The sequence below is a fragment of the Actinacidiphila sp. bgisy167 genome, from assembly GCF_965342175.1.
Taxonomy (GTDB): domain Bacteria; phylum Actinomycetota; class Actinomycetes; order Streptomycetales; family Streptomycetaceae; genus Actinacidiphila.
Genome location: NZ_CBDRBL010000029.1, coordinates 1 through 57,111 on the forward strand (window position 1 = coordinate 1; position 57,111 = coordinate 57,111).

47 protein-coding genes, 2 pseudogenes and 1 riboswitch are annotated in these 57,111 nt (G+C 72.5%); of the genes and pseudogenes, 17 read left to right on the forward strand and 32 right to left on the reverse strand.

What is annotated here, in order from left to right; translation table 11 throughout:
• Positions 1-991 precede the first annotated feature (991 nt).
• On the forward strand, positions 992-1,378 hold the full coding sequence (locus tag ACRWND_RS14065) for a hypothetical protein (protein ID WP_431949081.1): 387 nt from the start codon (positions 992-994) through the stop codon (positions 1,376-1,378).
• A gap of 71 nt (positions 1,379-1,449) precedes the next feature.
• Here ACRWND_RS14065 and ACRWND_RS14070 read toward each other — a convergent pair whose 3' ends face one another.
• On the reverse strand, positions 1,450-2,940 hold the full coding sequence (locus ACRWND_RS14070; protein WP_431949082.1) for a PLP-dependent aminotransferase family protein: 1,491 nt from the start codon (positions 2,938-2,940) through the stop codon (positions 1,450-1,452).
• 98 nt (positions 2,941-3,038) lie between these two features.
• Between ACRWND_RS14070 and ACRWND_RS14075 the strand changes: the two are divergent.
• Together ACRWND_RS14075 and ACRWND_RS14080 are read left to right on the forward strand one after the other, a co-directional pair.
• Positions 3,039-3,678: pseudogene (locus ACRWND_RS14075) on the forward strand (YczE/YyaS/YitT family protein).
• Positions 3,675-4,463: a glycerophosphodiester phosphodiesterase gene (locus ACRWND_RS14080; RefSeq protein WP_431949083.1), complete on the forward strand. Its 789-nt coding sequence runs from the start codon at positions 3,675-3,677 to the stop codon at positions 4,461-4,463. Before ACRWND_RS14075 ends, ACRWND_RS14080 begins: the two are co-directional and overlap by 4 nt.
• A gap of 27 nt (positions 4,464-4,490) precedes the next feature.
• Here the strand turns inward: ACRWND_RS14080 and ACRWND_RS14085 are convergent, their stop codons facing one another.
• Positions 4,491-5,102: a class F sortase gene (locus ACRWND_RS14085; RefSeq protein WP_431949084.1), complete on the reverse strand. Its 612-nt coding sequence runs from the start codon at positions 5,100-5,102 to the stop codon at positions 4,491-4,493.
• A gap of 1,304 nt (positions 5,103-6,406) precedes the next feature.
• On the opposite strand from ACRWND_RS14085, the gene ACRWND_RS14090 reads away from it, so the two are divergent.
• From ACRWND_RS14090 to ACRWND_RS14100, 3 genes are all read left to right on the forward strand, one after another.
• On the forward strand, positions 6,407-7,438 hold the full coding sequence (locus ACRWND_RS14090) for a hypothetical protein (RefSeq protein ID WP_431949085.1): 1,032 nt from the start codon (positions 6,407-6,409) through the stop codon (positions 7,436-7,438).
• Between the two features lie 164 nt (positions 7,439-7,602).
• The gene (locus ACRWND_RS14095) at positions 7,603-9,036 is read left to right on the forward strand and encodes an MFS transporter (RefSeq protein WP_431949086.1); all 1,434 of its coding nucleotides are present in this window, start codon (positions 7,603-7,605) and stop codon (positions 9,034-9,036) included.
• Between the two features lie 256 nt (positions 9,037-9,292).
• Positions 9,293-9,667: an RNA polymerase-binding protein RbpA gene (locus tag ACRWND_RS14100; protein ID WP_431949087.1), complete on the forward strand. Its 375-nt coding sequence runs from the start codon at positions 9,293-9,295 to the stop codon at positions 9,665-9,667.
• 62 nt (positions 9,668-9,729) lie between these two features.
• Here ACRWND_RS14100 and fxsA read toward each other — a convergent pair whose 3' ends face one another.
• The 6 genes from fxsA to ACRWND_RS14130 all read right to left on the reverse strand — a co-directional run bounded on the left by fxsA (position 9,730) and on the right by ACRWND_RS14130 (position 18,700).
• Positions 9,730-10,374 (reverse strand): FxsA family membrane protein, encoded by a 645-nt coding sequence (gene fxsA / locus ACRWND_RS14105; protein WP_431949088.1) that lies wholly within the window; start codon positions 10,372-10,374, stop codon positions 9,730-9,732.
• A 43-nt stretch (positions 10,375-10,417) separates the two neighbouring features.
• Positions 10,418-11,212 carry a polyprenol monophosphomannose synthase gene (locus ACRWND_RS14110; RefSeq protein ID WP_431949089.1) on the reverse strand — a complete coding sequence of 265 codons (795 nt, stop codon included), beginning with the start codon at positions 11,210-11,212 and terminating at the stop codon, positions 10,418-10,420.
• Positions 11,209-12,870 carry an apolipoprotein N-acyltransferase gene (gene lnt, locus ACRWND_RS14115; protein WP_431949090.1) on the reverse strand — a complete coding sequence of 554 codons (1,662 nt, stop codon included), beginning with the start codon at positions 12,868-12,870 and terminating at the stop codon, positions 11,209-11,211. The genes ACRWND_RS14110 and lnt overlap by 4 nt, the downstream gene beginning before the upstream one ends.
• Before the next feature lie 786 nt (positions 12,871-13,656).
• The gene (locus ACRWND_RS14120) at positions 13,657-15,207 is read right to left on the reverse strand and encodes an amidohydrolase (RefSeq protein ID WP_431949143.1); all 1,551 of its coding nucleotides are present in this window, start codon (positions 15,205-15,207) and stop codon (positions 13,657-13,659) included.
• A gap of 185 nt (positions 15,208-15,392) precedes the next feature.
• Positions 15,393-15,833, reverse strand: a complete 441-nt coding sequence (locus ACRWND_RS14125) for an Lrp/AsnC family transcriptional regulator (protein WP_431949091.1) — start codon at positions 15,831-15,833, stop codon at positions 15,393-15,395.
• Between the two features lie 458 nt (positions 15,834-16,291).
• Positions 16,292-18,700: a SpoIIE family protein phosphatase gene (locus ACRWND_RS14130; RefSeq protein WP_431949092.1), complete on the reverse strand. Its 2,409-nt coding sequence runs from the start codon at positions 18,698-18,700 to the stop codon at positions 16,292-16,294.
• Positions 18,701-18,900: 200 nt separating this feature from the next.
• Between ACRWND_RS14130 and ACRWND_RS14135 the strand changes: the two genes are divergently transcribed.
• From ACRWND_RS14135 to ACRWND_RS14150, 4 genes are all read left to right on the forward strand, one after another.
• The gene (locus tag ACRWND_RS14135) at positions 18,901-19,362 is read left to right on the forward strand and encodes an SRPBCC family protein (protein ID WP_431949093.1); all 462 of its coding nucleotides are present in this window, start codon (positions 18,901-18,903) and stop codon (positions 19,360-19,362) included.
• Positions 19,363-20,365: 1,003 nt separating this feature from the next.
• Positions 20,366-21,460, forward strand: a complete 1,095-nt coding sequence (locus ACRWND_RS14140; RefSeq protein ID WP_431949094.1) for an iron-containing redox enzyme family protein — start codon at positions 20,366-20,368, stop codon at positions 21,458-21,460.
• 222 nt (positions 21,461-21,682) lie between these two features.
• Positions 21,683-22,564, forward strand: a complete 882-nt coding sequence (locus ACRWND_RS14145) for a ribonuclease BN (RefSeq protein WP_431949095.1) — start codon at positions 21,683-21,685, stop codon at positions 22,562-22,564.
• Positions 22,518-22,652, forward strand: coding sequence for a CsbD family protein (locus ACRWND_RS14150; RefSeq protein ID WP_431949144.1), 135 nt, complete (start codon positions 22,518-22,520; stop codon positions 22,650-22,652). Before ACRWND_RS14145 ends, ACRWND_RS14150 begins: the two co-directional genes overlap by 47 nt.
• Positions 22,653-22,892: 240 nt before the next feature.
• On the opposite strand, the gene paaE is transcribed toward ACRWND_RS14150, so the two are convergent.
• The 6 genes from paaE to ACRWND_RS14180 all read right to left on the reverse strand — a co-directional run bounded on the left by paaE (position 22,893) and on the right by ACRWND_RS14180 (position 27,992).
• Positions 22,893-24,002, reverse strand: coding sequence for a 1,2-phenylacetyl-CoA epoxidase subunit PaaE (paaE, locus tag ACRWND_RS14155; RefSeq protein ID WP_431949096.1), 1,110 nt, complete (start codon positions 24,000-24,002; stop codon positions 22,893-22,895).
• The gene (gene paaD, locus ACRWND_RS14160; RefSeq protein WP_431949097.1) at positions 24,002-24,523 is read right to left on the reverse strand and encodes a 1,2-phenylacetyl-CoA epoxidase subunit PaaD; all 522 of its coding nucleotides are present in this window, start codon (positions 24,521-24,523) and stop codon (positions 24,002-24,004) included. Before paaD ends, paaE begins: the two co-directional genes overlap by 1 nt.
• Positions 24,520-25,377: a 1,2-phenylacetyl-CoA epoxidase subunit PaaC gene (paaC, locus tag ACRWND_RS14165; RefSeq protein ID WP_431949098.1), complete on the reverse strand. Its 858-nt coding sequence runs from the start codon at positions 25,375-25,377 to the stop codon at positions 24,520-24,522. The genes paaD and paaC overlap by 4 nt, the downstream gene beginning before the upstream one ends.
• A gap of 9 nt (positions 25,378-25,386) precedes the next feature.
• Positions 25,387-25,695 (reverse strand): 1,2-phenylacetyl-CoA epoxidase subunit PaaB, encoded by a 309-nt coding sequence (gene paaB / locus ACRWND_RS14170; RefSeq protein WP_431949099.1) that lies wholly within the window; start codon positions 25,693-25,695, stop codon positions 25,387-25,389.
• Positions 25,692-26,675: a 1,2-phenylacetyl-CoA epoxidase subunit PaaA gene (paaA, locus tag ACRWND_RS14175; RefSeq protein WP_431949100.1), complete on the reverse strand. Its 984-nt coding sequence runs from the start codon at positions 26,673-26,675 to the stop codon at positions 25,692-25,694. Before paaA ends, paaB begins: the two co-directional genes overlap by 4 nt.
• A 111-nt stretch (positions 26,676-26,786) precedes the next feature.
• A complete protein-coding gene (locus ACRWND_RS14180) occupies positions 26,787-27,992 on the reverse strand; it encodes a thiolase family protein (protein ID WP_431949101.1) in 1,206 nt (401 codons plus the stop codon).
• Positions 27,993-28,102: 110 nt separating this feature from the next.
• On the opposite strand from ACRWND_RS14180, the gene paaI reads away from it, so the two are divergent.
• Together paaI and paaK are read left to right on the forward strand one after the other, a co-directional pair.
• The gene (gene paaI / locus ACRWND_RS14185; protein ID WP_431949102.1) at positions 28,103-28,516 is read left to right on the forward strand and encodes a hydroxyphenylacetyl-CoA thioesterase PaaI; all 414 of its coding nucleotides are present in this window, start codon (positions 28,103-28,105) and stop codon (positions 28,514-28,516) included.
• A complete protein-coding gene (gene paaK / locus ACRWND_RS14190; protein ID WP_431949103.1) occupies positions 28,513-29,859 on the forward strand; it encodes a phenylacetate--CoA ligase PaaK in 1,347 nt (448 codons plus the stop codon). Before paaI ends, paaK begins: the two co-directional genes overlap by 4 nt.
• 153 nt (positions 29,860-30,012) lie before the next feature.
• Here paaK and ACRWND_RS14195 read toward each other — a convergent pair whose 3' ends face one another.
• The 8 genes and pseudogenes from ACRWND_RS14195 to ACRWND_RS14230 form a co-directional block, all read right to left on the reverse strand.
• Positions 30,013-32,619 (reverse strand): ricin-type beta-trefoil lectin domain protein, encoded by a 2,607-nt coding sequence (locus tag ACRWND_RS14195; RefSeq protein WP_431949104.1) that lies wholly within the window; start codon positions 32,617-32,619, stop codon positions 30,013-30,015.
• A 468-nt stretch (positions 32,620-33,087) separates the two neighbouring features.
• Entirely contained in the window at positions 33,088-34,065 is a 978-nt protein-coding gene (locus ACRWND_RS14200; RefSeq protein WP_431949145.1) for an acetylxylan esterase, read from the reverse strand.
• 11 nt (positions 34,066-34,076) lie between these two features.
• The gene (locus tag ACRWND_RS14205) at positions 34,077-34,985 is read right to left on the reverse strand and encodes a family 43 glycosylhydrolase (RefSeq protein WP_431949105.1); all 909 of its coding nucleotides are present in this window, start codon (positions 34,983-34,985) and stop codon (positions 34,077-34,079) included.
• Positions 34,986-35,106: 121 nt separating this feature from the next.
• Positions 35,107-35,718, reverse strand: a pseudogene (locus ACRWND_RS14210) (family 43 glycosylhydrolase); the annotation flags it as partial.
• Entirely contained in the window at positions 35,715-38,012 is a 2,298-nt protein-coding gene (locus ACRWND_RS14215; RefSeq protein WP_431949146.1) for a beta-glucosidase, read from the reverse strand. The gene ACRWND_RS14215 and the pseudogene ACRWND_RS14210, both read right to left, overlap by 4 nt.
• A 47-nt stretch (positions 38,013-38,059) precedes the next feature.
• On the reverse strand, positions 38,060-38,878 hold the full coding sequence (locus ACRWND_RS14220; protein ID WP_431949106.1) for a carbohydrate ABC transporter permease: 819 nt from the start codon (positions 38,876-38,878) through the stop codon (positions 38,060-38,062).
• Positions 38,878-39,807, reverse strand: coding sequence for a carbohydrate ABC transporter permease (locus tag ACRWND_RS14225; RefSeq protein ID WP_431949107.1), 930 nt, complete (start codon positions 39,805-39,807; stop codon positions 38,878-38,880). The genes ACRWND_RS14220 and ACRWND_RS14225 overlap by 1 nt, the downstream gene beginning before the upstream one ends.
• Positions 39,808-39,823: 16 nt before the next feature.
• Positions 39,824-41,131 (reverse strand): ABC transporter substrate-binding protein, encoded by a 1,308-nt coding sequence (locus tag ACRWND_RS14230; RefSeq protein WP_431949108.1) that lies wholly within the window; start codon positions 41,129-41,131, stop codon positions 39,824-39,826.
• Positions 41,132-41,259: 128 nt separating this feature from the next.
• Between ACRWND_RS14230 and ACRWND_RS14235 the strand changes: the two genes are divergently transcribed.
• Together ACRWND_RS14235 and ACRWND_RS14240 are read left to right on the forward strand one after the other, a co-directional pair.
• Positions 41,260-42,321, forward strand: a complete 1,062-nt coding sequence (locus ACRWND_RS14235; RefSeq protein ID WP_431949147.1) for a LacI family DNA-binding transcriptional regulator — start codon at positions 41,260-41,262, stop codon at positions 42,319-42,321.
• A 374-nt stretch (positions 42,322-42,695) separates the two neighbouring features.
• A complete protein-coding gene (locus ACRWND_RS14240; RefSeq protein WP_431949109.1) occupies positions 42,696-43,142 on the forward strand; it encodes a hypothetical protein in 447 nt (148 codons plus the stop codon).
• Between the two features lie 94 nt (positions 43,143-43,236).
• Here ACRWND_RS14240 and ACRWND_RS14245 read toward each other — a convergent pair whose 3' ends face one another.
• The 5 genes from ACRWND_RS14245 to ACRWND_RS14265 form a co-directional block, all read right to left on the reverse strand.
• A complete protein-coding gene (locus tag ACRWND_RS14245; RefSeq protein WP_431949110.1) occupies positions 43,237-44,415 on the reverse strand; it encodes an acyl-CoA dehydrogenase family protein in 1,179 nt (392 codons plus the stop codon).
• 1,115 nt (positions 44,416-45,530) lie between these two features.
• Positions 45,531-45,905, reverse strand: coding sequence for a hypothetical protein (locus tag ACRWND_RS14250; protein ID WP_431949111.1), 375 nt, complete (start codon positions 45,903-45,905; stop codon positions 45,531-45,533).
• A gap of 116 nt (positions 45,906-46,021) precedes the next feature.
• Positions 46,022-46,414 carry a roadblock/LC7 domain-containing protein gene (locus ACRWND_RS14255; protein WP_431949112.1) on the reverse strand — a complete coding sequence of 131 codons (393 nt, stop codon included), beginning with the start codon at positions 46,412-46,414 and terminating at the stop codon, positions 46,022-46,024.
• An 80-nt stretch (positions 46,415-46,494) separates the two neighbouring features.
• Positions 46,495-47,469 carry a transcriptional regulator gene (locus tag ACRWND_RS14260; RefSeq protein WP_431949113.1) on the reverse strand — a complete coding sequence of 325 codons (975 nt, stop codon included), beginning with the start codon at positions 47,467-47,469 and terminating at the stop codon, positions 46,495-46,497.
• Positions 47,466-47,849 (reverse strand): hypothetical protein, encoded by a 384-nt coding sequence (locus ACRWND_RS14265; protein WP_431949114.1) that lies wholly within the window; start codon positions 47,847-47,849, stop codon positions 47,466-47,468. Before ACRWND_RS14265 ends, ACRWND_RS14260 begins: the two co-directional genes overlap by 4 nt.
• A 524-nt stretch (positions 47,850-48,373) precedes the next feature.
• On the opposite strand from ACRWND_RS14265, the gene ACRWND_RS14270 reads away from it, so the two are divergent.
• Entirely contained in the window at positions 48,374-48,655 is a 282-nt protein-coding gene (locus tag ACRWND_RS14270) for a hypothetical protein (protein ID WP_431949115.1), read from the forward strand.
• Between the two features lie 272 nt (positions 48,656-48,927).
• On the opposite strand, the gene ACRWND_RS14275 is transcribed toward ACRWND_RS14270, so the two are convergent.
• The 3 genes from ACRWND_RS14275 to ACRWND_RS14285 form a co-directional block, all read right to left on the reverse strand.
• Entirely contained in the window at positions 48,928-51,090 is a 2,163-nt protein-coding gene (locus ACRWND_RS14275; protein WP_431949116.1) for a putative bifunctional diguanylate cyclase/phosphodiesterase, read from the reverse strand.
• Positions 51,091-51,094: 4 nt separating this feature from the next.
• Positions 51,095-51,910 (reverse strand): SAM-dependent methyltransferase, encoded by an 816-nt coding sequence (locus tag ACRWND_RS14280; RefSeq protein ID WP_431949117.1) that lies wholly within the window; start codon positions 51,908-51,910, stop codon positions 51,095-51,097.
• Between the two features lie 225 nt (positions 51,911-52,135).
• Positions 52,136-53,269 carry a transglycosylase family protein gene (locus ACRWND_RS14285; protein WP_431949118.1) on the reverse strand — a complete coding sequence of 378 codons (1,134 nt, stop codon included), beginning with the start codon at positions 53,267-53,269 and terminating at the stop codon, positions 52,136-52,138.
• A 2-nt stretch (positions 53,270-53,271) separates the two neighbouring features.
• A riboswitch (cyclic di-AMP (ydaO/yuaA leader) is annotated at positions 53,272-53,462 on the reverse strand.
• A gap of 634 nt (positions 53,463-54,096) precedes the next feature.
• On the opposite strand from ACRWND_RS14285, the gene ACRWND_RS14290 reads away from it, so the two are divergent.
• Positions 54,097-55,104 (forward strand): aldo/keto reductase, encoded by a 1,008-nt coding sequence (locus tag ACRWND_RS14290; protein ID WP_431949119.1) that lies wholly within the window; start codon positions 54,097-54,099, stop codon positions 55,102-55,104.
• Between the two features lie 63 nt (positions 55,105-55,167).
• Here the strand turns inward: ACRWND_RS14290 and ACRWND_RS14295 are convergent, their stop codons facing one another.
• A complete protein-coding gene (locus ACRWND_RS14295; RefSeq protein ID WP_431949120.1) occupies positions 55,168-55,794 on the reverse strand; it encodes a GNAT family N-acetyltransferase in 627 nt (208 codons plus the stop codon).
• A 93-nt stretch (positions 55,795-55,887) separates the two neighbouring features.
• Between ACRWND_RS14295 and ACRWND_RS14300 the strand changes: the two genes are divergently transcribed.
• Positions 55,888-56,385, forward strand: coding sequence for a peptidylprolyl isomerase (locus ACRWND_RS14300; RefSeq protein ID WP_431949121.1), 498 nt, complete (start codon positions 55,888-55,890; stop codon positions 56,383-56,385).
• A gap of 63 nt (positions 56,386-56,448) precedes the next feature.
• Here the strand turns inward: ACRWND_RS14300 and ACRWND_RS14305 are convergent, their stop codons facing one another.
• Positions 56,449-56,898, reverse strand: a complete 450-nt coding sequence (locus ACRWND_RS14305) for a phospholipase (RefSeq protein WP_431949122.1) — start codon at positions 56,896-56,898, stop codon at positions 56,449-56,451.
• Positions 56,899-57,111 lie beyond the last annotated feature (213 nt).

The following is a 57,111-nucleotide window of genomic DNA, read 5'->3' on the forward strand; positions in this document are numbered from 1 at the left end:
TCGGCGGGGTTCGCAACTTTACTACCGCTACGACTGCGGGACGCGGCAGTCACCCTGTCCGCGCTGCTGCGGACCCGCGACAGGGCGATCGCGTTTGTGGCAGTGGCTGCGGCGCACGCTCGGCAGCGATCCGGAACCTGCAGATCATGTACCGCCTTGACGGCCGCCGCGACATGCCCGAGCTGGACCGGCTGCCTGGATACGAAGGTTCCCGCGCCCGGTCCGTGTCGGCAACGAGGCCGTTGACCAGCTGCAGTTAGACGTGCCCGGTGAGGTCACCGAAACGCTGGCTCCGGCGCACGAACACGGCGTAGCCCGGTGTGAGAAAACACCGAGGACCTGATCATGAAGCTCGTTGACTACGTCCGCCGCACTGGCGTAAGCCGGACGACGGGATCTGGGAGGTCCGCGGCGGCCGACGCAACTCACCCACTCCAAGATCATGTGATGGGTGGCCGTCGACCGTGCGATCCGGCTCGCCGACGACCCGGCCGCACAGCGGCAGTTGGGGAACTTCCCCCAGTCGTACTCGATGCTCGGCCTCACCAACAGCGCTGTCCTGCTGCATTAGCTGCGCAAGACAGCGGCCGCCGCGGTGATCGCCGCGTGAGCATCACCCCATGGGTGCCGCACTCCGGCCTACCGCAGCCATGCCTCCGGGCATCTGCAGCCACAATCCGTCGACCGCACGCCCGCGAGGATCCGATGACCCCCTTGATACAGGAAACGCTCACCCTGGCGCGCCGTACGCCGTCGCCGCCGCCGGTGGCAGCGCTATCCACTTCGCCAGATCGGCCGTACGGCACCGCAGGGCCGCCGACGGCTGCGCCCGACGCCGAACCACCGCCGCCGCGAGCCGGTGGCAGCCGCCTCGGCCCGAGGGCCGAGGTGCCCGGCGGCCGCTGCGGGTGGGCGGTCGCCGTCCTACGCTGAAGAGGGGAGCGGCTTGCGGCGGCGATCGCGCCGTGCCCCCGCGAGAGGAGAAGCGCTGATGAGCAGCCACCACACCAATTCCCACGTCGACGTCCTCCTCACCGACTGCGGGAAGCAGGACGCCGGAGCGGTGCTGAGCGCGTTGGAGGCCGCCTTCCCGACGCGTCCCGGCGAGTCGCTGACCGAGGCCGTGGAGCCCCGGCCCGGGTCCTCGCACCCGACCGTGTGGGCCGCCTCCGTGGACACCCGCAGCCATGGCCACGAGCTCGGTCCGGTTCACCTCGACGGCGCGCTGATCGCGGACCTCTCCGGCGGGCCCCGTCATGTGCGCGAGGTCAAGAAGGTGCTGAGCGACTCCTTCCGCCTCGAGGAGCAGGGGTCGGTGTCCGGGGACCAGGAGGTCGAACTCCGGGTCCGCCTCACGGAACTGCCGGACGAACGCTGAGCCGTAGGCGTGCCCGCGCCCTGTCCGGAGCGCGTCCCCGGCGCCATGCGTCCGGCTCCAGGCGTCAGGCGTCAGGCCACGAAGAGCCCCGCGCCCTCGCCCTCGGACCCGCCGCCGTCACGGACGCTCTGCGCGGCCGTCGCCAGGCGCTCGACGGCGTCGCGCGCGACGGGCCCGCCGACGGTGAAGGGCAGCCGGATGTACCCCTCGAAAGCGCCGTCGACACCGAACCTCGGACCGGAGGGGACGCGGACACCGAGGCGCTCGCCCGCGACGGCGAGACGTGAGCCGGAGACGTCGCCGGTGCGCACCCACATCGTCATGCCGCCGGACGGGACCGCGAACTGCCAGTCCGGCAACCGCTCGCGCAGGGCGGACACGAGGTCGTCCCGGTGGGCGCGGGCCCGTTCGCGCCGGGCGGCGACCGCGTCGTCCCAGGCGCCGGTGCGCAGCAGCCAGGCCACGGCGAGCTGGTCGACGACGGGCGAGCCGAGGTCGAGGTATGCGCGGGCGCTGACGAGCCGGCGCACGACCTCGGGCGCGGCGCGGACCCAGCCGATGCGCAGTCCGGCCCAGATGGCCTTGCTCGCGGAACCGACGGTGATGACGCTGCCGCCGCGGTCGAAGGCGGCCATCGGGCGCGGCACGGACGCGGGCGCGTCGAGGGCGAGTTCCGCCATGGTCTCGTCGGCGACGAGGACGGTCCCGGCGGCGCGCGCGGCCTCGACGAGGGCGCGGCGCTGGTCGTCGGGCACGAGGGTGCCGGTGGGGTTCTGGAAGTCGGGCATGACGTAGGCCATGCGGGGCGCGGCGTCGCGCAGGACGCGCTTCCACGCGTCGAGGTCCCAGCCGCCGAGACGCTCGCGCATGGCGACGGGGACGAGCCTGGCGCCGCTCTCCCGCAGCAGCTCCAGGACATTGGCGTAGCTCGGGGACTCGACGGCCACGCGCTCTCCGGGGGCGCCGAGACGGCGCACGGCGGCCGCGATGGCCCCCATGGCCCCGGTGGTCACCATGATCTGCTCGGGGAGGGTGGGGATGCCGCGCGCGGTGTAGCGCGCGGCGATGGCCTCGCGGAGCACGGGCAGCCCGGCGGGGAAGTCGCCGTGGGTGGCCGAGTAGGACGGCAGATCGGCCAGCGCGCCTTCGACCGCGCGCGTCAGCCATGGCTCGGGGGCGGGCAGCGCCGCGCACCCGAGGTCGATGACGGTGCCGGCGGCCTCCGGGGGCAGCGGTTCCAGACCGCGGGTCGGCAGGGCGTGGCCCTCCGGGACGGCGGTCCAGGTGCCGGCGCCGCGCCGCGACCGCGCGAATCCCTCGGCGCGCAGCGCCTCGTACGCGGCGGCGACGGTGGTACGGCTGACGGCGAGGGCGAGGGCAAGCTCGCGTTCCGCGGGCAGCCGTGCCGCGACGGGCACACGGCCCTCCAGGACCAGGACCCGGATGCCGTCGGCGAGCCCCCGGTAGGCGGGGACGCGGCGGCCGGCGGTCCGTTGCGGCGGGCGGGGCTCGAGCAGGCGCGCGAGATGGGTGACGCCTACGGTTGCAGTCCACTGCTGCATGGTCTCCGGTCCACCTTCCGCGTATTGGCCATGGATTTCCCCCACGACCATGCCACATAGTGTCGCTCATCCACGCGTCATCGCCAGAGGGGGATTCCATGGAGGGCCAATCCAGAACGGCGCGTCGGCTGGTGCACCTGTACGCGGGACTGGTCCTCTACGGGGGGGGAGCGCGGCCCTGCAGGTGCGCGCCGCGCTGGGCCTCGACCCGTGGGACGTCCTCCACCAGGGCATCGCACGGCACACCGGTGTCCGCTGCGCCAGCGGCCGGGGCTCGGCACCGTCTCCAACGTCCTCGTCGTCGGCCTGTCGATGGACGCCACGCTGGCCCTGCTCCCCCAGCCGCACGCACTCGCCGCGCGCTTCCCGCTCCTGGTGGCGGGCGTCGTGCTGAACGGCGTGGCGACCGGGCTCTACATCACCGCCCGGTACGGCCCGGGCCCTCGGGACGGCCTGATGACGGGCCTGCACCGCCGCTGCGGCCGCTCCATCCGCCTGGTGCGCACGGCGATCGAGGTCACCGTGCTGGCGGCGGGATTCGCGCTCGGCGGCAGCGTCGGCGTGGGCACGGTCGTCTACGCGGTGTCGATCGGTCCGCTCGCCCAGTTCTTCCTGCGCCGGTTCGAACTGCCGCGGTCCCGGGCGGAGGACGACTCGACGGCCGACTCGACGGTCGTCGCCCGCGGGGGCCGCCCGCTGGCGGATCCCGCGGAGGGGCGCGCCATACTGCCGGAGTGAGCGACACACGCCATCCGTACCTGGACAGCCCGGCCCCGATCGCCTTCGCCCACCGCGGGGGCACCGCGGACGGCCTGGAGAACACGGCCTGGGCGTTCCGGCGGGCCGTGGGCCTCGGCTACCGCTACCTGGAGACCGACGTCCACCTCACCTCGGACGGCGTGCTCGTCGCCTTCCACGACGCGTCCCTGGACCGGGTCACCGACGCGCGCGGGCGGATCGCGGACCTGCCGTGGAGCGAGGTGGGCCGGGCCCGCGTGGCCGGGCGCGAACCGGTGCCGCTCTTCGAGGAACTGCTGGAGGAGTTCCCGGACGCCCGCTGGAACGTGGACGCCAAGACGGACGCCTCGGTCGAGCCCCTCTTGGATGCCGTGCGCCGGGCCGGCGCGTGGGACCGAGTCTGTGTGGGCTCGTTCTCCGAGGCCCGGCTGGTGCGGGCCCGCGCGCTGGGCGGCCCGCGGCTGGCAAGTTCGCTCGGCACCCGCGGAGTGGCGGACCTGCGGCTGCTCTCCCGAGGCGGCCGTGCGGCCGTACGCCTGCTCGTCGCTGCGGCCCGCAGGCGCGGCGCGGTCTGCGTGCAGGTGCCCGAGCGGGCGTACGGCATCAGGATCGTCGACCCCGCCTTCATCGGGGCGGCGCACCGGCTGGGCCTGCAGGTGCACGTGTGGACCATCAACGACGAGGCCCGTATGCGTGCCCTGCTGGACCTCGGCGTGGACGGGATCATGACCGATCGGCTGGACGCCCTGCGCGCGGTGTTCACCGAGCGCGGCGCGTGGTCCTGACCGCCGGCGGCGGGCCGCCGGCACCCGTCACACCTTGGCCTCCTTCGTCTTCGACATGCGGGCGAAGACCACGACGTTGCCCGAGTAGCCGGAGCTCTTGCTGTAGGTGCCGCCGCAGGTGATCACGCGCAGCTCGGGGTCCTTGGTGTCCCCGTAGACGCGCTTGCCGGGGAACTCCGCCTTGGTGAACACCTCGATGCCGTAGATGGTGAAGATCGCCGTGGTGCCGTCGTCGCGGACGACGTCGATGGTCGACCCCTTCTTCAGCGCCCCGAGGCTGTAGAAGACCGCGGGTCCGCTCTCGTTGTCGACGTGCCCCACGATGACCGACGAGCCCCTGGCCCCCGGGCTGACCGAGTCCTTGAACCATGCGGCCTCACCCGCCTTCTCCAGCGGGGGCGCCGCGATCACGCCGCGGCTGTCGAGGCCCACGTTCATGATCGGTGCGTCGATGCTCACGGCGGGGATGCGGATGCGCGTCGGCTGGGCGGGCGGGAGCGGCGGCGGCGCCTTGATCGCGGCCGCGTCGGAGAGCGCCGCGGAGGCCGCGGAGGGCTGGGGCGGGCCGTCCGTCCCGATGAAACCCTGGACGGTGAGCACCACCCCGGTGACGAGGACCGAGCACACGAGCACCCCCACCGCGCCGCGGCCGCGCCGTGTGAGCTTCAGCTGGCCGGGACCCCCGGCCGCCGGGCGTGCGGCGGCGCCGCTGCCCGGACGGCCGGGGCCGCGCGCCGGCTGACGGCGGGTCGGCGCCCCCGGTCCGCCACGCGCCGCGGACTTCCTGGGCTGCCTGGACGTCCCGGGCCTCACGGGTTTCGCCACGGGCGGCTTCGCGGGGACCGCTGCGGGCGGCTTCGCGGGATCGGCCGCGGACCGTTTCGCAGGCGCCGGGGCAGCGGTCTTCGTAAGCGCCGGCGCCGCGGGGCTCGCGTCGGTCGGCGCCGTCCGTGCCGTCGCGCGCTTCGGCGGGGCAGGCGCCTTCGCGGTCGGCTTGCCCTTCCTCTTCTTCTTCGCGTTCGCGGCCGGCTTCCCCGCCGCCGCGCTCGCCGCGTCGGCGGGCCGGGCTCGGGCCGGGGGCTGAGGCGCGCCGGCCGGCCGGGCGGGCGCCCGAGCGGCGTCGGCGGTGTGCCCTGGCACGAACGGCTGGCCGAACCACGGGTCGGGCTGCCCGTACCAGGCGTCGGGTTGTCCGTACCAGGGCACGGGAGTGGTGTGGTCCCCGAAGTTTCGCAGCATCGCAGTCCCTCAGCTCCGACCGGTCAGTCATGAGTGACAGTCCGTCATAAATGATGGTAAACCGAAGTATGCGTCAAACACTGATGGATCATCGCTAACCGGGCAATCCGCGCCCCACCCGATCGAGTGGGACCGCTGCGGCAGCAGGGCCAACTGGCGCTGCGCCGCGTAGGCGCGGCCCCGATCATGGCGTTCCCCGACCCGAACACCCAGACGACATCCCCGCGCGCCGGATCGCGCGGGACGTGCCCGGTGGCCGCAGCGACGCTCGGCCTGTATCAGGCGCACGCCCCACCGCGACGGAGGGGACCCAGGCGGCGCACCGCCCCTTCGACGGCAGCGACAACGCGGCAGCCTCCGGCCGGTCCCCGCCCGCCCTCGGCCGGTGCACGGCAGGAGCCTGACGAAGCATCGGCTGATGGTGTGACAGGTGACGAGGTGTCGCAGAGACGGGACATGGTGGCGATCACCTGATGGACGACGTCCTCACATTTCGCTGACCCGGCACGCGCAGGGCTCCGACCTGCGGCGACACCAGCACGGCCGCGATCCGCATGCCCCGTCCGGCGGAAAGCCGGTTCCGGTTCCCAGGTGCATGGCCGGGCCCGCGCTCGTCAGATGGACGTTGTCAAGGACGCGGTCGCAGTTGGTGTCGCGGCGCTCTCCGGGCTCCGCCCGCCCCGTCCGTCAAGGAGGTCCACCCCATGCGCGGTTCACGCATCCTCGCGGCTGCGACCGTGACGGTCGCAGCCGCTATTCTCCCGGTGTCGCCGGCCATCGCCGGCAACAGCGGCGACAACGGCAGCAAGAACACCGCCGACCCGGTCACCGGCACCGGCACCGCCACGGACACGACCACGGGGGCGGTCGCGGGCGCCGAGTCCCTCACCGGCACGGTCGCGGGCGCGGTCCCGGGCGTCGGCACCATGACGGACACCGTTCCGGGCGCGGTCACGGGTACGGTCCCGGGCGCCGGCACCCCCCTCACCGGATTCGTCCCCGTCACCGGCACCTCGCCCGACACCAGCGACCTCCGCTCCACTCCAGGCGTCGCCATCATCACCAGCGAAGGCGGCGACGGCCGCGCCGGCGCCAACGGCTCCGGCACCAGCAGCGAAGTCGACGTCATCCCCGATGCCGCGGAACCCGGTCAACCCGTCACCCTGCACGCGAACACGGCGGCGTGTCGTGCCGTCGACGCGACCGCGACGGCCGTGTCGTCCCCGGAGCGGCTCTTCCTCAACCCCCTCCCGGTCACCACGCCCACCACGACGGGCCTGTCCGCCACCTTCACGATCCCGCAGACCGCCGAACCGGGGACGTACATCATCGTCGTCACCTGCACCAGCCCCACCCTCGGCTCCGAAGCGGGCTCGGAGGTCCTCCGTGTCGCATCCCCGAACGCCGGGGACGGCGACGACGAGGGCGGCCGGGACCAGGGGGACGGCCATGGCCACGGCAGCGGCGGTTACGGTCCCGGCCACAACGGCGGCGGTCATGACAGCGACGACGGGTACGACGACGGCAGCGGCGGTTACGGTCGCGGCCACAACGGCGGCGGTCATGACAGCGACGACGGGTACGGCGACTACGGCGACGGCCCCGACACCGGTTTCGGCGGCGCCCTCGGCATGAACCTCCCCGAGACCCTGCTCGGCGCCTCGTTCATCGTCGCGGGTACCGCCGCCGGCGCCTACCTGCTGCGCCGCCGCCGCGAGAACGGCTTTCGCGGCTGATCTCCGCGAGGCTCCGCGACGCGGGCCGATCCCCTGCCGTCGATCCCCGCGAGGCGCCCGCGGGGCAGTTCCGTGCCCGGCGGGGCGGACGGAAGTCGTCCGCCGGATGAACACCCGAATCCGGCGACTGGACCCCCTCCCCCGCCCCAGCCGTGGATGGCATCATGACCGATCACATCGGCACAGCCCACGACACGGATCGGCAGGAGCCACGGGTGACCACGGGCGAGGCGCGGGACACGGCGGTGCAGGACGGCACGGCCACCCCGGCTCACGAGCGGCGGCGCGCACAGCGCGGCTGGTACTTCTACGACTGGGCCAACTCGGTCTTCTCCACGAGTGTGATCACGGTCTTCCTGGGGCCGTACCTGACCGACATCGCGGAGGCGGCCGCAGGCCCGGACGGCTATGTCCACCCGCTCGGCATACCGGCACGCGCCGGGGCCTACTTCGCGTACGTGGTCTCCGCCTCCGTACTGCTGTCGGTGCTGGTGATGCCGCTCGCCGGGGCCGTCGCCGACCGGACGGGCCGCAAGAAGGCGCTGCTCGGGGTGTTCGCCTACATCGGCGCCACGGCCACGACGGCGATGTTCTTCGTGACCGGCGACCGCTACCTCCTCGGCGGCGGCCTGCTGATCGTCGCCAATGTGGCGTTCGCGGCGGCCATGGTCCTCTACAACGCCTTCCTGCCGGAGATCGCCGCCCCGCACGAGCGCGATGCGGTCTCCTCGCGGGGATGGGCGTTCGGCTACGCGGCCGGCGCGTTGATGCTCGTCGCCAATCTGGCGCTGTTCCTCGGGCACGACGCGGTCGGCGTCTCCAAGGGCATGGCGGTGCGGATCTGCCTGGCCGCGGCCGGCCTGTGGTGGGCGGCCTTCACCCTCGTCCCGCTGACGCGGCTGCGCGACACCGCGCCGGGCGGGCGGCCCTCCGCCGACGCCAGGGGCGGTTCGCTGCGCCAGGGCTGGCGCCAACTCATCGGCACAGTCCGGGACATGCGCCGCCACAAGCTCACCCTGGCCTTCCTTCTGGCGTACCTCGTCTACAACGACGGCATCCAGACCGTGATCTCGCAGGCCTCGCTCTACGGCTCCGAGGAGCTGGAGCTGGACGAGACAGCCCTGATCGGCGCGATCCTGCTGGTGCAGGTGCTGGCCGTCTTCGGCGCGCTGCTGCTGGGCCGGCTGGCGGCACGGTACGGGGCGCGCCGCACGGTGCTCGGCTCGCTCCTGGCCTGGACGCTGACGATCGGGGCCGGCTTCTTCCTGCCGGCCGGCGAGCCGGTGGCGTTCTTCTGTCTGGCGGCGGCCATCGGGATGGTCCTCGGCGGCAGCCAGGCGCTGTCCCGTTCGCTCTTCTCGCACCTGATCCCGCGCGGCAAGGAGGCCGAGTACTACTCGGTGTACGAGATCAGCGACCGTGGCACCAGTTGGCTGGGGCCGCTGCTGTTCGGGCTGACGTACCAGCTGACCGGGAGCTACCGGTACGCGATCGTGTCCCTGGTGGTTTTCTTCGTCATCGGTTTCGTGCTGCTGGCGAGGGTGCCGATGCGGCGGGCGGTGGCGGCCGCGGGCAATCCGGTCCCCGAGACGATTTAGTGCGAAGGGGTGCGGCGCGGTAGTGTACACCGCTGGCCGTCGAACGGCCCGTTACTGCGCGCTAAGGGTACCAGAACGCAGGGTGACATCTCTCGCTAGATGTGACAAAAGGGGCGTCGATGGGTACAAAAAGGGGCGGCACGACGGACGACGCACCTCCCGAGAACGGGAATCTTCACCGCCGACCGGACGTTGACCGGATGACGACGACAGCGACACCTGTCCTGTGGGCGACACAGCCCGGGAGGCACGATTCATGAGTGAGCGAGCTCTCCGCGGCACGCGACTCGGGGCGACGAGCTACGAGACCGACCGCGGCATCGATCTGGCACCGCGCCAGACCGTTGAGTACGCATGCCGGAACGGACATCGATTCGAGATGCCGTTCTCGGTGGAGGCCGAGATTCCGCCGGAGTGGGAGTGCCGCGCCTGCGGCCAGATCGCGCTCCTGGTCGATGGGGAAGGCCCGGAAGAGAAGACGAGCAAGCCCGCGCGCACGCACTGGGACATGCTCATGGAGCGGCGCACGGTCGAGGAGCTGGAGGAAGTGCTGGCCGAGCGTCTCGCGGTCCTGCGCTCCGGCGCCATGAACATCGCGGTGCATCCGCGCGACAACCGCAAGAGCGCCTGACAGAAGAAGAGGGGGCCCGTGAGGGGCGGGCCCGCAGACGTGCGCCCCGGGCGAGCGTGGCCTCAGTGCCGCGGCCCGGGGTTTTCGTCGTCCCGCCACGGGCCGTGGTCGACGACCTCGCCCTGGATGACCTTGCCGTCGGGCCGGTGGATGCGCATCTGCTCCTCGGCGGCGCGCGCCTGGGCGAAGAGGTCGCCCAGTGAGCCCGGGCCGGCGCCCCGCCCGCGGGCCGCGGAGGCCCGTCGGTCCAGAGCGCGGGCACCGGCCTTCGTCAGCAGGGAACGAGTGGGCGGGAAGAGCAGGAGCAGCCCCGCCACGTCCGAGATGAGCCCGGGCACCATCAGCAGCAGGCCGCCGATCATGACGGGTGCCGTGCCGCCGCCGCTGCCCGCATCGGAGGCGTTCCGCTCCGCACCGGCCCGCTCCCGCTCCGGTCCCGCGGGGCGCATCGCCTCGTTCAGCGCCCGCCATGCGCTGCGTCCGGCGTGCCGTACGGCCAGGGCCCCGCACACGAAGCCCGCCACGAGAAGCAGCAGCACGGTGAGCCCGCCGGCCGCCCCTGCCACGAGGGTGAGCAGCCAGATCTCCAGCAGCGCGTAGGCGGCCGCACCCAGAGGTATCCACCGGGCGGCGCGGGAACGCCGCTGCGGGCGCGCGTCACCGCCGGGGTGCCGGGGGCCGCCCGGCGGCGGGGAACTGATCGTCATAGGCACCATTGTGCCTGCTCCCCGCCGGAGCCCGAAGGGCCCGTCAGCCGCGGCGCCGCCCGGACGCCAGCCGCTTCACACGGGAGCCCACGCCCCAGGCGGTGACCCGCCACAGCGCCTCGGCCACGATCTCCCGGCTCATCTTGCTGTCGCCGCGCTCCCGCTCCACGAAGGTGATGGGGACCTCGACGACATGGAAGCCGGACCTGACCGCGCGCCAGGCCAGGTCCACCTGGAAGCAGTAGCCCTGGGAGGCCACCTCCTCCATGCCCAGACCCAGCAGCGTCTCCTTGCGGAACGCCCGGTAGCCGCCGGTGACGTCGCGCAGCGGCACGTCGAGCAGCAGTCGCGAGTAGGTGCTGCCGCCGCGGGAGAGGAACTCGCGGGTCTTGGGCCAGTTGACGACCCGGCCGCCGGGGATCCAGCGGGAGCCCAGGACCACGTCCGCGCCCTTGAGGGCGGTCAGCAGGCGCGGCAGCTCCTCGGGCTGGTGCGAGCCGTCGGCGTCCATCTCCACCAGCACGCCGTAGTCCCGCTCGATGCCCCACCGGAAGCCCGCGAGATAGGCGGCGCCCAGCCCCTCCTTGCCCTTGCGGTGCAGCACATGGACGTGGTCGTCGGAGACCGCCAGTTCGTCCGCGAGCTTGCCGGTGCCGTCGGGACTGTTGTCGTCGGCGACGAGGACGTGCGCGTCGGGCACAGCCGCGCGGACCCGTGCCACGATCGGCTTGACGTTGTCGGCCTCGTTGTACGTCGGGATGATCACGAGAACCGAGCCGAGCGGCCCGAAAGCCCTCCCCTGGCCCGCGCCGCGGGTGACCCCACCGCCATCGCTCACTGCTGTTCCTCCGTCTCGGTACGTCCTCGCCTGCCCAGCATGATCGCTGCGGCCCAGGACAGAAGGCCCACCATAGCGAGGGTCCATTCGGGAGCCGAGCCGACGCGGTCGGCGACGGTCAGATCGTCGCGGAGCGGCAGCCGGGCGCTGAGCACGGCCTGTGTGAACTCAGCGGTCTGCTGCTCGATCCGCCCGTCGGGGGCGACGACGGCGGTGATGCCGCTCGTCGCGGCCGTCACCACGGCGCGGCCGTGCTCCACGGCGCGCAGCCGGGACATCGCCAACTGCTGCTCGGGCTGGCCGGTGCGGCCGTAGGTGGCGTTGTTGGTCTGGATGACGAGGGCTCGGGCGCCCGCGGCGACGGTGTCGCGGACGATCCCGTCGTACGCCACCTCGAAGCAGATGACGTCACCGAGCTTCGCGGGGCCGATCTGCAGGACGCCGCTGCCCTTGCCCGGGTAGAAGTCGCGCGGGACCTGGTCGAGCCGCTTGATGACCTTGGTGAGCTGCCGGCGGAACGGCACGTACTCACCGAAGGGCACAGGGTGCTGCTTGGTGTAGTGGTCGCCGGGGCCGTTGTCCGGGTCCCAGACGATGCCCTCGTTCTGCACGTGGTCCGCGTCGGGGCCGTCGACCAGGGCGCCCACGAGGACGGGTACGCCGACGGCCCGGACCGCCTTGGTGATCAGGGCGTAGGCCTGGGGCTCGGAGAACGGGTCCATGTCGGAGGAGTTCTCCGGCCAGATCACCAGGTCCGGCTGGGGAGCGCGGCCGGCCTTGATGTCCTCTGCGAGCTTCAGGGTCGCGTCGACGTGGTTGGTGAGGATCTTCAGGGGGCGGCCGAGGAAGTGCATGCCCGGCTGCTGGACGTTGCCCTGCACGACCGCCACCCGGACGGTGTCGTCGGCCGCGGTGGGCGCCGGTACCGCGAAACCGGCGGCGAGGGTGGCCCCGGCCAGCACCACCGCCGTCCCGGCCGGCACGAAGCGCCGCGGACCGAAGACGACCGGGCCCCTGCGCAGCCGCCACACGGCGACCGCGCACGCCGCCAGCAGCAAGCCGCACAGCGCGACGGCGAAGGTCACCAGCGGCGCGCCGCCGAGCGCGGCGAGCGGCGTGAAGGGAGTGGCGGTGTTGGCGAAGGCCAGGCGCCCCCAGGGGAAGCCGCCGAACGGCAGCCGGTCCCTGGCGAGTTCCTCCGCCACCCACAGGCAGGCGCCCCACAGCGGCCAGGCGCGCAGCCGCGAGGTGACCGCCAGACCCGCACCCAGCACGGCGACGAAGGCGGCCTCGATCACGGACAGGCCCACGACCGCGTCCCAGCCGATCACCCGCAGCCACACCAGGAGCCAGACGAAGAAGGGCAGCCCGAAGGCGAAGCCGAGCCATGCGCCCTGCCGGGCGCTACGGCCTCGGATGAGCAGCGCCAGACCCGCCACCGCCGCGACCGACAGCGGCCACACCCCGTACGGGGGGAACGCGAGCGCCAAGGCCAGGCCGCACAGCGCGGCGAGCGCCGACCGCCTGGCGTTCGCCCGCACGGTGCGCACCGCGCGGACCGTGCGGCCGGGCGGCGGGTCGGTCGGCGGCGGCGGCGGTTCTATGGACGTCGCGGGCGGCGCGGCGGAGGCCGGTGCAGCGTCGGAGCGCGGTCGCAAGGTTCGCGGCCTTCCTGCAGGTGGTCACTGTGTGAGAGTGACCGTACCGTGGTCGGCCCTACCCCGTGGACCCCGGGCGGGCAAAGCCTCCACGGCGGGCCCGGCAGCGGTCCGGAGCAGCGGCTTCGCGGGGCGTGCGCGGGGGCTTCACGAACGTGCGCGGCAGGAGGTGCGGAGGGTTCACGCACATGCGGCGCCCGCCCCGGCGCAGGCTGAGGACGGGCCGGCGGACCCGGGCATCGCCCCTGCGCGCGGGGCGGCGGGCGCTCGGCCGGCTCGGCGGCACGGCGCCTCCGGTGCGGTGCGGGAAACGCCTCCGGTGTGGGAAGCCTCCGGTGTCCGGGCGCGGGCGGCCTGCCGGTGATCCCGCCGTCCGAACTGCTCGGGGCCCGGAACGCCCTTCGGGCCGACCTGGGACCCGCTGGCTGCGGGTCGGCGACAAGGCCGTTGTCTACTGGGCGTCCGGGCCCCTCCCGGGTCACACCTGCCGACCGGGCGGCGCCTCCCGCCGGGGCGGACCGCGTTCCGTGCCGCGAGCGCTGGACCTGGCACAGTGGCCCGCGCCGTACGGCACGACGCCCCGTGGCCCAGCTGCGACCGTCGGCGCAGGGAGATCCGGTCGGACGTCCGGTGGTGGACCCGGCCGAACCTACTCGCCCCCGACGGTCGCCTGTCAAAAGCCGCTTGACCTGCGCGGATCGAATGAATCAGCAGGTCAAGCGAGGCCGGAAACAGTTCGACGCCATCCCGACGGAGAACCCTTCGGAGGCATCGGCCGCCGACCCGTCACTCGTTAGGCCGTGCGAAGACGGTGCGGCCGCCCACCACCGTGCGCAACGCCGTGGGCAGCGGCAGCCCCGGAGTGAGGTCGGGCAGCCCGGGAGTGCCCGAGCGGGGGTCGGTCGACCAGTTGGCGACCCGCTCGTCGGGGGCCTGGACCACGAGGTCGCCGGCCCGCCACACCACGTAGTCGGCGGGTGCGCCGGGCACGAGGACGCCCGCCTCGTCGCGGCCGACCGCGCGCCAGCCGCCGCGGGTGTGGGCGTTGAAGGCGCCTCGGACGGAGATGCGGTGCTCGAGGGTCCGGTGGAAGGCGGCGGCGCGCACGGTGCCCCAGGGGTCGAGCGGGGTGACCGGAGCGTCGGATCCGAGAGCGAGCGGCACACCGGCCCGGGTCATGGCGGCGAAGGGGTTCATGGTGCGTGCCCGCTCGGCGCCGAGCCGCCGCGCGTACATGCCGTCCTCGCCGCCCCAGGCCGCGTCGAAGGCGGGCTGCACGGAGGCGACCAGGCCCAGGTCCGCGAAGGCGGCGATGGTGTCCTCGGTCATCATCTCGGCGTGCTCCACACGGTGCCGCAGCGCTCGCACCCGCTCCAGGCCCACCCGGCGGGCGGCCTCGCGCACCCCTTCGGCGACGGCGGCCACGGCGGCGTCGCCGATCGCGTGGAAGCCCGCCTGCACCCCAGCCTCGGTGCACAGCGCCACGTGGTCGGCGATCGCGGCCTCGTCCAGGTAGGCGGTGCCCGCGACGGCCGGAGCGTCGGCGTACGGGGCGTGCAGGCAGGCCGTGCGGGAGCCGATGGAGCCGTCCACGAACAGGTCGCCGCCCGCGCCGACGGCACCCAGGTCACGGATCCGCTCGAGGTCCTTCGCGCCGGTCACCGCCTCGGCCCAGTAGCCGTACACCCGCGGCCCGGGCTCGGCCGCGGCGAGCCGCAGCAGCGCCGTGAGGTCGTCCTCGGAGGAGATGTCCGGACCCGCGCACTCGTGGACGGCGCCGATGCCGAGCGAGGCGGCGTGGTCGAGGGCGGCGCGCTGGGCCGCGGCCCGCTGCTCGGGCGTGACGGCGGCGTACGCGGCGCGCCGTACCGCGTGGTGGGCGTCGCGGGTGAGCGGCCCCTCGGGGTCGTGGCCGGCCATGCCCTCGACCCCGGGGGCCAGGGCCAGCAGGGCGGTGGTGACGACGGCCGAGTGGACGTCGGCACGCGTCAGATACAGGGGACGGCCGCCGGTCGCCGCGTCCAGTTCCGCGCGGGTCGGAGGGCGGCGTCCCGGCCAGCGGCTCTCGTCCCAGCCGTGGCCGAGCAGCACCCGGTGGCCGGGGTTGGCGCGCGCGTACGCGCCGACCCGGTCGAGGGCGTCGGCCAGGTCCCGGGCGGCGGCCAGGTCGAGGCCGGTCAGGGCCAGGCCGGTGGCGGTGGTGTGCACGTGGGCGTCGGTGAAGGCGGGGGTGACCAGCGCCCCGCCGAGGTCGATCACCTCGTCGACGCCCGCCGCATAGGACTCCGCGGCTCCTTCGGAGCCGACCCAGGCGACCGTGCCGCCGTCGACGACCATGGCCGTCGCGAAGGGGTCGGCAGGGCTGTAGACGTCGCCGCCGCGCAGCAGCACGGTGGTGGTCGGCTCGTTCGTGGTGTGCGGCACTGGGTTTCGCCTCGCGATGATGTTGGGCCCGCCCGGGCCCCGGCAGGGGCGGGAGACGGGATGGTGCGGTGGGTCGGGGGCCGCCCGGGCCCCTCGGATCAGACGCGCGGTGGGCGCGCCTCATACGGCGTGGAGAGGACGACCGTGGTGCGGGTGGAGACCCCGGCCAGGGTGCGGATCCTCGCGAGCAGGTGCTCCAGCTCGATCGGGGTCGCCACCCGGACCTTGAGGATGTAGTTCTCCTCGCCCGCGACGCTGTGGCATGCCTCGATCTCGGGCACCTCGGCCAGCCGGTCGGCGATGTCGTCGGGAGCGCTCGGATCGAAGGGCTTCACCGAGACGAACGCCGTCAGCGACAGCCCCACCGCCTCCGGGTCCACGACCGCCGCGTACCCGCGGATCACCCCGCGCTGCTCCAGGCGCCGGACGCGCTGATGCACGGCGGAGGTGGACAGGCCGGTGGCCTTGCCCAGGTCGGTGTAGCTCATGCGCCCGTCGGCCACGAGAAGTTCCACGATCTGCCGGTCCAGCTCCTCCACAGCGCAAGAACCTACAGGGTCCCCGGTCGGCGGCGGTATCCGGCCGCCCTGTCCGCCCGGGCCGCGCTGCCGGGTGGCGGGCGGAGGCCCTGGGCCTTGGGCAGCCCCAGGCCCCCCGTGGCCGGCGCCGCGGCCTGGGAGAACGCGCCGCCCCGCCGCTCGCCCTCCGGATGACCTCGGCCCCGGCAGGGGCGGCGCACACGGCCTCCGCTCACGCCCCGGGCCCCGGTTCCGCTCACGGCTTCACGCGCAGACGCGCACACGATCACGGGACCCGCGGCCTTGTGTGAGGGCGGCCGACCATTGCGCAGTCCTCCGCGGCACCGCTGCTCGGCGACACGGGCGCGAGCGGCCGGTCCGGAATCGATCTCCCGGTCGCAGCGCTCGGTGGTCGGCCCCGGCAGGGGCGGCGCACACGGCCTCCGCTCACGCCCCGGGCCCCGGTTCCGCTCACGGCTTCACGCGCAGACGCGCACACAGAGAAGGCACGTGTCATCGCGCGGGTTCGCGGGACCCAGCGCCTGTGTGAGGGCGGCCGCGACCGTGGTGCAGTCCTCCGTGGCGACCCGCTCGGCGACGCGGGCGAGATCGGCCAGTCCGGCGTCGATCTCCTGGTCACGGCGCTCGATGAGGCCGTCGGTGAAGAGGAAGAGCCGGTCCCCGGCGTGCAGACGGGTCTCGCACATGCCGTACGTGCTGTCCCGGCCGGCGCCCAGGATGCGGCCTTTGGGGCGCTCGAGGTACTCGGCGCGGCCACCACGCAGGTGGAGCACGGGGAGGTGCCCTGCCTGGGCCCAGGTGAGCACGCCCTCACCGGGCCGGTACTGGGCGAGGACCATCGTGGCGGTGGCGGAGCCGGAGTTCATGAGCACCTGGTTGAGGCGCTCCAGCAGCCGGTGCGGGGGCGTGCCGCTCAGGGCCATGGCCTCGGCGCCGTGGCGGAGTCCGGCCATCGTGGCGACGGCCTCCACACCGTGGCCGGCGACGTCGCCGACCGCCAGCAGCACGGAGTCGTCGGGGAGGGCGAGGGCGGTGAACCAGTCACCGCCGATCTGGATCGAGCTCTCGGCCGGCAGGTACGAGACGTCGCAGCTGACGCCGCCCAGTTCGAGGGGCTCCTCGGGGACGGGCAGCAGGGCGCGCTGCAGCCGCTGCGCGAGGATGTGCTCGGCGTTGAGGCTCCGCTGCTGCGTGCTGAACGCACGGTGGGCCTCGTCGAGCGCGATCTCACCGTGGCGCAGGGCGGTCAGGTCCTGGAAGAAGCCGTGCACCACCACGGGCGTGCCCTCGGCGTCGGTGTCGGCCTCGGCGACCATCCGCAGGTGGCGGGTCCCGTGGGGGGTACGGATGCGGAACGGCGCGTCGACCGGTTCGCCCCGTTCGAGCAGCGCGCGCACCGCGGCGCCGACGGCGGGCACGTCCTCGGGGAAGAGGTGCTGGGGCAGCTCGTCGAGCGGCATGGGCCCGAGCTCGGGGTCGCGGTCGAACACCGTGTACACCTGCGGTGACCAGCTCAGGGTGTCGGTGACCAGATCCCAGTCGGTCCAGCCGAGGTTGCCCAGGTGCTGGAGCCGGCGCAACCGCTGGACCTCGCGGTCGGCCGTGTCGAGCCGCAGCCAGGAGACGACCAGGGCGTCGCCCAGGCGTACAGCGGCCACGGAGTAGGTGGAGCTGCGCGGTACGCCCGCGGCCACCTCGTGGTACTCGAAGGGCTCTGTCTCATAGGGTTCACCGGTCGCCAGGGTTCGCAGGTACCCCTGCCACAGCGGGGTGCCGGCCACCGTCGGATAGCACTCCAGGAGGCGCCGGCCGACCAGTTCGCGCCCCGTACGGCCGGCCACGTCCACCGACGCGGGGGCGGCCGCCTCGATGCGGAAGTCCGTCACCTCGCCCTCCACACCGCGTACGGGGACGAGGAGGACCGTCGCCTCGTACAGGGTGTCCAGGACGGCCTGCACGGTCGACGGCCAGGTGGCGGCGGGGGCGGGCGACAGGCAGCCGGCGCAGGCCCGTGCGGCGGCGGTCAGCAGCGCGCGGTCGGCGGTGTCGAAGTCGTCGGAGCGTTCACGGAAGAAGCCCACCACGCCCACGACGTCCTCGCCGCGGTGCAGCGGCAGCCACGCCCGGGAGGCCCACGTGCCGGGACGGTCGCCGAGGAGGACGCGGTCGGCGCCGTCCTTGTCGAGGCCGGAGAGCCACACCGGGCGGCCGAGGCGGACCGCCTCCACCGGTGCCAGCGCCGCCAGCGGCGGCAGGTGGCCCCAGGCGCAGGCGATGCCGGCGTCGATGCCGCAGTGGGCGACCAGGTCGAGCCCGCCCGCCGGTGCGCTGGTGTAGAGCAGGACGGCGTCGACGTCCGCGGTCTCCCCGAGTTGTCCCACGAGCAGCCACGTCAGTTCCTCCGCGACGCCCCCGGAGGTACGGGCGCCGCCGGGCCCCGGCGGGCACGGCGGCGAGGGGCGGTGCAGGGAGGTGTAGCGCGAGGAGGTGAAGGCGGAGCGCGGGTCGCCGGACGGCGTCGGCGGGGGTGTGCCGGCCTCGGGAAGCGGGTCGGGTCGCTGCCGCGCCGGGGTGCGTGCGACGCGGGACGACTGGATGCCGCCGAGGATCGCCCAGGCCTCCTCCAGAACGGTGCGGCCGGCCCGGTTCGCGCGCCGCTGCAGTTCCTCCTGTGCGGCGCCGGGCCCCAGCCCCAGGCGGCCCATGAGAACGCCCCGGGCCCGTTCGGCCGCGGCTCGTGCGGGCGCCGCGAGCCGCTCCTCGTCGAGTTCGGCGCGCAGCCGGGCAACCGTACGAGCCAGCTGGTCGGCCGCGGAGCGCTCGGACGGCCGGCCACCGGACGCCGAGGCGACTTCGTCGTGGCCCACTCTGTGAGCATCGCACAATCACGCCAGGGGCGAAGTCCCGCGCCGGGCGCCCCCGCCCCGGGCGTTCGAGCGCTGCGGCCGCCGAGGGCCTCGGGGGGCGACCGCCCTGGCCCGCGCCGCCGGACGGGGAAGATTAGGGGCATCCGCTGCGGGAAGCCGATCCGACGACGATCCTCGCGTCGTTCGAAAGGAGCGCATCCATGGGCACGATCAGCGAATCCGTCGACGTCGGCGTCCCGCTGCACACCGCGTACAACCAGTGGACCCAGTTCGAGGAGTTCCCGCACTTCATGGAGGGCGTGGAGCAGGTGACCCAGATCGACGACCGGCACAACCACTGGGTGACGAACATCGCCGGCGCCCGCCGGGAGTTCGACACGGAGATCGTCGACCAGCTGGCGGACGAACGCGTCGCCTGGCGCACGGTCAGCGGGGACATCCGGCAACGGGGCGTCGTGACCTTCCAGGAGATCGACCCGTCGCACACCCGGGTCAATCTCGCCATGCAGGTGGAGACCTCGGGGCTCGCCGAGAAGGCCGCCGACGCGCTCGGCGTCCTCGACCGGCGGGCGCGGGGCGACCTGCGGCGGTTCAAGCACTACATCGAGGAACGGGGCAGCGAGTCGGGGGCCTGGCGGGGTCGGGTCGCCCCCGGTGGATGACCGCGGCGAACGGCCCGCGGCCGACGACGCCGACGGGCTCCCCCGCCGCTCCGGGGTGGGGTGCACGGGCAACGTGCGCGACCGGGCTCCGGCAGGCGGTCCGGCCTTCGAGGTCGAGGAGGAGCCTGCTGGCCGGTCCCGGCAGCGGACGGCTGGTCGACCGGAGTCCGCCGCCCGGGGCCCGGCGTGTCTGCGCGGGCCCCGGGCGTCACGCTGCGGCACGATGTGGGGCCGCGCAGAGCGATGGGCCACCCACGGGTGTCGCCACCGGCCGCCGACATGGCCGGCGCTGTCGGTCGACTCGCCGTACCACCGCGACCGGGACTCCGGTCAGGCCAACCGGCGCGTACTGGACCAGGCGCGTCTCCCAGGTTCCGGGATCCCACCGTTGTTCGCCTCGGCTGCCGAACCCGACAGCGAGGTCGACCCGCTGGCGCGGGGGCGGACCCCGCGCCATCACCTGCCGGCCGGCAGGCCCCCACCCCACCCCGGCTGCCGAACGTCGAGGGCCGGGCGGCGGACGGGCTGGGTGGTGCCGCCGAGGGGACGGCGCTGCAGACGGCCCCCACACGGGCGCTGGTGCGCACCGCGCCTCGAAGACCTCTCTCGGGGCGTCCCGGCACCGCGCATGATGCCGCGGCTCACCGCCGTCGCGCTCTGATCGGCCGCCCGTGGATGCCCCCGGGCCGCCACGACATCCCGTTGCCCGTCCGCACAACCTGCGTGCCGCCACCGCGCTCCGCGGGGAACCGAGGGAACTACGCGAACGCGTCGCGCCCGCGCTGGAGCACACCGGCGACCTGCCCTTCGTCCGCGCCGCCTGGCCGCACCCGCGCTGCCGGGCGGCGGCCCCGACCGGCAGCGCGGGCGGGAAGCGCACCGGGGTGGACACGCCGATCGGGCAGACGGCGCCCGACGGCCGCATGCCCCCGGCGACACCGGGCAGGGGCAACTGCGGGCGACCTGCTCCGTGACATCACCGCACCGACCGACGGAGGACCCGATGGACGCGGTCCGCTACCCCTCGACCGTTCCCCGGACCACTGAGCCGGTGCTGCCCGCGGCGCGCGGCCCCCTCTCCCGCGCCGTGCTCGGCGCCCTCACCGCCGGCCCGCCGGGAACATCGCCGGCACCGGCCGCCGGGGCGCTGGAGGATGCCGATCCCTACGGCGAGGACCTGCAGCTGGCCCTGCACGTCTGCTACGAGCTGCACTACCGGGGCTTCGCCGGGGTGGATCCCGGCTGGGAGTGGGATCCCGGGCTGCTGGGGCTGCGCGGCGCCATGGAGCGCGCCTTCGGGGCGGCGATCCGCGCCGACCTGCCGCCGGGTCCCGAAGGAGGCGAGGCCCGCGACGCCCTCGACCGGGAACTGGAGGGGCTGCTGTGCGAGCCCCGCGACGCTCGCGGCGTGTCGTACTTCCTGCGCGACGAGGGCACCTGGGAGCAGTTGCGGGAGTTCTTCGTGCACCGGTCGGTCTACCAGCTCAAGGAGGCCGATCCGCAGGCCTGGGTCATTCCAAGGCTCACCGGTCAGGCGAAAGCCTCGCTGGTGGCCGTCGAGTACGACGAGTTCGGGGGCGGGCGCGGCGAGCGCGTCCATGCGCGGCTCTACGCCGACCTGCTCCGGGGCGCCGGGCTGGACGCCTCGTACGGGCACTACGTGGACGCCGTGCCGGCCGTCACTCTCGCCACCGTGAACGTGATGTCCTGGATGGGCCTGCACCGGGAACTGCGGGGAGCGCTCGTGGGGCACTTCGCCGCCGCAGAGATCGGCACCTCGCCGTCAGCGCGCCGGACGGTGGAGGCGATCGACCGGCTCGGCGGCGCTGCGGCCTGCCGGCACTTCTACGCGGAGCACATCGAGGCCGACGCGGTCCACGAGCAGGTGATGCGCCACGACGTCATCGGCGATCTGCTGGCCCGCGAGCCCGGCCTGACCGCCGACGTCCTGCTGGGGGTCCGCGCCACGGCGCTGCTGGAGGGGCGCCTGGAGGAGCACCTGCTGAACGCGTGGCGGGCCGGGCGCACATCGCTGCGCCTCGAGCCGGGGCAGCACTGTCCGCCCGACGGGCCCCTCCACTCCCCTTGCCCTGATTGATCGGTATCACCTGGTTCGCCAGGATCATCCGGGTAAAGTGCACCCCAGAGGCCTGAGCAAGGAGGTCGAGCGATGCGCCCAGCAGCCCCGGGGACCCGGGCGGGCACGGCACGCCGCATGGCGGCCGGCGCCGCCGTCCGCTGAGGCCCCGCGATGGCAGGAGGGGCGGCCCGGTGGCTCCGGCATCCCTACCGGTCCTGGCGGGCCTCCCGGGCGGGCCACATGTGGCTCCAGGGGGGCGAACTGGAGCTGCTGCAGCGCTCCATGGGGTTCGCGGCACTCGGTCTGGTGACGCTCGTACCGCTGCTCATCGTGGTGGCCGCCGCGGTGCCCTTCCACGGCTATGGCTTCGCGCAGTGGCTCGTCGACGGCATGGGACTGTCGGCCGAGCCGGCGCAGGCCGTGAAGGACGTGTTCGCCACCCCCGGCGCGGTGATCAGCAGCACGAGCGGTCTGAGCCTCCTGGCGCTGGCGTTGTTCGGCCTCTCCTTCGCCGCGTGTGTCGAGGTCGGGTACACCCGGATCTGGCAGGTGCCGCCCACCCCATGGCACCACGTGTGGCGGCGGGCGGTGTGGCTGGCCGCGCTGACGGCGTACCTGTTCGCGGAGGCGCAGAGCGGGGCGGTGCTGGGCGAGGGGTGGCCGGACACGGTGTTCCGCGGCGGCACTGCCGTCGTGCTGGGCTTCGCCTTCTTCTGGTGGGGGCAGTACTTCCTGCTGGCCGGGAAGGTGCCGTGGCCGGCGCTGGTGCCGGGGGCACTCGTGACGATGGCCGGCCTCATCGGACTGCGGGTCTTCTCCTCCTACGTGTTCGCCCCGCTGATCGTGACCAATGCCGTCTCCTACGGCGCCGTCGGCACGGTGCTCATCGTCCAGTGCTGGCTCATCGGGGTGGGTTTCGTGGTGTTCGGGGGCGCGCTGCTGGGACGCCATCTGCAGAATCCGGGCACCTGGTTTCCTTCCACACCTTCAGGGCAGGCGGAGGGCAGCGCAGAGCGACTCCCGGAAGGAGAACCCCATGGGTGCCGAGAAGAAGGCCGAGAACACCGGCCAGAAGATGAAGGGCAAGGTCGAGGAGGCCGCGGGGAAACTGACCGGCGATGAGAGCCTTCGGATGAAGGGCAAGGCCGACCAGGTCAAGGGCGATGCCAAGCAGGTCGTCGAGAAGGGCAAGGACACTCTCGACCAGTGATGGCGGCCCACCCGCACAGCGTTCGTGGGTTCGCCGTTCGGGGGAAGTCCGTCGGCCGGCGGGGCGTAGCACGTCCCGTCGGCCGATGTGCGTGTGCCGGTGCCAGTGCCGACCGAACCGCCTCCGAGCGGCAGGATGTTCGCGATCGGTCGGTCCGCCCTGCGGCGGGAGCCGGTCCGGCGGCGGCCAGGCGCCGGCTCATGGGACGTCGGCGCGCGCAGAACCTCAGCCCCTGAGACGTCAGCTGTCGAAGTCCACCGTCAGCGTGTCGGACACCGGATAGCTCTGGCAGGTCAGCACATAGCCCGCGTCGACCTCGGCCGTCTCGAGGGCGAAGTTGCGGCGCATCTCCGCCTTGCCGTCGGTGACGAGCGCCCGGCAGGTGCCGCAGACCCCGCCCTTGCAGGCGAAGGGAAGATCCGGGCGAGTGCGCTGGGCGCCGTCGAGGACGCTGCGATCGCGCGGCAGCGCGGCCGTGGTGGTGCGGCCGTCGAGGACGACGGTGACCTGGCTGACCGGTCCTTCGGCGGCGACGTCCTCATGGCGCACCGGGGTGACGGGCTCGTCGTCCGCGTAGAACAGCTCCTGGTGCACCCGGTCGCCGGGGACGCCGAGGCCGGCAAGGACCTGCTGGGCGTCGACGACCATGCCGTGGGGGCCGCACAGCCACCAGTGGTCGGCGTTCGGGACGTCGACGAAACCCTCGACGAGGGTGGCGAGCCGTCCTGCGTCGAGGCGGCCGGAGAGCACCTCGGCCTCGCGTGGTTCTCTGGAGAGCACGTGGGCGAGCTGGAACCGGGCGGGGTACAGGTCCTTCAGCTCGGCGAGTTCGTCGGCGAACATGACCGTGTCGGTGCGCCGGTTGCCGTAGAAGAGCGTGACTCGGGAGGCGAGGTCGGCGGCGAGGACGGACTCGGCGATGGAGAGCATCGGGGTGATGCCGGAGCCCGCCGCGATGAGCACATGGTGCCCGGGTTCGGCCAGATCGGGGGTGAAGGCCCCGGTGGGCCCCATGACCTCGACGGTGTCCCCCGGCCGCACCTCGTGCACCAGCCAGGCCGAGAAGAGCCCGCCGGGCACGACGCGCACCCCGATGCGGGGGGCGGTGCCGACCGGAGAGCAGATGGAGTACGAGCGCCGCTCGTCGCGCCCGTCGATCTCGCGGCGCAGCGTGAGGGACTGCCCTGGCGCGAAGGCGAACTCCGCGGCCAGCTCGCGCGGTATGTCGAAGCTGACGGCGGCCGCGTCCTCGCAGAGCGGCTCGACCGCGGCGACCCGCAGGGCGTGGAAGGCCGGGCGGCGGCGGACCCGCGGGGCCGGCGCCTGCGGGACGGGGAGGGTCGGTGCCATCAGATCTCCTTGACGTACTCGAACGGCTCGCGGCAGGCACGGCAGCGCCACAGGGCCTTGCAGGAGGTGGCGGCGAAGCGTGAGGTCTCCTCGGTGTCCGCTGATCCGCAGCGGGGGCAGGCGACGGCGCGCCGGGTGGCGGTGAGAAGGAGCGGCACTGGGCCGGCGGGGCGCCGCGGCGCCGGCCCGGGGGGTGCGATGCCGTGGGCGGCGAGCTTGCGGCGGCCCTCGGCGGTGATCCAGTCGGTCGTCCACGGCGGGTCCAGGACGGTGCGGATCTCGACCCGGGGGAAACCGGCGGCGCGCAGCCGGGCCGCCACGTCGGCACGCATCTCCGCCATGGCGGGGCAGCCCGAGTAGGTGGGGGTGAGGGCTGCCACGACGGTGCCGTCGGGGCGGACGTCGACGTCACGCAGGACGCCGAGGTCAGCCAGGGTCAGCATCGGCAGCTCGGGGTCGGGCACCTCGGCGGCCACGCGGGCCGCCCGGTGCGCGTCGGCGGGCGCGGTCGCGGCGCTCACCAGACCGCTCCCGGGTGTGCGCGGGCGACGCCCTGCAACTCCGCGAGCAGCGGCGCGAGGTGCTCGGTGTGATCGCCCTCGCGGCCGTGGCCGGGCAGCGGCTCGGCCTCGACCGGGGGCAGCCCGGCGGCCTCGGTGACCTGCCGCAGAACGCCGGCCACCTCGTCCCGCACCTCGGCCGGCTCGGCACCGCAGGTCGCTGCGGCGGTGAAGAGCTCCTCCAGGTAGGGGGCGACCTGTCCCAGACCGGCCCGCATCCGGCGGTGCGACTCCTCGGTGCCGTCGCCGAGCCGTACCGTCCACTCGGCGGCGTACTGCCGGTGGTACGTCACCTCGTTGACGCCCTTGGCGGCGATGGCGGCGAGCACCGGGTCCTGGGCGGTGCGGGCGAGCCGCTCGAGGACGGCGAGCCGCCAGCTGGACGTGACGAGCAGCCGGGCGACGGAGAACGCGAAGTCCCCGCAGGGCAGTTCGGCGAGGCGCACGTTGCGGAAGTCGGGGGCGTCCCGGAGGTAGGCGTAGGCGTCCTCGTCACGGCCGGTGCCGTCCACCTGGCCCGCGCGGGAGTAGAGCAGGCGGGCCTGGCCGAGCAGGTCGAGCCCGATGTTGGCGAGGGCGACCTCCTCCTCCAGCTCGGGCGCACGGGTGCACCACTCGGCCAGGCGCTGGGCGCCGATCAGGGCGTCGTCGCCGAGCGCCAGGCAGCGGGCGGCCAGCACCGCGGCGTCCACGCCCGCCGGCAGGGCGGTGTCCACGCCGTGCAGAGGGTCCTGGAAGCCGGTCCCGAAGGCCCAGCGGGCGTCGCTGTCCTCGTGCCCCTCGGCCAGGGACAGGTAGACGTGCTCGTCGCTCATGCCCTGCTCCTAGATGTGGGGGACGTCATCGGGGATGTCGTAGAAGGTGGGGTGCCGGTAGACCTTGTCGGCGCTGGGGGTGAAAAAGGGATCCTTCTCGTCCCGGGTGGACGCGGCGATGTGCTCCGAGCGCACCACCCAGATGCTCACGCCCTCGTTGCGCCGCGTGTACAGGTCGCGGGCGTGGGTGAGCGCCATGCGGTCGTCGGCGGCGTGCAGGGAGCCGACGTGGACGTGGTTCAGGCCGCGCTTGCCGCGGACGAACACCTCGTACAGGGGCCACCCGGCCCGGGTCGTGCTGTCGCCGGTGGTGCTCATGCCACGGCTCCTTCCTGTGCCCGGGCCGCCTGCTTGGCGGCGTGGGCGGTCGCGGCCTCGCGCACCCAGGCGCCTTCCTCGTGGGCCGAGCGGCGACGGGCCATCCGCTCGGCGTTGCAGGGTCCCTCACCGCTGATCACGCGCTGCAGCTCCGACCAGTCGGGGGTGCCGAAGTCGTGCCGGCCGCGCTCCTCGTTCCAGCGCAGCTCCGGGTCGGGCAGGGTCACGCCGAGCCTCTCGGCCTGCGGGACGGTCATGTCGACGAAGCGCTGGCGCAGTTCGTCGTTGCTGTGGCGCTTGATCTTCCAGGCCATCGAGGCGGCCGAGTTGGGCGAGTCGCCGTCCGGCGGGCCGAACATCATCAGGGAGGGCCACCACCAGCGGTCCACCGCGTCCTGCACCATCGCCCGCTGGGCCTCGGTGCCGCGCATCATCGTCATCAGCAACTCGTAGCCCTGCCGCTGGTGGAAGGACTCCTCCTTGCAGATGCGCACCATGGCGCGGGCGTACGGCCCGTAGGAGGAGCGGCACAGGGGCACCTGGTTGCAGATGGCGGCGCCGTCGACGAACCAGCCGATGACACCGACGTCGGCGAAGCTGAGCGTCGGGTAGTTGAAGATCGAGGAGTACTTCTGGCGGCCCTCGATCAGGCGCTGCGTCAGGTCCTCCCGGTCCACGCCCAGGGTCTCGGCGGCTGAGTAGAGGTAGAGCCCGTGGCCCGCCTCGTCCTGGACCTTCGCGAACAGGATGGCCTTGCGGCGCAGCGAGGGGGCGCGGGTGATCCACTCGCCTTCCGGCTGCATGCCGATGATCTCCGAGTGCGCGTGCTGCGCGATCTGCCGCACCAGCGTCCTGCGGTAGCCCTCGGGCATCCAGTCCCGCGGCTCGATGCGCTGGTCCCGCGCGATCGTGGCGTCGAAGTGCTCCTGGAGCGACGCCTGCGCGTCCTCCGGCGGCACGGTGGCGTTCGGTGTGCTCATCGTCACCAGCTTCCCCTACCGACCATTCGTTCGGTTACCAGTCTGGCGGACTCCGCCGCCCCCGGCAAGCCCTGTGGACAACCGCGCACAGGGCCCGCCGGGGGGCGTCCGTCAGACCCGCTCCACCAGCATCGCCACGCCCTGGCCGACCCCCACGCAGAGGGTGGCGAGGCCGCGGCGGCCGCCCTCGCGCTCCAGACGGCCGAGGAGGGTCAGCAGGATGCGGGCGCCGGAGCAGCCCAGCGGGTGGCCGAGCGCGATGGCGCCGCCGTCGGCGTTCACCCGCTCCTCGTCGAGTCCGAGGCGGCGGATGACCGCGACGGCCTGGGCGGCGAAGGCCTCGTTGAGTTCCACCGCGTCCAGGTCGCCGGTCTTCCACCCGGCGCGCCCGAGGGCCTTCTCCGTCGCCGGCACGGGGCCCAGGCCCATGACATGGGGCTCGACGCCGGCGGTGGCCGTGGTGACGATCCGGGCGCGCGGCGTGAGGCCGTACCGCTCGACGGCCTCCCGCCCCGCGACGACGAGGGCGGCGGCGCCGTCGGAGAGCGGGGAGGACGAGCCGGCGGTCACGACCCCGTCCTTGCGGAAGACGGTGCGCAGCGCCCCCAGCTTCTCCAGGCTGGTGGAGGGCCGCGGCCCCTCGTCGCGGCGGACCTCGCCGTCCTTGACGGCGACCGGCACGATCTCGCGGTCGAAGTGCCCGGCCTCCTGGGCCGCGACGGCCCGCTGGTGGCTCCGCAGCGCGAAGGCGTCGGACTCGGCGCGGGTGATCCCGTCCAGGGCGGCGACCTCCTCCGCGGTCTCCCCCATGGTCAGGGTGTCCTTGGCGGTGAAGCGCGGGTTCGTGAAGCGCCAGCCGAGAGAGGTGTCGTACACCTCGCCGGGCTTGGCCCACGGGGTTCCGGGCTTGGCCATCACCCAGGGGGCGCGGGTCATCGACTCCACCCCTCCCGCCACGACCAGGCCGGCCTCGCCGGACCGGATCGCCTGCGCCGCCGAGGCGACGGCGGTGAGACCGGAGGCACAGAGCCGGTTGACGGTATAGCCGGGCACCGTGTGCGGCAGGCCGGCCAGCAGCACGGCGAGCCGGGCGACGTCGCGGTTGTCCTCGCCCGCCTGGTTGGCGGCGCCCAGGATCACCTCGTCCACGGCCTCGGCCGGGATCCCGGCACGGTTCACGGCCTCGCCGACCACGAGTGCGGCCAGGTCGTCGGGGCGCACGGAGGCCAGGGCGCCGCCGTAGCGGCCCTGCGGGGTGCGGGCGCCGTCGATCAGGAAGACCTCGTCCGCGGGGCGCGCGGGAAGCTGCTGGGACATGCGTTCCACCTCTTGACAGGCAGTTCGGCTGCTGGATTACCTTGGGCGTGCCGCACGCTAACCGAATGTTCGGTCGGTTCACAAGGGTGGTGACGCTCGTGAGGGGTGCCATGGACCAGGCGCAGGGCCCGGCCCAGCACATGTTCGCCGCGGACACGGCGTCGCAGAGCCTCGGCATCGAACTCCTCGAAGCAGGCGAGGGGGCGGCCGCGCTCCGCATGACCGTCACGCCCGCGATGGTCAACGGGCACGGGATCGCCCACGGGGGCTACCTCTTCCTGTTCGCCGACACCGCCTTCGCCTGCGCCTGCAACAGCCACGGCCCCGTGACCGTGGCCGCCGGGGCCGACATCACCTTCGTCGCCCCCGTCCGGGAGGGCGACGAACTCGTCGCCCTGGCGAAGGAGCGCACCCGCTTCGGCCGCAGCGGCATCTACGACGTGACCATCCTGCGGGGCGAGCAGGTGGTCGCCGAGTTCCGCGGGCGCAGCCGCAGCATCGGGAGCACGAAGGAGAACGGATGAGCAGCGAGCCGACGGAGCGGGCGACCGCGGGGACGCGCCTGGGAGAGCCGCTCCCCCACGGGCTGCTCGACTCCGCCGAGAAGCTGGACGTCGGGGAACTGCGGGAGCTCCAACTCTCCCGGCTGCGGGCGACGTTGCGCCATGCCTACGACAATGTCGAGACGTACCGGAAGAAGTTCGACGAGGCCGGCCTGCGCCCCGAGGACTGCGCCCGCCTGGACGACCTGGCGCGCTTCCCGTTCACCACCAAGGCCGACCTGCGCGACACCTACCCCTTCGGCATGTTCGCCGTCCCCATGGAGCAGGTGCGCCGCGTCCACGCGTCCAGCGGCACGACGGGCCTGCCCACCGTGGTGGGCTACACCGAGGGCGATCTGTCGATGTGGGCCGACGTGATGGCGCGCTCCATACGCGCCGCCGGCGGGCGCCCCGGCCACAAGGTGCACATCTCCTACGGCTACGGCCTGTTCACCGGCGGCCTGGGCGCCCACTACGGCGCCGAGCGCGCCGGGTGCACGGTGATCCCCGCCTCCGGCGGCATGACGGCACGCCAGGTGCAGATCATCCAGGACTTCAAGCCCGAGATCATCATGGTCACCCCGTCGTACATGCTCACCCTGCTCGACGAGTTCGAGCGCCAGGGCATCGACCCCCGCGGCACCTCGCTGCGGGTCGGCATCTTCGGCGCGGAGCCGTGGACGGAGCAGATGCGCCGCGAGATCGAGGAGCGCATGGACATCCACGCGGTCGACGTCTACGGCCTGTCGGAGGTGATCGGCCCGGGCGTCGCCCAGGAGTGCGTGGAGACCAAGGACGGCCTGCACGTGTGGGAGGACCACTTCTATCCCGAGATCGTCGACCCGGTCACGGGTGAGCCGCTGCCCGAGGGTGAGGAGGGCGAGCTGGTCCTCACCTCCCTCGCCAAGGAGGCGCTGCCGGTCGTCCGCTACCGCACCCGCGACCTGACCCGCCTGCTGCCCGGCACCGCGCGTCCCGCCTTCCGCCGCATACAGAAGATCACCGGTCGCTCCGACGACATGCTCATCGTGCGCGGCGTGAACGTCTTCCCCAGCCAGATCGAGGAGATCGTGCTGCGCACACCCGGAGTGGCCCCGCACTTCCAGATCCGGCTCACCACGCGCGGCCGCATGGACCACATGGAGGTCGTGGTCGAAGCGCGCCCCGACGCCGCCGCGATCGTGCGCGAGGAGGCGGCCCGCTCCATCGCGGCTGAGGTCAAGGACGGCGTGGGCGTCAGCGTCGAGGTGACGGTCGTCGATCCCGACACCGTCGAGCGCTCCGTCGGCAAGATCCGCCGCGTCAGGGACCTGCGGGCCCGTTAGCCGTTCCCGGCCCGGCGTCGCCGTGCCCGCACGGCGACGGCCGAAGGAGCGCCGGCCGTCCGGCGCCGGCGCGTGGCACGGGGTGCTCCCGAACCACGCGCCCGTGCTGTCGGATCGGTCGGCCGGACGCCCGCCCGTGCCGCGTGACCGGACTCACGCGGCGGGCACGGTCCAACTCTGGTTGCTCGAACCGGCGCAGTCCCAGATCTGCAGCCGGGTGCCATTGGCCGAACTCGGCCCCGTCGCGTCCAGGCAGCGCCCGGACGCGGGATTCACGAGGGCTCGAGAGGACGCGTCGTAGGCCCACTTCTGCGCGCCGGTGCCGTTGCAGTCGTACAGCTGCACCTTGGTTCCGTTGGACAGACCGGCCCCGGTGAGGTCCAGGCACTTGCCCAGGGCGCGGATGGAACCATTCGCCGTCATCGTCCACTGCTGGGCAGCAGAGCCGTTGCAGTCGTACAACTGCACGGCGGTTCCGTTGGCGCTGGACGCGGCCGCCACGTCGACGCATTTCCCGCCGATCCCGGTGATCGGCCCGGTCGGCCGGGTGCTTGTGTCCCCGCCGGACGAACCGCCGGCCGAGGAGATGATGTACAGGCTGTCGATGATGCCCAGTCCGGAGCCGTTCACCAGCTTGAAGGTGTGCTGCCCCGAGGTGAGACCGGTCTTCTCAAACACCACCACTTGTGACTGCCGGGGGCCGGAGGCTCTGAGATCAACGGTTCTCTGGAACTTCCCGTCGATGTAGACGTCGACGGTGCCCTCGTCCCCGTACCGCTCCGAGAGGTACCGGACACCGGTCCCGCTGAAGGTGTAGGTCGCGACCGCACCCGGCGTACTGGAGTGGTGGACGTCGTCGTTCAGGTCGCCCACCCCTCGGTTGGTGGCGTGATTCCAGTGGGTGTCGTAGGCGAGGGCGTCGTCGTTCACCACCGGCGAGGCGTTGCTCTGCCAGCTGTTGCCCGCCAGGGTGCTGGTGAAGTCGATGGAATTGTTAACGAACGCGTTCACGCCGGAACGCAGGTTCTTCGCCGTGTTGTCCGTGAAGGACCCCGTGCCGGCAACTCCGGCGTTCACCAGGATCGCCTGCTCGGCCGGACCATCGATCGTGTTGCCCGTCACCGTCGCGTTCACGCGCGCGCGATCGATGAAAAGGCCCGCGTGGAGAGCTCCACGCAGGGTGTTGCCGGTCATGGTGACGTTCGTGTACGCGTTCGCGAACCGTGAGGAAGCGGCTGGTGAGCTGATCCGCACGCCGTGCCGCGCACCGTTCCACCCGCCACCGCCGATCAACACGTTCCCGCTGATCGTTGCCGAGTCCACCGGGCGTCCCGAGTCGGCGTAGACACCGATGTCCATGGCGCTGTCCGACGAGACGCTGTTCACCAGGTTGTTCATGACCTGGACGTCCTTCCCGCCGGCGACCCGGATGCCGTTGGCCCACCAGGGCGCGACAGCGGTGTTGTCGAGGATCTTGGCGCCGACGATCTGGGGGTTGGTGCCGTCGGCGCCGGAATCGGAGTACGTGGCGAAGGAGTCGTCACCCGTACCGCGGGCGAAGCAGTTGCGGACGACAACGTTGTCGCCGCGCTTGTCAGCGGAGTTTCCGTTGTTGATGTTGAACCCGTCGCCATAGGAGTCGCTGGTACGGCTGTTCTCCATCAGGCCGTCGCTGCCGGAGAGCCAGTTGGCGTCGGTGTGCCGGGTCCATACCCGATTCACGTGCCATCCGAGCGCGCCCATGCTCTGGATGCCGTAGTCGGCCCCCCCGCCCGTACCCCGCCATACGGCGTTCCCGTCGATCTGCAGGTCACTCAGGTCGGTGCCCGAGCCCACCAGAACCTGGGACCGCCATCCGGCCGGAGAGGGCAGTGGGACCTTGTGGTAAAGCGTGGTGTACCACATGCCGGCGCCCTCGACCGTCACACCTGTGAAGTCCAGCGTCGCGGACACCAGGCTGCTCGTGAGGTATGTGCCCGCCGGGATCCACACCGGTCGGCCCTGCGCCCGGGCCGCGTTCACCGTGTTCTGGATCGCGGCGGTCGAGTCCTTGGTGGACGTCGGGTCCGCTCCGAAGTCGACGACCGACAGTGCCTCGCCCGGCTGGTTAAGCGCCGGTCCGACGTTCTCCAGATCGACCGAGTCGATGTCGTACACGGCGGCCGTGTTGCCGGAGTCCTTGCGCAACGTGATGCTGCTTCCCGCTGGGATGGGATCACCCGTGACCCAGACCGGGAAGTCGTTGTAGAAGTGGAACGGCATGCCCCCGCCATGGGGGTCGTCGAGGTTGGTGCTTCCGTTGCGGTAGTTCCATGCCTGAGCCGAACTCAGGGTGATCGGCTGACGGTAGACACCGTCCACATACAGGTTTACCGTGGCCTTGAGGCCGCCGCCGTTCAGAGCGTCGGGTATCGAGGCACGCACCACAAGGGTGTTGGCCTGCTCGCCCGACGCATTCCGAATCGACACCGAGTCGCCGGTGTTCGTCAGTTCGACAAGGGCGTAGCCCGAGGCCTCGGTCTCGATCGTGGCGGCGGTGGGCGCCCTTTCTCCCGCCGTGAGGTGGCGCATGCGGGCACCACCGCCCAGCGTTCCGGACTCGGCCTCGACGGTCGTGAAGGGCGTTGCCGCCCCGGCCGGTTGATCTGCCTGCGCGGCGGCATGTGCCTGGCTTCCGGAGCCAGGGGAGACTCCCAGGACACTGGCAAGGAGCAACGCGGCCCCGAGCAGCGGCAGCACGGTTCTTCGGGCGCTGTGCATGTCATCTCTCCGTGTGGTGCGTGTTGAGCTGAGCCTGCCGATCCTACGTCGTCGACCGGTCTCCTCGCGAAGTCGCCCTGCGGTGAGGGACTTCGCAGGGTCGTCACGCCGCGTCGACCGGAAGTCGGCGCCTCCCGCGCACGTCGTCCTCAGCAAATCCGTCGCTCACTTCGGGCCACCCGGCCGCACGTCGTTCAAAAGCGGCGTGGCGACCGCACCACACACCGCAGGTCCTCATCCGCGACGCCAAGTGCAGCACCCAGCCCCCGTGAGCCGTGGTGAGGAGCGGGTGCCGATGCGACCGCCCGGACGCCGGCTGAGGGGGCATGCAGAAGACGTCCGTCGTCGCCTACGGTGAGGCCCCATCAAGGGGGCACGCCGGGTTCTCCGGTCCATGTCGAACGACAACCACGGGAGAACGAGGGTTGTACGGACTTGCCGCCTCGACTCCACAGGTGCGGCTGCACTTCACGCTGCCCTCAAGAGCGCGCGGAAGAAGGCGAGGGCTCGCTCGCCGTCCTCCATCCCGCCGCCCTCGTGGCCGTTCCAGGGCCAGACGTCGATCTCCTTGGGGCCCGCGTACGCGTTGTATGCCGCGAAGACCGTCGAGGGCGGTGTGATCTCGTCCATCAGCGCCGCGGAGAAGCGGGCCGGGATCCTGGCGCGAGCGGCGAAGTTGACGCCGTCGAAGTACGAGAGGGTACGCATGGCCCGCCCGGCGCCGCCGCGGTGGACGGCCAGGTAGCGGCCGATCTCGCGGTACGGGTCCGCGTCCGTGACCACCGCGGCCCGGGGGAAGTCGCACAGGAAGGGGACGTGTGCCACCAGGGCGTGGACCTCGGGGGCGAGGGCGGCGACGGCGAGCGCGGTGCCGCCGCCCTGGCTCGCGCCGAGGACCGCGATCCGTCCGGGGTCCACCGAGGGCAGCGTGCGGACGGCGTCCACGGCGCGGAAGGCGTCCGTGAACAGGCGGCGGTAGTAGTACGTGCGGGGGTCGTCGATGCCGCGGGTCATCATCCCGGGGGCCTGCGGGCCCGTGGTGCCGGAGTCGGGCGTGTCGCCGCGGCTCCAGCCCGAGCCCTGGCCGCGGGTGTCCATGTGGAAGTGGGCGAAACCGGCGGACGCCCAGAACAGGTTGTCCAGCGCGTGTCCCCGGCCGCCGCCGTAGCCGACGTACTGGACGACCGCGGGAAGCGGCCCCTCTGCCTCGTCCGGCAGCCGCAGCCAGGCCCGTACCGGTTCACCGCCGAAACCGGGGAAGGTGACGTCGAAGACGCGCACCGTGCGCAGCCGCGGACCGGCCGCGGGCGTGACGCTGACGGCGGCGGTCCCGGCGGCACGCGACTCGGCGAGCGTCGAACGCCAGAAGTCGTCGAAGTCGGCGGGCGCGGTCTGGGCGCTGCGGTACTCGCGCAGTTCGCCCTCGGGGAGGTCGGTGAACAACAGCGGCTCCGTGGTCAGGGGGCGAGCGGCCGGTAGTCGAACCAGTCGACGTCGGCGACGGTGGTGGAGGGGGCGTGGTGAGCGGTGGCGTACGGGCCGAGCCAGACGCCGAGGAAACCACCCGCGCGGGGCGAGCTGAGGAATCCGCCGTCCACGGCGGCCAGTTCGGTCTCCGCGTCGCCGCCCGCGCCCGCGGGGGCGTAGCGCAGCCCGTAGCGCTGGCCCTCGGCATGGATGCGCAGCACCACGGGCCCGGCGGGCAACGGCGCCTGCGCCACAAGGCGTTGCTCACCGCCGGTACGGACCGCGGCGAGCACGCGGCGCCCGCCGCGGCCGTCGCCGGCGACCGCGAGCACCAGATGGTCCGCCTCGGACTGCCGGACGGCGAGCCCGGCCCACTCCTGCGCCGTCCGGGGCGCCACATCAAGGAGCGCGGCCACGCTGACGTCCTGGTGCTGCTGGCGCCGGCCGAGGAAGCACGGGGTGCCGACCTCGGCGAGCGTGGCGGGACCGAGCGGCAGCCGGAGCCAGCCGGGGCGTGCGGTCAGCGACCAGAAGGGCTCCCCGGTGCGCACCTGGTTCCACCGCGGGTCCAGGCGGGGACCGTCGTAGTCGTCGCGGAACGGCTCCTCGTGCGGCGGCCCGGCGGCGGCCCCGCCGGAAACCGCCTGCGCGGCGGCGGCCACCGCGGGCGGGCGGAAGGGGCCGAGCGTGGTGCCGACACCAGGCGCGAAGAGCGGCCAGCCGTCCTCCCAGCGCACCGGGACGAGGAAGGTCTCCCGCCCGAGGTTGGGGTGGTAGCCGCCGTACGGGCGGCTGCCGAGCAGCACGGCCCACCACTCCCCCGACGCCGTTCGCACCAGGTCGGCGTGGCCGACGCCGACCACGGGGAAGTCGCGGCCCAGGTGGCGGTGGGTGAACACCGGGTTGGCCGGGTTGCCGGTGTACGGGCCGGTGACGTGCTCGGCGCGGGCGACGCTGACGGCGTGACGGTGCTCGGTGCCGCCCCTCCGCCGCCAGCAGGTAGTAGCGGCCGTCCACCTTGTACAGGTGCGGCCCCTCGGCCCACACGGCGCCGTGCAGCGCGCCGCGCCACAGCAGGTGCTCGGGTCCGGTGAGGGCCAGCGCCGCCGTGTCGAACTCCCGCAGCCAGACGTCGGTCTGCCCCTCCCACGCGCCCGGCTCGGCGAGCCGTGTGCCGGTGCACCAGGCGCGGCCGTCGTCGTCGAAGAACAGGGAGGGGTCGATACCGGGTGCGTCGTCCAGCCACACCGGATCGCTCCAGGGCCCGGCGGGGTCGGTGGCGGTGACGACGAAGGTGCCGCCCCGTCCGCTGCCGCCGACGAGGGTGGTCACGACGTAGAACCGGCCCTGGTGGTGCCGGATGGTCGCGGCGAAGACGCCCTCGGAGGACACCACGGAGGCGAGGTCCACCTGCGAGGTGCGGGTGAGGACGTGCCCCACCGGCGTCCAGTGGACCAGGTCGCGGCTGTGGAACACCGGGATGCCCGGGAAGTACTCGAAGGTCGAGGTGACCAGATAGTAGTCCGCCCCGACCCGGCAGACGCTCGGGTCGGGATGGCAGCCCGGCAGGACGGGGTTGGCGACGTTCTCCGACGACACGGCCGCCTCCGCCGTCCCTTCGGGCAGGCTCACCTGGTCTCCTCCGGGGTGCCGGCGACCAGCGCGTGCATCCGCCGGGTGTGGTCCACCTGCCGTGCCGAGCCGGTCAGTTCGGCCCGTACGGTGAAGCGGACGTCGGTGCTCGATGCGGCCAGTCGAACCTCAAGCTCACCCGGTTCCACGACGCGCCGGCCGTCGCGGCCGGTGAAGGCGGCGACGTCGGCCGGGACGGTGACGTCGACCCGCCGCGCCTCGCCCGGCTCCAGCGGCACCCGCAGGTAGCCGACGAGCCGCTGCACCGGCTGGACGACGGAGGCGACCGGGTCGTGCAGATAGACCTGGACGACCTCGCTGCCCGCGCGGTCGCCGGTGTTGCGGACGGTGAAGGACAGTTCGACCTCGCCGTCGGTACCGGTCACCGCCCGGTCGCCGGAGGCACCGTGCACCGTAGGGGCGGACCACTCGAAGGTCGTGTAGGTCAGCCCGTGGCCGAAGCCGAAGGCGGCGGCCGGGTCGATGTTGGACACCTCGCTGGCCCGCGCGAGCGGCGCGGCGAGATAGGTGGAGGGCTGGACGCCCGGGTGGCGCGGCACGCTCACCGGCAGCCGCCCGGACGGGTTGATCCGCCCGCTCAGCACCCCGGCGAGGGCCGGGGTGCCCTCCTGCCCGGGGAAGAAGTGCTGGACGACGGCGGCCGCCTCCTCCACGGCCCGCCCGAGGGCGTAGGGGCGGCCGGCCAGCAGGGTCAGCACGACCGGTGTCCCCGTGTCGAGGAGCGCGTCGAGCAGCCGCTGCTGCACACCGGGCAGCGTGAGCGACTCGGCGTCGCAGCCCTCGCCGCTGGTGCCGCGGCCGAAGAGACCGGCACGGTCGCCGAGCGCGGCCACGACCACGTCGGCGTCCCGGGCCGCCCGTACGGCCGCCGCGATGCCGGAGACGTCGGTGTCGTCGATGCCGCAGCCCGCTGCGGTGACGATCTCGGAGCCGGGGAACTCCGCCACCAGGGCCTGGCGCAGCGTGGGCAGGTCGATGCCGAGCGGGGTGTCCGGGTGCTGCGCGCCGACGTGCACGGGGAAGGAGTAGCAGCCCAGCACCGCGGTCGGGGTCTCCGCCTGGGGGCCGACGAGCGCGATGCGGGCGGGCCGCCCCAGGGGCAGGGTGCCGTCGTTGCTCAGCAGCACGGCGGACCGCTCGGCCAGACGCCGCGACAGCTCGCGGTTGGCCGCGGAGTTGAGGTCGACCGTGCCGCGCAGGCCCTGCGGGTCGGTGAGGTCGGCTTCGGCGAGCGCGGAGGGCACCGGGCTCCACCCGGGGTCGAGCAGGCCGAGCTGCGCCTTCTGGGTCAGGACGCGGCGCAGCGCGCGGTCCACGAGCTTCTCGTCGACCCTGCCCGCGGCGACGGCGTCGCGCAGCGGCTGCCCGAAGGTCTTGACGGTGGGCAGCTCCACGTCGACGCCGGCATGCAGGGCGGTGCCCGCGGCGTCCGCCCAGTCGGCTGCGACACCGTGCAGGGTCTTGAGGAAGGCGATCCCGAAGTAGTCGGCGACGACGGTCCCGTCGAAGCCCCAGGTGTCGCGGAGCAGACCCGTCAGCAGTTCCTCGTCGGCGGCGGAGGGCATGCCGTCGGTGTCGGTGTAGGCGTGCATCACGGACCGGACGCCGCTCTCCCGGACCGCCATCTCGAAGGGCGGCAGGACGACGTCGGCGCGCTCGCGCGGGCCCATGCTGACCGGCGCATGGTTGCGCCCGGCGCGCGAGGCCGAATAGCCGGCGAAGTGCTTGAGGGTGGCCACGATGCCCGCGGACTCCAGGCCCTGGATATAGGCGGTGGCGATGGTGCCGACGAGGTAGGGGTCCTCGCCGATGGTCTCCTCGACCCGGCCCCAGCGCGCGTCGCGGACGACGTCCAGGACGGGGGCGAGACCCTGGTGGACGCCGACCGAGCGCATGTCGCGGCCGATGGCCGCGCCCATCACCCGGACGAGCTCGGGGTCGAAGGAGGCGCCCCAGGACAGCGGGACGGGGTAGGTGGTGGCGCCCCAGGCGGCGAAGCCCGCGAGGCACTCCTCGTGGGCCATGGCCGGGATGCCGAACCGGTTGGCCGCGGCGATCTTCTCCTGGGTGCGCATCAGGGACAGCGCCCCGAGGGCCGGGTCGACGGGGACGGTGCCGAAGGGCCGGGTCAGCTGCCCGAGGCCTTCCGGGACGAGGTCGTCCAGGTTGGGCGGCTCGTCCATGTCGTGCTGGTGGGGGGCGACTTCGGCGCCTTCGCCGGAGGCGCCGACCCAGACCCCGTAGAGCTGGGCGATCTTTTCGTCCAGGGTCATCTCGCGGATGAGCGCCTCGACGCGGGAGTCGGCGGTCACGTTGTCGTTCACTTTCCTCCGACGCCCATGAGCCCCTGGACCAGGGCACGTCGGGCGAACAGGTAGACGAGCAGGACGGGGATCGTGGACAGCACCACGGCGGCCAGCAGGCCGGGGATGTTGATGCCGTACTGGGTCCGGAAGTTGTAGAGACCCAGAGTGAGCACCTTGGTCTCCTCGGACTGGGTGAGCACCAGGGGGAAGAGGAAGCCGTTCCAGGCCTGCAGGGCGGAGAAGACGACGATCGTCGACAGTCCGCCGCCGGACAGCGGGAGGACGAGCTGGAAGAAGGTCCGCCGGACGGAGGCGCCGTCCACGGCCATCGCCTCGAACAGTTCGGAGGTGATGTCACGCATCGTGCCGGTCAGGATCAGGGTGCAGACCGGCAGGCAGAACGCCGCGGTCGGCAGGATGACGCCGATGAGGTTGTCGTAGAGCCCTGCCTTGCTGATGACGTAGAACATCGGGACGATCACGGCCTGCGCGGGGATGGCCAGGCCCAGCAGGAAGAGCCGGAACACCTGCGAGGCGCCGCGGCCCCGGTTGCGCACGATGGTGAACGCCAGCGGCGGCACGAGCAGCAGCACGATGGCCACCACGCTGACGGTGACGACGACCGTGTTGAGGAAGTACTGCCCGAAGCCGTTGCTGAAGTCCTGGATGTAGTTGTCCAGCGTGAAGGACCGCGGGAAGGACAGCGGGCCGCCCGCGCTGTAGTCGGCGCGCGACTGCACGGTGGCGCCGAGCATGACGTACAGCGGCGTGCCGACCAGGGCCAGCCACAGCAGGGCGCCCAGTCCCGCGAGGTAGTTGGGGCGTCGCCTCATCACAGCCCCTCCTTGGTGCCGGCCATCTTGTCGTAGCCGGAGGCGCGGACGACGACCAGCGAGATCACGGTGGCGACGACGACGAGCATCAGCGCGACGGCCGCGCCCGCGCCGAAGTCGAAGCCCTTGAAGGCCTTGTCGTACATGTAGTAGGCGGTGATGGTGGTGTCGGTGCCGGGGCCGCCCTGGGTGAGGATCAGCACCGTGTCGAAGGTGGTGAGACCGCCGACGATCATCAGGATCATCGAGGTGATGATCGAGTTGCGCAGCTGCGGCAGCGTGATGTGGAAGAACTGCCGTACCGTGCCCGCGCCGTCGATCTGCGCCGCCTGGTAGAGCACCTGCGGGATGGCCCGGGTCGCGCCCTGGTAGATCAGCGCGTGGAACGGGGTGAACTGCCAGGTGCTGACGAACACCAGCACACCGATCGCGGCGGTCTGCGTGCCGAAGAGGTTGCCGTCGCCGAACAGCCAGCGCGCCTGCGAGGGAACGCCGAAGTTGGGGTCGAGCAGCGCGCGCCACAGGACCGACACGGCGGTCGCCGACAGGAGCAGCGGCACGAAGAAGACGGCGGACAGCACGGCGCGGTTGCGCTGCGGACCGGCGGCCCAGACGCCGAGCAGGATGCTCAGCGGGGTCTGGACGACGACGCCGAGCACGGTGAGCAGCACGCTCAGCCAGAGGCTCTTGATCAGCACCGGGTCCTGGAAGACCTTGACCCAGTTGTCGAAGCCCGCGTACTCGGGCGAGCCCAGACCGCTCCAGCTCGTGAAGGAGAGGACCGCCACCAGTGCCAGCGGCACGACGGCGAAGAGGGCGAAGAAGATCGTGGCGGGGAGGGCCCAGGCGATGCCCGGCCGGCCGATGGAACGGCCGGCCGGACGCCGCGTCTGCCGCTTGCCCGTCACGGTGGCGGTGAGGGAGACCATGCGGGGGACGTCGCTCTCAGGAGGTGGGCAGGGCCTGCATGGCCTTGATGAAGCCGTCCGCGTCGATCTGGCCGTTGAAGAACTGCTGCACGGCCTGCTGGATCGGCGTGCCGGCCGACGGCGGGTAGGCCTGGTCCCACGACAGCTGGAACGAGGGGGCCTTCTTGACCAGGTCGAACTGGTACTTCAGGTACTCGGGGTGGTCGGTCGTGTCGAGGAACTTGGTGGTGTTCGTGGTGGTCGGCAGGTTGCCGATCGCCAGCTGCTGCTTGACGAAGTCGTCGGAGTACATGAGCTTGAGGAACTCCGCGACCGCCTCCGGGTGCTCGGTCTTCTTCAGCACCGAGTAGAAGTTGTTGGTGTTCCCGACGACGTTCGCCGCGGCGCCCTTGCCGCCCGGGATGGTCGGGAACTCGGTGTAGCCCAGGTCGTTCTTGGCGAAGTCCGGGCTGGCGTCCTGCTGCGTGGAGTACTCCCAGGAGCCCATGAGCTCGAAGGCGGCCTTGCCGGAGGCGAGCAGCTGGGCCGAGCCGCCGTCGGTGAACTTCACCGAGTCGTAGTTGGTGCCGAAGGCGCCGGCGTCGATGAGCTCCTTGAGCATGCTCAGCGCCTTCTTGCTGTCCGCGCTCTCCCAGGCGCTCTTGTCACCGGCCAGCGCCTTGCTGAACAGCTCCGGACCGGCGACGCGGTCGTAGAGGTACTCGAACCACATCAGGGTCGGCCACCTGTCGCCGCCGCCGAGCGCGAACGGGGTGACGCCCTTGGCCTTGAGCTTGCCGATAACGTCCAGGAGCTCGTCCCAGGTCTTCGGCGGTTGCACGCCGGCGTCGGCGAGGACCTTCTTGTTGCTGAACATCAGCACCGGCTGGGTGCCGCGCATCGGCACGCCGTAGGCCTTGCCGTCGATCACCGCGGTGTTGAAGACCGAGGGCAGGAAGTTGTCCTTCAGGCCCGGGTCCTTCTTGATGAAGTCGTCGAGCGGGAGCAGCAGACCGGCCTTGACGAACGGCTGGATGCTGCCGCCGCCCCAGTTGAAGAAGACGTCGGGGGCCTGCTTGGTGTTGATGACGGTCTGCAGCTTCTGCTGGTAGTCCGCACCGGGGATCGTGTCGAGGACGGCCTTGACCTTCGAGGTCTTGTTGAACTCGGCGACGATCTGCTTCTCCACCTTGTTCGCGGAGTCGCCGTACACGAGGACGTGGATTGTCCCGGAATCACCCCCCGCCGAGGCGCCGTCACCGCTGCTGCAGGCGGTCAGGGTCAGACCCAGTGCCAGTGTCGCGCCGCCGGCGACGGCACGGGGGAACCACGCACGCTTCTTCATAATCGACCTCTCGAAAGTTTCGGCCACTTTGCCGAAATTCGCTTGATGACGGACCGTAGGCTGCGGCCTCGCCCTGGTCAACAGCGGGGAATTGAAGCGACCAAACCGTTACCGAACCGCCGTGCCCTATCCTGTGCGGCATGCGTGATGATGAGACCACGGGCCGGATCACTCTGGCCGACGTGGCTTCGAAAGCGGGCGTATCACTTTCGACAGTTTCGAAGGTGCTCAACGGACGTCCCGATGTGGCCGCGCCGACCCGGAGCAAGGTCGAGCGCCTGCTGGAGGTGAACGGCTACCGGCGCCCCTCCCCCACGCAGCCGGAGTCGCGGCTGATCGAGATCGTCTTCCACGAACTCGAGAGCGTCTGGGCGATGGAGCTCATCCGGGGCGTGGAGAACGTCGCCAAGAGCCGCAACATGAGCGTGGTGCTCACCGAGAGCGGCACCCGGCACGCACCCGGCCCCGAGTGGATCGAGGGCGTGCTGCGCCGCCGCCCGCTCGGCGTCGTCCTCGTCTTCTCCTCGCTGCCCGACGACATCAAGCGCAAGCTGCGCTCACGGGCCATCAACTTCGTGATCATCGACCCGGCGGGCGACCCAGAGCCCGACGTGCCGTCCGTGGGCTCGGCGAACTGGGCCGGCGGCGTCGCCGCCACCCGGCACCTCATCGACCTCGGTCACCGCCGCATCGGGATCATCACCGGACCCGACGACATGCTGTGCTCCCTGGCCCGTCTCGACGGCTTCCGCTCGGCCATGAGCATGGCGGGGCTCACCGTCGACAACGACCTGATCCGCTACGGGGACTTCCACGTCCAGGGCGGACACGACGGAGCGCTCGCCCTGCTGGAGCGGCCGGACCCGCCCACCGCCATCTTCGCGGGCAGCGACCTGCAGGCGCTCGGCGTCCTCGAGGCCGCACGGGTCAAGGGCCTGCAGGTGCCCAGGGACCTCTCGGTGGTGGGCTACGACGACATCCCGCCTGCCCGGTGGGCGAGCCCGTCGCTGACCACCGTCAACCAACCGCTCGTGGAGATGGCCGAGGAGGCCGCCCGGATGCTGTTGCGGTTGTCGCAGCCCGAGGGGACCGGCGACAAGAGCAACACCAGTATGGAGCTCGGAGTCAGACTGGTCGTCAGAAAGAGCACGGCGCCGCTGCGGGAGGCCGGGGAACCCGGGGGCCGCTAGGAGGCCGCGCGGAGAGGCGGGGTGGAACGAGGAGCGGGTCGGGGCCGTGTCCGGCACGGCGGGGAAGGCGGACGCAGCGGAGCCTCGACGACCGACGACGACGCCGCCAGACGAGAGCCGACGGCTCTCGACGCCGTCCCGCCTGTCGGCACGGCCCCCACGCCCCGAAAGGGCGCGGGAGGGGCGCACCGCGCCGTTCGCGGGGCGCGGGGCGGCACGAGGTCGAAGGCATGTGACGAAGCCCACACCAGATGCCAACGCTTCGTGGATCAGCGGTGATTACCGCGGCCGCGCGGCGGGAAGTGCTCGCTATGGCCGAGGCCGAGAGCCCGGTCAGCCCCGCTGGTGGGCGCTGATGAAGGGGAGATGCACCCATGCGCACCCACGCACGACACAGCCGCGGCGAGCGCTCGTCGGCGGTTCTCCAGGAGGAGCACGAACGTCGCGAGCCGTTCGAGCTGCTGACGGCGGACGACGCCGACGAGGCCGACGAGGCCTTCGACGAGGAGGGCTACGACGCCTTCCGCGTGCACTGCCCCGACTGCGCCCGTCCGATCGCCATTCTCCCCGGCGAGGACGTCCTGCCGCAGCACGCGCTGTGCGCCTCGCCGTGGAACCCCTTCGGGCTGACGATCTGCCCGGGCTCCGGGCGTCCCGCAGCCGAGGCCACCCCCGCCGGCGGGGACACCCCGGGCGAGGACACGGAGTGGGGCACGCTGCTCACGCTCCCCGCCGGGCTGGACTGGCGCACTCAGCCTTTCTCCCACGTGGGCGGCCCCGGTTCGCGGCCGCTGCGCGTACCGCTCCAGCGCGCCGCCTGACCCCCGCCGCACCCACCACGCAGGGCGCGGGTGGCGCGCCGCCCGGCCGGGCGGGCGGCGCGGCACCCGCGCGTGCGGTGCTCCTCGCCCCGCCTCAGTGCTCCTTGCTCTCCGGGCCGGCGAGACTGCGGGCGATGACCATGCGCTGGATCTGGTTGGTGCCCTCGACGATCTGCAGCACCTTGGCCTCGCGCATGTACCGCTCGACGGGGAAGTCGGCGGTGTAGCCGTAACCGCCGAGCAGCTGAACCGCGTCCGTGGTCACCTGCATCGCGGCGTCCGTGCAGAAGAGCTTCGCCATGGCCGCCTGCCGGGAGAACGGCCGGCCCGCGTCCCGCAGCCGGGCCGCCGCGAGGTAGAGCGCCCGCCCGGCCTCGATCTTGGTGGCCATGTCGGCGATCATGAAGCGCAGCCCCTGGAAGTCCACGACAGGGCGGCCGAACTGCTGCCGGGTCATCCCGTAAGCGAGCGCCTCGTCGAGCGCGGCCTGGGCGACGCCGATGGCGCAGGCGGCGATGCCGAGGCGGCCCGAGTCCAGTGCGGCCAGCGCGATGGTGAAGCCCTGGCCCTCGTCGCCGACGCGGCGGCTGTCGGGAACCCACACGCCGTCGAGGTGGAGCTGGGCCGTGGGCGACCCCTTCATGCCCATCTTCTTCTCCGGGGCTGCCGCGGTCAGGCCCTCCGCGTCCCCGGGCACCAGGTACGCGGTGATGCCCCGCGGGCCCTCGGCCCCGCTACGGGCCAGCACCGTGTAGAAGTCCGCGACGCCGCCATGGGTGATCCACGCCTTGGTGCCGTCGATCCGCCAGGCGTCGCCCTCCCGGGTGGCCCGGGTGCGCAGCGAGGCGGCGTCGGAGCCTGCGGCGGGCTCGGAGAGGCTGTAGGCGCCGAGAAGGGAGCCCCCGAGCATCGCGGGCAGGTGCTCGGTGCGCTGCTCCTTGCTGCCGAAGTGGGCGACCGCGTGGCAGGCCAAGGTGTGCACGCTGACGCCGAGGCCGACGGTGAGCCGGGCCGCCGCCAGTTCCTCGAGCACCTGCAGGTAGACCTCGTACGGCTGGCCACCGCCGCCGTACTCCTCCTGGTAGGGCAGTCCGAGCAGCCCGGCCTCGCCGATGAGGCGGAAGACCTCGCGCGGGAACACGCCGGCGTCCTCCTCCTCGGCCGCCCTGGGCTTGATCTCCCGGTGTGCCAGCTCGCGTACGAGTGCGAGCAGGTCGCGGGCCTCCTCCGTGGGAAGCTGTCGGTCCACCGGCTGAAGGCCGTCGTGGGACATGGCGGCACTCTCCTCCCTGTCGGGCGCTGCGGCGGCGTCCGCTCAGGGTGTGGCGGCGCCGCCGGTTCGTCGACCGTCGTCCGATGGTCTCCCGCCGGGTCACGGCACGGTCCGACCTGCGGCTGCGGCGCGTTGGAGTATGCCTGATCGGAGGCGTCGCAGTCACGGGTCCCAGGTCGTCGAAAAGCGTGCGGCGGCGGATTCTCCCCACACCGCGCACCCCTGGGGCGGGCCTTTCACAAGGCGGCACGCGCCATTGGGCCGTCCGGATGACCCTCGTACCGCGCGGCCCGATGGAGGATGCGAGCAGGCCGGTCCCCCGGAAGGCAGCGAAGCCGGAGTCCGGGAAAGGTGACGGCCGCGTCCTCGTGCCGGGCGTAGGCCCGCGGGTGGCCGCGGCGCGCCGTAGCGCTGGCCGCCTGCGGCGGCCGGGACACGGACGTAGCGGGCGGGCCGGTCGCCCTGGAGCGGATCGGGGCGGCGGGCGGCCCCGCGCCCCTCAGCTGCAGACCGACGTTGCGGAGCTGCGCCTCGGAGCCCCCTCGACGGCACGCGGCACCTATGTGCCGCTCACTTTCGCCGGCGCGACCGGGCAGAAGGCGTGGCGGGCGGAGGCGCAGCCGTACGGCGGTTCGTACCTGATCGTGGAGCGCTGGGGGGTGGAGAACGCCCCGAGGCATGGAGCCGGTGCGCGAGAAGCTGGGTGGCAGGGTCGAGCAGGGGGCGCGCCGCGGCGGGCACTCCTCCTCGGCGCCCTCGCCCTCGCGGTGCCACCCGCGCACCGGTGACCGTCACTCATGACGCGCGGCGGCCGGAGGGACCTCCGACGCGGCCGCCTGCGCCGCCGCCGCATGGACGGCGGCGGCGCAGGACGGTGTGCGTCTGGTACCGGTGACGCGGGCGCGGGCGCGGACCTCCGCATCGTCGCCTCGACGGCCGGCCCCGCGCGGACTCGCCGGGACCCGGCCGCGGGACCGTCTCCACGGGCCGCGAGGCGGTCGAGGACACCCGGCCGCCGAGCGCCGGGGCCGCGTGACGGCCCAGGCGGGGCGACGCCCGGCACGCGGCAGCGTGCGCCTGATGTGCCGGGCCGCCGTAGCCTCGCGGGGAGCCGGTCAGACCTCCAGTTCGCCTTCGATGCGCTTGAGCTGGTGGCGGGCCATCGCAAGGTTCGCGCGGTTCTTGTCCAGTGCGACGTAGAGGAACAGGCCCTTGCCCGAACGCCCGGTCAGCAGCCGGATCATGTGGATCTGGGAGTCGAGGGTGATCAGGATGTCCTCGATGTGCTCCTTGAGATTGAGCATCTCCATCGTGCGCATCTTGGCGCGGACGACGTCGGTGTTGCCCGCGGCCGCGACCGTCAGGTCGAGGTCCTTGGAACCGCCGAGCGTGCCCAGCGCCATGCCGCTGCCGTAGTCCACGAGAGCGACGCCCAGGACGCCCTCGATCGACGTCATGACATCCTTCAGCGCGGTCTCGGTGTTGGCCATTGCGGTCTCGCTTCCTTGTGGTGTGGTTCTCTGACGTGACGAATGCCTGGGTCCGGTGGCGGCGCGGCCGCGTCCCGTGCCCGACGGCTTGTCGGCTGGGGAACTGGGTCGTGCGGTCATCTCCGCTCCTGTCGTTGGAGCGCGAGGTCGACGATCTCCTCGATCCGTCGACCGGATCGTCGGGCCTCCAGGTGCAGGCGGCCCACGTTTGAGTCGGGCCCCGCCACCAGGGCGAGGGCCATGGCGTCGCCGGCGGCGTACGCGGCGATGTAGCCGCTGTCCCCCCGGACGAGCAGTTCCCGGAAGGCGCCGCGGGCGGTGGCCTCGGTGATCCGGGCCGCAACGCCCAGGGCCGCGGCGGTCAGTGCGGCGACCCCTTCCGGCTCCGGACCGCTCAAATCGTGCGCGACGACCAGGCCGTCGACGCTGGCGACGAGCCCGCCGGTCAGGTGCGGCACCCTCGCCCGCAGACTGCGGAGTTCGGCCAGGACGTCGGCTTCGAGTGCCACCAGCTGTCTCCTTCCGGCAAGCTGCCGCAGAGCCTTCTTCCACGGTCGTTCGGCGGGCGCCGGGCGGGTCGGCAGGGCGCTCACAGGCGGGCCTCCAGGGCGGCACGAAGTCGGAGCAACAGGACGACGGAGGGGTCGCAGGACGGCAGGACCGCCGGCAGCGGTCCGCCTCGGGCGACGGGCGGGGGCGTGGGAACCGGTGCCGGCCGCCCGGAGGGCGCCTGCGGGGGCGGCGCGGGCCGGGCCGTGGAGGGCACGGGAGGCACGGCCGGTGGCGCCTCGGCGCGAAGCGGCGTGCTGATCCGGCCGGTCGCCGCCAGCCGGCGTACGTCCAGCAGGGTCGCGAAGGCCGAGCGCCCCAGGTGCCAGGCGATCTGCACCGGCGTACGGATTCCGTCCGCCGCCCCCAGCACCGCCAGCTGACCGGCTGTGGGGGCCCGTGCCCGCCGACCGTGCACCTCGCCCTCCGGGCGGGGGACGACGGGGCATGCGTCGGTGTCGTCCCAGGGCCAGGTCCGCTCCAGTTGCGCCCGGCGCCGCTGCGCCTCCGCGGCCACGCGCTGGGCGGGGACGGGCCGGGCGATGGGGCCGAGCGGAAAGGCGGCGCCCGGCCGGAACCGGTCGGGTTCCGCGTCGGGCAGCAGGGTGAAGTAGGCGGCGTCGAAGAGCGTCAGCAGGTGGCACAACTCCAGTTCCCCGCGGGCCACCCGCCCGGAATCGACGAGGCGATCGCCGACACCGCGCCCGGCGCTCGCGGTGATGACCGCCTCGCGCCACTGGTCCGGGGAGAGCAGGCCGCAGGCCGTGAGCCGCACCCCGAGATCCGGTGCGCACGGGCTCTCGGCGTGGACGACCGCCCCGTCACGGAGGTAGACCGTCCCCGCCGATCCGTACAGCGCCCCGCTGGCCCTCGCCTCCGCGAGCCTCGCCAGCGCGGCGGTGAAGGCGTACGCGCCGGTCACGCCCGTGCGGAGGGGCGCAGGTGCGCCGCCGCGGGCCGGAGTGCGCCGGGGCAGACCCCGCAGGACCGGCCGTGCCGCGTCGGTGCCCGTCATACGAGCACCAGCCGCTCCGCGATGGCCTGCAGTCCCAGCCGGGCGACGGCCAGGTTGGCCAGCGACCGGTCCAGCCACAGGTAGAGGACGACGTCGCTGTCGAAGAAGGTGTCGAGGAACCGGATGAGGTGGTAGCTCCCCGGAGCCGTGATGATGATGTCCTCGACCGGGACCCTTCCCGACTCCTTCGCCGTGAAGGTGCCGCCTTCCACGACGGCGCGCGCCGCCTCGGTGGCGTCGGCGGCGGCCGCCTCGTGGCCGTGTCCTGGCTCCTCGCCGACGGCCCCGAGGAGGAGGCCGCTGCTCCAGTCGACCACGCTCGCCCCGAGCACTCCGGGAATCGCCAGCGCCTCGGATAGGCACTCGTCTATGCCGGGCACGCACACCCCTCCGCCGCACATCTGGTAAATGGGACAGCACGGAACGTTACCCAGCCGGCACACGATGCGGGTGAGTTCAGACATTTCCCAGTGGCATGTGCCGATGGCTCGCTAGGATTCGCCGCCTTTACGTCAGTCAGCCCCATCGGCCTCGGGACCGCCCCGGGCGATCCGTGCCAGGACGTCCAGCACGTCGCCAAGGACCTGCGCAGACGGCGAGGCGAGACCGATCCGCACGGCGTGCGGCGCGCTGCCGCGCTGCTGCGCTTCCTCAGGGCGCCTTCCCGGGGCCGGTGACCCGTCGGTGTTTACGACAGGGCGGGCCGCCCTGTCGTACCCGGATGTGATGATGGCGAAGTGAGAGGGCGTCAAGCCCGGTGCTGCCGGGACGCTCGGCGTGTCACATCCGTGGACGGACCCGTGCGGCCGGGGGCCGCACACGGTCGGCAGGACGGCGGGCGGCACGCCCGGCGGGTCCATGCGGCCTGACAGGGGGCCGAGTGCCCTGACGCGGAGGGGAAGAGATGATGGGCGAGGACGAGAAGAAGCACCAGAAGGCCCCCCAGGACGTGGCTGCGGTGGTCAAGGGCGTGGTGGCGTGGGCGAAGGAGAACAGTGAGCTTGTCTGGGACCGGCAGGCGGACGGGAGGTTCCGGGCCGGGTACGTCCTCAGGCTCTCCCCTTCCCGGTCGGTCATGCTGAAGATCGAGAAGGCCCCCGGCAGCCCCGCCGACTGGCACTTCGGTCCTGCCAAGAGCCTCGTCGACCAGGTGGAGGGGAAGTCCCGGGGCACGACCCTGCGCTGAGGCGTGCGACGACCGGCTCACCCGTCGCAGCCGCCACCGGCCGGGCGCGCCGGCGCCCGGCTCATCGGGGACGGCGACCGCGGACGCCGCTGCCGCGGCAGCGGCGCGGGCGGTCTCCGGCCACCCGCGCGGCCGTCCTCCACCTCCGTCGGCTGACCTGGCTCAGGATCACCGGCGCCGACGGCGCCCGAGCGGTCACCAGGCCCACCGTGCGAGCCGCGGGGCCAACCCGGCTCACCCCGAACAGCCGCTCGCCCACACCGTGATGCGTGCTACACCGTGGCGTCGACCAGCGAGAGCGAGTGCAGGCGCTCGGGCGGGCCGGGCCGCGCGTAGTACCAGCCCTGCGCGGTGTCGCAGCCCAGCGCCCGCAGGTGCTCGGCCTGGGCGCCGGTCTCCACGCCCTCCACCGTCACCGACAGCCCCAGGGTGTGCGCCAGGTCGACGACGATCTCGACGATCTTCACGTCCACCGGGTCGGCCGGCCGCTGCTGCATGCCGCGGGTGAAGGAGCGGTCGAGCTTGAGCGTGGTGATGGGCAGCCGGCGCAGCGAGGCCAGGTTGGAGTAGCCGGTGCCGAAGTCGTCCAGGGCGATGGCCATGCCGAGGTCGGCGAACTCCCGCAGCGGGCGCATCAACGCCTCGTCGGCGCCGATGAAAGCGCTCTCGGTGACCTCCAGGCACAGCGCCGTCGGCTCCAGCCCGGCCTCCCTGATCACCGCGAGGGTCTCCGGCACCAGGCCGGGGTGGCCGAGCTGGGCCGGGGAGAGGTTGACGTTGATCCGCAGCGGATGGCCGTCGCTGCGCGGGAACTGCCAGTCCCGGGCCTGCCAGGCGGCCTGCTGCAGCACCCAGTGCCCGAGCGGCACGATCAGCCCGGTGCTCTCGGCCAGCGGGATGAACTGGTCGGGCCCGAGCACGCCGTGTACGGGGTGGCACCAGCGCACCAGCGCCTCGGCGCCGCGGACGCTGCCGTCGCCGAGCCGTACCAGCGGCTGGTACTCGATGAAGAACTCGCCGCGCTCCAGCGCCGTGGGCAGCCGGTTGGTCAGCCCGTGCCGGGTGATGGCGCGCGCGTCGGAGTCGGGGTCGGCCAGTTCGAAGCGGTTGCCGCCCGCGGCCTTGGCCCGGTACATGGTGATGTCGGCGCTGCGCAGCACCTCGGCGGGGCCCAGGGAGCCGGCCTTGCCCTCGACGATGCCGATGCTGCACCGTACGGACAGGTCGCGGCCGTCCACCCGGATCGGGTCGGCGAGTGCCGTCAGGATCAGGTCGGCGAAGCCGGTGATGTCCGCGCGGCTCGCGGGGTTGACCACCAGGGCGGCGAACTCGTCGCCCCCGATGCGGGCCACGAGCTGGTCGGGCGAGGTGACACAGGCCTGGAGGCGTTCGGCGACGGCGACCAGGAGCCGGTCGCCGACCGCGTGGCCGAGGCTGTCGTTGACGTCCTTGAAGCCGTCGAGGTCGAGGTAGCAGACGCCGACGCCGACGCCGTCGGGACCACCCAGCGTCTGCTCCAGGCGCTCGAAGAAGAGGTTGCGGTTGGCCAGTCCGGTGAGCGCGTCGTGGGTGGCCTCGTAGCGCAGCCGCTCGCTGAGCAGACGCTCCTCGGTGATGTCCTCCATCAGGGCGAGCATGTACTGCGGGGTGCCGTCGGCGTCGCGCAGCAGGGAGACCGTCAGGTTGGTCCACAGCGGGCTGCCGTCGGGCAGGTAGTAGGCCTTCTCGATCCGGTAGTGGTCACGCTCGCCCCGGTTGAGCTGGCGCTGCAGCTCCCAGAACTCGGGGGCGTCGTCCGGATGCACCCAGTCGTAGATGTTCTTGGTGCGGATGTGCCGTTCCAGCCCGCCGAACATGGTGGTGAGGGCGTCGTTGACGTCCAGGACGCGGCCGTCCATGTCGGCGATGCCGATGCCTATGGAGGCGCCCTGGAAGACCGCGCGGAAGCGCACCTCGCTCTCGTGCAGCGCCTGTTCGACGGCGCTCCGGGCGGCGAGCGCCGCCCGGGACAGCGCCTCCTGCTCGGTCCGTGTGCGTTCCTGCAGGGCGCGGGCGTAGCCGGCGGCCACCCAGTGCAGCAGGCGGTTGCAGCGTGTGCGGCTCTCCTCGGGGGCGAGGGCGGGGCCGGGCGGGCAGTACAGCAGCAGATAGGCGTCGACGACATCGAGGATGCGGGGCAGCGCCTCGGGATCGGTGCAGTGCGCGGCCACGAGCGCGGCACCGACCTCCGCGGCGGGGCGCGGGTCGAAGGGCTGCGCGCGCAGCGTGGTGTTGAGACGGGCGGCGAGCGGCATCAGATACTCCGCGAACTCGCCACGCGTCATGGAGGTGGTGGTGACCGGGTAGATCGCCCGGCTCCAGATGATCGCGAAGCGCCGCAGGCTGTCCGCGGGCTGCGGCTCCGGGCCGGGTTCTCCGGTCACGGTGAGGGCCACGTGGTCACGCCTTGCGGCCGACGCCCGCGTACCCGCTGAAGACGACCGGATCGGGCTCGTCGTCGTCCGTTCCGTCGGGGCGCCACAGCGGCGGCGAGACGAGGCCTGGCTCGACGAGGCCGAAGCCGTCGAAGAAGCGCTCGACCTCGGCCCCCGACCGCATGATCAGCGGCGAGCTCGCGCTGCGGTAGACGTCCTCGACCTGCTCCCCCTCCTCCGGTCTGCGCGGACCGCCCTCGACCGAGGCGTGGCTGACGACCAGCAGGCTGCCGGGGGCGAGGGCGTCGCGGAGTCCGGCCACGGCCTTGGCCGGTTCGTCGGCGTCCTCGAGGAAGTGCAGGACCGCGACGAGCAGCAGGGCGACCGGCCGGTCGAGGTCGATGAGCCCGCGCACTTCCGCGCTGTCCAGGATGTCGTGAGGGGAGCGCAGGTCGGCGGCGACGACGGCGGTGTTCTCGCTGCGCTCCAGCACGGCGCGGCTGTGGGCGACGGCGACCGGGTCGTGGTCGACGTAGACGACATGAGCGCCGGGACTCGCGGCCTGGGCGACCTCGTGGACGTTGCCGAAGGTGGGGATGCCGGAGCCGATGTCGAGGAACTGGGTGATGCCCTCGTCGACGGCGAAGCGCACGGCCCTGCGCATGAACGCCCGGTTGGCCTGCATGATCTTCGGCAGCCCCGGGAAGGCCGCGATGGCTCGCCGCCCGGCCTCCCGGTCGACCTCGAAGTTGTGGGAGCCGCCCAGATAGTAGTCGTAGATGCGGGACACGCTGGGCACGGAAAGATCGATGCCCTGGGGGGCCCAGGCGGGACGCTCCATCACTGTTCCAGCTCCTCGGCGACTCGGGGAGCCCGGCCGTATCCACGGCCAGGTGCGACAGAGGCTACTGATCAGCCGTTCAAGAGGAAACAAGAGGTGAAAATATTCGGTCCATTTTCGGTCACAGACCAAAGGCATGTGCCCTGCTCCCCAGGAGACGGGGAACAGGGCACGGATACCGCCGGATGACGACCGGTCAGTCGACCGTTTCGGTCGGTGGACCGGTCAGATCGTGACGCCGTGGGCGCGCAGGTACGCCACCGGGTCGATGTCGGAGCCGAAGTCGGGCGTGGTGCGGATCTCGAAGTGCAGGTGCGGACCGGTCACGTTGCCGGTGGCGCCCGACAGGCCCAGCTGCTGACCGGCGTAGACCCGCTGGCCGGCCGAGACCGACAGCGCGGACAGGTGGGCGTACTGCGAGTACCGGCCGTCGGCGTGCCTGACGACGACCTGGTTGCCGTACGAACCGCCCCAGCCCGCGGAGACCACGGTGCCGGCGGCGATCGACTTCACCTTGGTGCCGGTCGAGGCGATGAAGTCGACGCCGGTGTGGTAGCCCTTGGACCACATGGCGCCGGCCCGGTGGTAAGGGGTGCCCAGGGTGACACGGTCGAGGGGGGCGGTGTAGCCGGAGGCGCTGGCGGCAGGGGCCGCGGCCGGGGCGGCCTTCGCGGCCTTGGCGGTCGCCGCCGCGGTCTTGGCGGTGGCCTTCTCCCCCAGGGACAGGACCTGGCCCGGGTAGATCAGGTTCGGGTTGCCGCCGATGACCGGCTTGTTGTCCGCGTACAGCTCCTGCCAGCCGCCCTCGACCGACTGGGACTTCGCGATCTTGGAGAGGGTGTCACCGCCGACGACGCGGTAGGAGCCGCCGGCGCTCTTGGGCGCCTCGGCCCTCTTCGCGGGGGCGGACTTGACGGCCTTGACGACCGGCTTGGCGGCGGCTCCCGCGACGCTCTGCGGGGTGGCCGACGGGTTGGCCATCGCCTTGGTCAGACCGGCCTTGGGGCCGCACACGGGCCAGGCCTGCGGGCCCTGGGTCGCGAGAACCTTCTCGGCGACGGCGATCTGCTGCGCCTTGGTCGCGAGGTCGGCGCGCGGGGCGTACTTCGTGCCGCCGAAGCCGGCCCAGGTGCTCTGGGTGAACTGCAGGCCGCCGTAGAAGCCGTTGCCGGTGTTGATGGACCAGTTGTTGGTGCTCTCGCAGGCCGCGACCTTGTCCCAGACGCCGACAGGAGCGGCGTGGGCGCCGGTGGCCCCGACGATGGGGAGCGCCACGGCCGCTCCGGTGGTGCCGGCCAGTGCGCTGATTCGGGTGATGCGGGTGTTCCGCGGGCGACGGTGCTTTCCCTTACCGGGCATGCCGAATTCCTCTCCGACGCCTGCGAGGTAAGCTGTCGGGTTCGGACTGGAGATGCCCGGCCGCATATGGGCACGCCAAATAAAGGCATGTCGCTGCGACTTCACCCCTAGCCGTCCCGAGACCAACGGGAACGGCAACTACCTGGGTCCCCCGCTCCTGCCGTGCGGTCTTGTCATCCGGCGTCCGGGCAGCGGCAGGACTAGGCGTTCCACCCGGAAGAATCTCGCAGGCATTTGTCCTGCGAGGTCTGGAAGCTAAACGACGGAATAGTTCCGGAGCAAGGAGCTGAATCACGCCTCACGGCACACCGCAAGTCGATCAATTGCTTCTGTGACGTTACGTGATAAGCGTCCGCTCTCCGTAGGTGACGGACTGGCCCACAGTAATCGGCTGATATCGCGGGGTGAAAACGATCGACCACCCGGGACGGCCCGTCGCCTGCCGCCTGCGCAGCGTGTCCGGCGCGTGACACCCATCACGCCGCGGCACTCCCCGGGCGCCCCGTAGGCGCATATGTCCAATTAAGGGCATCAATGCCCGATAAGGAGGATGCGTCGCGGCCCAACCCGCCCCCGAGCGCCCGCGCCTGAGGGCTCGCCCGGAGCAACGCCCCTCGGGGGCCAACCGTCGAGGACGCCCGGCGATTCCCGCCGCGCTCGCCGCCGGAACGGTGCACGATGTGGCCTGCGCCACAACCACCCCCGCAGGGAGGCGAGAAGGGCGGGCCGGCAGCGCTCGAAGCCCCGAAACCGGACGTGACAGCACCGATTGAGCGGCGTAGCCTCCCAATCCCGCACAATTTCTCACATCGCCTGGGAGCCCTCGCGTGCCCTACCTCGCCGCTGACGACCGCTACGCCTCGATGGAATACCGCAGGACCGGGCGCAGCGGGGTCCTGCTGCCCGTCGTGTCCCTGGGTCTGTGGCACAACTTCGGCGACACGTCTCCGCTGGAGAACCAGCGCGCCGTGCTGCGCCGCGCCATCGACCGCGGGGTCGTCCACATCGACCTGGCCAACAACTACGGCCCGCCCGCCGGCTCGGCCGAGGCGAACTTCGGCACGCTCTTCGCCCAGGACTTCCGCCCGTACCGCGACGAGCTCTTCATCGCCACCAAGGCGGGTTACGACATGTGGCCCGGTCCGTACGGCGAATGGGGCAGCCGCAAGTACCTTCTGTCGTCGCTCGACCAGTCCCTGGGCCGCATGGGTCTGGACTACGTGGACGTCTTCTACTCGCACCGCTTCGACCCGGACACGCCCCTGGAGGAGACCATGGGCGCCCTGGACTCCGCGGTACGGCAGGGCAAGGCCCTCTACGCCGGCATCTCCAACTACCCGGCCGAGGCACACCGCCGCGCGACGGAGATCCTGCGCGAGCTGGGCACACCGCTGCTGATCCACCAGGCCGCCTACAGCATCCTCCAGCGCGACCCGGAGGACGGCGTCCTGGACGCCGTCGGCGACACCGGCACCGCCCTCATCGCCTACTCGCCGCTCGCCCAGGGCCAGCTCACCGACCGCTACCTCGACGGCGTCCCCGCCGACTCCCGGATGGCGCTCGGACACTTCCTCAAGCGCGACACCCTGACCGAACGCAAGCTCGCCTTCCTGCACGCGCTCAACAAGCTCGCCGGGGAGCGCGGCCAGACCCTGGCGCAGATGGCCCTGACCTGGGTGCTGCGCGACCCCCGGGTCGTCTCCGTGCTCATCGGCGCGAGCAGCGTCACCCAGCTCGACCAGAACCTCGCCGCCCTCGAAGCGGGCCCGCTCACCGCGGACGAGCTGGCCGAGGTCGACCGCCTCTCGGCGGAGGCCGGTGTGCGCATCCCGTAGTCGGCCTCTCCGCGAGCACGGGCCGGTCCCCGCTGGGGCCGGCCCGTACGCGTCGGTGCGTGTTCAGCGAAGGCGGGCCTTGAGCGCGGCGCGGACGCCGGGCCACTCCTCGGCGAGGACCGAGTAGTACGCGCTGTCGCGGACGGTCCCGTCGACTGCGCGGGTATGGGCGCGGCGGATTCCCTCGAAGCGGGCGCCGATCCGCTCGATCGCGGTGCGGGAGCGCGTGTTGCGCGCGTCGGTCTTCAAGGTGACGCGGAGCACACCCCAGACGTCGAAGGCGTGGGAGAGCAGCAGCTTCGCCTCGGTGTTGCAGGGGGTGCGCTGGACGGAGGCGGCGAGCCACGTGCTGCCGATCTCGGCGACGGTCGGCGCCGCGCCGCCGCAGGGCGCGGAGCGGCCCGCGGAGGCGGAGTCGGACGTCCAGTAGCCGAGGTCGAGGAAGCGGGTGGAGCCGACCAGCATGTCGCGCCGTACATCCCGCACGGCGAAGGGAAGCGCGGTTCCGGACGCCTGCTCCTGGAGAGCCTGCTCCACATAGCGCGCCATCGCCTCGTGATCGTCCGGCACCTGGGTGTAGGCGTAGGTGTCGCGGGACTCGGTGGCGGCGCGCAGCAGGCCGTCCGTATGGGAGGCGCGCAGCGGCTCCAGGCGGACGTGCCTGCCGTCCAGGATCACGGGTTCGGGCATGCACCGGATGCTGCTGTGCCGTCCGGGCCCCGGTCAAACCCGTTTCCGCGGGCCGCGTCGGGACTCCGGGGCGCCGGATGCGAAAATGGGGGCATGAACAGCAACGACGTGTTCTTCGACATCACGATCGACGGCGAACCCGCCGGGCGGATCGTGTTCACCCTGTTTGACGACGTGGTCCCCAAGACCGCGCGGAACTTCCGTGAGCTCGCCACCGGCGAGCACGGCTTCGGTTACGAGGGCTCGCACTTCCACCGCGTGATCCCCGACTTCATGCTCCAGGGAGGCGACTTCACCGCCGGCAACGGCACCGGTGGCAAGAGCATCTACGGCGAGAAGTTCGCCGACGAGAACTTCCAGCTCAAGCACACCAAGCCTGGCCAGCTCTCCATGGCCAACGCGGGCCCGAACACCAACGGCTCGCAGTTCTTCATCACCACGATCGTCACCGACTGGCTCGACGGCAAGCACGTGGTCTTCGGCGAGGTCGTCGAGGGCATGGACGTCGTCAAGAAGATCGAGTCGCTCGGCTCGCGCACCGGCGCCACCAGCGCCCGCGTCGAGATCGCCAAGTCCGGCACGGTCGGCTGACCCGGCACCGCGGAAGCGGCCCGGCACCGGAGCTCCCGGTGCCGGGCCGCCGTGTTCCAGAGATCAGCCGAAGGCTTTGACCGCCTGGTAGTACGTCCAGGCGGTGCTGTTGCAGGCGGTGTTGGTGGCGCCGCTGTAATTGGCGCACACACGCTTCAGGTCCTCGTAGAAGGCGCTGTCGAGCCGGCTCTTGTTGGCCGAGAAGGCACCCATCGCCTTGTAGTTGCGGTAGCCGAAGTCATGGCGGGCACAGGAGTTCTGGAACGGGAAGCCGAAGGGGTTGTCCGGGGAGCTGCTGCAGTAGTCGGTGGACCAGTCGAAGCCGTAGGCAGCCCAGGCGCCCTGGTTGGCGCGGGCGGACGACCAGGCGTTGTAGCTGGAGGCGCTGGTCTGGGTCCAGCTGGAGAGTACCTGGGCCTTGTCGGCGGGAGCGGCTTGGGCGGGGACGGTGAACACGACGGTGGCGACGGCGGCGGCGGCGGTGGCGGCGAAGCCGGTCGTGATGCGGCGCATGGGTTCTCCAGTCACTGACGGGCGCGTCGGGACGCGCGGGCAGGAAAGTGCAACCGGATGCGGAACCGAACGGGTGGTGCCGTTGAACGAAGCCAGGATGGGGCCGCGAGCGTCTATGCGAGTAGATGCCGGACGGCAAAAATTACATGAACATGCCGACGTGCCGCTGACATGGATCGTCGACGGCACGTCAAGAGGCTGTCATGCGTGTCT

Coding starts and splice junctions, on each gene's coding strand:
- ACRWND_RS14270 (WP_431949115.1), top strand. CDS start 48,374: ATGATGGGCGAGGACGAGAAGAAGCACCAGAAGGCCCCCCAGGACGTG.
- ACRWND_RS14120 (WP_431949143.1), bottom strand. CDS start 15,207: ATGGTCGTCGACGGCGGCACGGTCGCCTGGGTCGGCTCCGAAGGAGCC.
- ACRWND_RS14245 (WP_431949110.1), bottom strand. CDS start 44,415: ATGTCCCACGACGGCCTTCAGCCGGTGGACCGACAGCTTCCCACGGAG.
- ACRWND_RS14305 (WP_431949122.1), bottom strand. CDS start 56,898: ATGCGCCGCATCACGACCGGCTTCGCCGCCACCGCCGCCGCCGCCGTC.
- ACRWND_RS14220 (WP_431949106.1), bottom strand. CDS start 38,878: ATGAGGCGACGCCCCAACTACCTCGCGGGACTGGGCGCCCTGCTGTGG.
- paaA (WP_431949100.1), bottom strand. CDS start 26,675: ATGAGCACACCGAACGCCACCGTGCCGCCGGAGGACGCGCAGGCGTCG.
- ACRWND_RS14285 (WP_431949118.1), bottom strand. CDS start 53,269: ATGCCCGGTAAGGGAAAGCACCGTCGCCCGCGGAACACCCGCATCACC.
- ACRWND_RS14195 (WP_431949104.1), bottom strand. CDS start 32,619: ATGCACAGCGCCCGAAGAACCGTGCTGCCGCTGCTCGGGGCCGCGTTG.
- ACRWND_RS14090 (WP_431949085.1), top strand. CDS start 6,407: ATGCGCGGTTCACGCATCCTCGCGGCTGCGACCGTGACGGTCGCAGCC.
- paaI (WP_431949102.1), top strand. CDS start 28,103: ATGGACCAGGCGCAGGGCCCGGCCCAGCACATGTTCGCCGCGGACACG.
- ACRWND_RS14070 (WP_431949082.1), bottom strand. CDS start 2,940: ATGCAGCAGTGGACTGCAACCGTAGGCGTCACCCATCTCGCGCGCCTG.
- ACRWND_RS14230 (WP_431949108.1), bottom strand. CDS start 41,131: ATGAAGAAGCGTGCGTGGTTCCCCCGTGCCGTCGCCGGCGGCGCGACA.
- ACRWND_RS14065 (WP_431949081.1), top strand. CDS start 992: ATGAGCAGCCACCACACCAATTCCCACGTCGACGTCCTCCTCACCGAC.
- ACRWND_RS14250 (WP_431949111.1), bottom strand. CDS start 45,905: ATGGCCAACACCGAGACCGCGCTGAAGGATGTCATGACGTCGATCGAG.
- ACRWND_RS14095 (WP_431949086.1), top strand. CDS start 7,603: ATGACCGATCACATCGGCACAGCCCACGACACGGATCGGCAGGAGCCA.
- ACRWND_RS14140 (WP_431949094.1), top strand. CDS start 20,366: ATGGACGCGGTCCGCTACCCCTCGACCGTTCCCCGGACCACTGAGCCG.
- ACRWND_RS14280 (WP_431949117.1), bottom strand. CDS start 51,910: ATGGAGCGTCCCGCCTGGGCCCCCCAGGGCATCGATCTTTCCGTGCCC.
- paaC (WP_431949098.1), bottom strand. CDS start 25,377: ATGAGCGACGAGCACGTCTACCTGTCCCTGGCCGAGGGGCACGAGGAC.
- ACRWND_RS14215 (WP_431949146.1), bottom strand. CDS start 38,012: ATGACCCTGGACGAAAAGATCGCCCAGCTCTACGGGGTCTGGGTCGGC.
- paaE (WP_431949096.1), bottom strand. CDS start 24,002: ATGGCACCGACCCTCCCCGTCCCGCAGGCGCCGGCCCCGCGGGTCCGC.
- ACRWND_RS14180 (WP_431949101.1), bottom strand. CDS start 27,992: ATGTCCCAGCAGCTTCCCGCGCGCCCCGCGGACGAGGTCTTCCTGATC.
- ACRWND_RS14145 (WP_431949095.1), top strand. CDS start 21,683: ATGTGGCTCCAGGGGGGCGAACTGGAGCTGCTGCAGCGCTCCATGGGG.
- ACRWND_RS14260 (WP_431949113.1), bottom strand. CDS start 47,469: ATGACGGGCACCGACGCGGCACGGCCGGTCCTGCGGGGTCTGCCCCGG.
- fxsA (WP_431949088.1), bottom strand. CDS start 10,374: ATGACGATCAGTTCCCCGCCGCCGGGCGGCCCCCGGCACCCCGGCGGT.
- ACRWND_RS14225 (WP_431949107.1), bottom strand. CDS start 39,807: ATGGTCTCCCTCACCGCCACCGTGACGGGCAAGCGGCAGACGCGGCGT.
- paaB (WP_431949099.1), bottom strand. CDS start 25,695: ATGAGCACCACCGGCGACAGCACGACCCGGGCCGGGTGGCCCCTGTAC.
- ACRWND_RS14100 (WP_431949087.1), top strand. CDS start 9,293: ATGAGTGAGCGAGCTCTCCGCGGCACGCGACTCGGGGCGACGAGCTAC.
- ACRWND_RS14150 (WP_431949144.1), top strand. CDS start 22,518: ATGAAGGGCAAGGTCGAGGAGGCCGCGGGGAAACTGACCGGCGATGAG.
- ACRWND_RS14135 (WP_431949093.1), top strand. CDS start 18,901: ATGGGCACGATCAGCGAATCCGTCGACGTCGGCGTCCCGCTGCACACC.
- ACRWND_RS14240 (WP_431949109.1), top strand. CDS start 42,696: ATGCGCACCCACGCACGACACAGCCGCGGCGAGCGCTCGTCGGCGGTT.
- ACRWND_RS14295 (WP_431949120.1), bottom strand. CDS start 55,794: ATGCCCGAACCCGTGATCCTGGACGGCAGGCACGTCCGCCTGGAGCCG.
- paaK (WP_431949103.1), top strand. CDS start 28,513: ATGAGCAGCGAGCCGACGGAGCGGGCGACCGCGGGGACGCGCCTGGGA.
- ACRWND_RS14300 (WP_431949121.1), top strand. CDS start 55,888: ATGAACAGCAACGACGTGTTCTTCGACATCACGATCGACGGCGAACCC.